Here is a 55,746-nt window from a genome sequence, read left to right on the forward strand (position 1 = left end):
AACCCCGAAGTAGACCTTGATGTCCTCTTCGTTGACGAGGTTGGTCGCGGCTGCGCCGACGCGGGCACCGAGTGCGCTGCCAGCCAGCAGCGGGACGACGATGCCGAGGTTGACCGCTCCGGACTGGGCGTAGAGGAAGCTCCCGATCCCGCCCGAGAAGACGATCTCGAACAGGTCGGTCCCGACTGCGACCGGGACGGGCACGCCGATCAGGTAGAACAGCGCGGGCATGCGGATGAAGCCGCCACCGACGCCGAGGAAGCCCGATAGCACCCCCGTCGCGAACGCCACAGCCAGCACCATCCACAGCGAGACTTTGAAGCCACCGCGGATCGAGATCATCGGCGGCACGTTGTACGACTGGATTTTCTGGGCGATCTCGGGGATCTCCTCGTCCTCGAGATCGGCGTCCTCGTCGACGTCGTGGTCGATGCCGCCACCGCCGCCTTTCATCGCTTCGTAGGTGACGAAAACACCGATCCCACCCAGCAGCAGGACGTATGCGACACTGACCACCGAACCGGCCAGCCCAATGTGCTGGAGGTACTCGAGGCCGATCTTCCCAACCTCGATGCCGGCAGTGGTGCCGGCGATCATCAACACGCCGAGTTTGTAGTCGACCTGCCCGAGGTCACGGTGTTTGAGCGTCGCGATCACGGAGGTCCCGAAGACAAAGGCCAGACCGGACCCGACCGCGACGTTCGCGTCGTAGCCCATCACTAGCAGTGCGGGCGTCACGAGGAACGACCCGCCCATCCCGAAGAATCCGAACAGGATCCCGATGAGCAGACCGAACCCGACGAACATCACGATCAGCGCCAGGCTCATTCCAAGTATTTCCATTGTTAGTTGTTCTTAATGCGGTTAACCACTGGTTCTCCGAGTAGCTGTTCCGCTGCGCCGTAGCCGATATACAGGACGATGGCCTCGAGGAGCACAGCCCCAATGAGCATGCCAGCGTCGACCGATGCGGTCAGACTCCCCCCACCGATCATTGCGCCTCACCAGCTATCGTGTGCAGTTGTGTGTGCATCATGGCTTTCTCTTCAACAGTCTCTAATCGGATGCCAGTATTAACAGTTTTGGATGTGCTGTACAATATTACTGCAGCTGATCACACGGCTATCCAACCGAAATATATGCATAAGTTATTCGGATATAGCAGTCCAGATCATCTCCCTGAGCGACCGTGATTGAACGCCTCAATCGGTCACGCGCGAAATATTATTACTCGAGACTGTCAGCCATCACTGATTGCTGATGGCTACCAACTCGCACTCGCAGATCGGATGCCATGCGCTCCAACGTTCACCGGTTTTGAAGAATACGAACAATATTATACGACGATCGCATCCGTTCGAGACATGCGAGCACTCTACGCGACCGATCTCTCGGCGGCCAGTAAAGCGGCGATCGAGAACGAGACCTGTCTCGAGTGTCTCGAGCGAATCGGCATCGACACGATCCATCTCGTCACCGTCGTCCCCTCGAACGTCCACGCGGGGATGCCAGGCATGGACCTCGAAGGCCGTCGCCAGCGTGCGCTCGATCGGTATCAGTCGGTAATGGAGGACGCGGGCTTCGAGGTTGACACGCACGTCGTCCGTGGGACGCCCCATCGTCGCATCAACGGGATCGCCGGCACTGTCGGAGCCGAGCTGACGATCGCCGGCTCACGTGGCAAAAGCCCGCTCGAGAACCGCGTCATCGGATCGACGACGCGGAATCTCGCGCGGACGACCGTGGTGCCACTGCTCATTACACGCATCGAACGCGAGACCGACGAGCCCGAAGTTCGTCGCGAACACCTTTTTCGGCGCATGCTGTATGCAACCGACTTCTCCGACAACGCCGAGCGCGCGTTCGAGGCGTTCTCGACGCTTCGCCACGCGACCCAGTCGGCGCGGCTCGTCCACGTCCAGTCGCCGAAAGACGCCGGCACGACGGGGGACGACGGCGACGATCCGAGCACACGGCTAGACGAGCTCGCAGCCCAGCTCGAGGAGTGGGACATCGAGACAGAGATCGACGTTCGGCAGGGCGATCCAACCGACGAGATCCTCGCAGCCGAAACCGAGTTCGACGCGACGACGATCTTGCTGGGCTCGCGTGGCCGGAGCCGACTTCGGCGGTTGTTGCTCGGGAGCGTCTCCGAGTCAGTCATCGCGCGCGCGGCGGGGAACGTCTATCTCGTGCCGCCGCCGCGGTCGGCGTAATCGTAGCTGGTTGCGCATTTTCTTTGCGCAGAATTGGGTGCAAAATGCATCATGGGTACAGAGCAAGCAGATAACGGAGTCACAATTGAATTCAGAGGTAGCTGTTAAGGGTATAGTCTGAATACAGAGGGGGAGTTGAACGGTGTGGTGTCTTGGCTCTCGCCGAGAGGTTGCTCAGTCGGCGGACACGGCGTCTAGGCCGGTGCCGGCTTCCAGGTGTGCGCCAAGGCGCTGGACGAACCGCGTGGCTGGGGCTCCGTCCACGACGTCATGGTCAAAGGTGACGGTGAGGCTCAGATACTCCCGGGACTGGAGTTCACCATCGATCAGGCGTGGTTTGGTTCCGATGCCGCCGACAGTGAGCTGGAGGGTGTAGTTCGTGGGACTGATGGCCCAGCCGTTTCCGGTGCCGAACATACCGACGGAGGTGACAGCGACGGTGCCGGCGAGCTGTTTCCACCGTGATGGGAACCACTGCGGGAGGCGCCAGATTTGTCTGCGGATGAATCCGGGAAAGCGGCGGGCGAGCTTGGCGATGCCAGCCTCGGGACGGTTCGAAGTGTCCGCCTGGGCGCGTCGAATTTCATCGTGAATTGACCGGACTGTCCGCTGATTCGCCGCCCGGATGACGTGTGGAACACCGATTCGCTCGCCGTCAACCTCCTGTTCGACAAGAACGTTTACATCCACGTCCTCGAACTCGTAGATCCGTCCCCGCCAATCATGATATCGGTGGACTTGTGGCTGTTCCTCCACGGTGGCTGCCAAACAGGAGATGATGAAGGCTGTGAACGAAAGGTCTATTTCGGTCTCTTCTTTGATCGTCTGGATCTGCTCCCTGGCGTCGGTGACGTCGATTTCGACGAGCCCGTGGACGTTATTCCGATGTCCTGCCATCTGCATATAATCCACTGTCAACTGCTTTTGGGGAGACACGCGATCGATTTCGGGGCCTCGGTTGCTCATAGACTCACATGCACAGCGTGAACTAAATTCGTACGTACCGACCAAGGGTATCGTCCGCGGCGATAATCTATTGAACCAACGAGTACACAAAGAGCAGTGCCTGGCTACGCCATCGGGAACACGACGACCACGCCGTAACCGAGCACGAACGCAAGCGCGAACGACGCGATCCACGCACCGATCGTCATCGAGATCTTCCGCGGACTGATCGCATCCCTGCCACCGACCGCCGCGCCGCTACCGATGATCGCGCTGACGACGATCTCGTTGAACGAGACGGGGACGCCAAGCAAGATCGCGACCTGCGCGATGAGAAACGACGGGACGAGCGCGGCGATCGAGCGACGTGGTCCCAGCGACGAGTAGTCCTGTGCGAGCGACTTGATCATGCGTGGCGCACCGGTCCACGAGCCGACGAGGATCCCGACACCACCACCGACAAGGATCGCCATCGTCGAGATCCCCTCGAGGTCGTCGAGCAACGGCAGTAACGGTCCGACTGCGAGCCCGACCTGGCTGCCGCCAGCCGAGAACGCGACGAGCGAGCCGAGCGTTAGCAACACCCGCCTGAGCCCGCCGGTCATGTCCTGCCGGATGTCCCAGTAGACGAGCGCTGCAACCGCGAGTGCCACTGCAAGCGAGACGCCGACCGCGGCAGTAGCGGTCGCGAGTCCGGCGAGCTCCTGGAGGGTCCCAGAAACGGTGCCGGTCGAGCCGGCAGGGCCGAGAAAGGAGAACTCGACGTTCGCGAGGACGCCACCGACGAGGCCCGCGAGCACTGCGACGCTGAATCGCTCCGGCACGTCGGCCCGTGGGAGAATACTCGCGATCCCGTACGCAATGAAGCCGCCGACGAACGGCGTCAGCACCCAGACGGCCCCGATCTGCTGGTACTTCGCCCAGACCGGCGTCCCGCCGAGTGCGAGCCCGACGCCGATCACGGACCCGGTCACGGTAAACGCGGTCGCGATCGGATAACCGGTTCGAATGCCGACAGCCATCAGGCCGGCCCCGATCAGTAAGACGGCGATAACCCCCGTAGCTGGGAGGCTCACACCGCCGATCAGTCCGCGACCGATCGCCTCAGAGACGTTCGCGCCCTGCGTGACGGCTCCGGCGAAGCCGAAGATTCCGACGACGAACGCGGCCCGCATCGTCGGGATGGCGTTGGCACCGACGGCGGGCGCAAAGGGTGTCGCGCCGCTCGAGCCAGCGCCGATGACCCACGCCATAAACAGGCTCGCGAACCCGGCGGTGACGAACAGCAAAACGAGAGTGAGGTCCATTAGCGGATCGAAAAGAGCGGCTTAGTCCGCACCTGCAGTCACGGAGTCAGCACTGGCGGTACGGCTACGCCACCGACCCTGCAGGTACGCGCCGAGGAACATCCCGGCGAGCGCCCAGAGGATGGTGACGTTGCCGATACCGAGGCTGGCGTAGGCGGCACCCGGACAGATGCCCGAGAGCCCCCAACCGACGCCGAAGATCGCACCGCCGATCAGGACGTTCCGATCGAACGACTTCAGCCGGCGTTCGAACGGGTCGCCGGTCAGCGGTGCCCGACCGAGCAGCCGCGGGGCGAGGAAGAACACCACGCCAGTGACGATCGCAGCGCCGAACATCACGAACACCAGTCCGAGGTCGTCGAACTGGAGGAAGTTCAGCACCACTTCCGGGCGGGCCATGTGACTGAAGCCGAGTCCGAAGCCGAAGATCAGGCCGCCGACCAGTATCAGCGGCATGAAGAGGGGATGTCGGTCCGCCATTACGGACTCACCCCCAGTGCGGCGACGATCTGTGCAGTCAGGATTGCGACGATCATGAACGTGATTACACCTGTGATCGAGGTCTTCGATGCAGAGCCGACGCCACAGACGCCGTGGCCGGACGTACAGCCCTTGCCGATACGCGTCCCGATGCCGACGAAGACGCCGCCGATGAGCAGCCGCCACCACTGTACGTCAGTGGTCCACGCACCGCCCTGGAAGGCGACCGCATACACCGCGGCACCTAGAATGATACCGAGCGTGAACACGAGCCGCCAGTCACGGGACGAGACGTACCGCTGGAAGCGGGACTGTCCAGAGACGTACGACAGCGTCGACTCGAGGAACGTACTCGCACCGGCGGGGATGCCGGTCCCGAGATAGATGACGACTGTGCCGAGACCGACGAAGAGCCCGCCGATGGCGTACCGACTGATCCCGTTCGGGAACAGTTCGGCGGCCAACTGGAGAGGGACTGGATCAGCTACCATATAAATTATTAGTCACCCGCGAGCGATTCCTGGCTGGCAGCACAGTTGTTCGGGCCGAGCTCGAGTTCGAAGGCTTCGTCGTCGTCAGCCTCTTGCTGGCCGAGGTTCGTCGGGATGATATCCTCGTAGTTGGCCGGTCGCGGTGGCATATCCGAGAGGATGAGTTCGACGAAGTCGTCTTCGTCCATCGTGAGCGCGTCCATCTCGTCGACGAGTTGGCCGATCGGTGCCGTGTAGGTGCCGTCGGCGGCGGGTTCGGCGGCGTCGCTGAAGTGTGCGCCACCGATCAGCGTCTCGTCGGGCAGCGAGAGGACACGCTCCTGGAGGCTCTCGTAGAGCTGGGCCGCGGCTTCGGGTGCACCGTCGTCACCTTCCTCGAGGTCGGGCCGAGCGACACTCTCGATGAACAGGCCGTCGCCGGTCGCCAGCAGCGAGTCGTCGACCAGATACGAGGTCATGCCGGAGGTGTGTCCGGGCGTGGAGACCGTCTCGATGGTTGCGTCGCCGACCTCGAACTCGTCGCCGTCGGCGGCCAGCGTCACGTCGTCGGCGTAGGTAACGCCGCGGTCGACCGAGGCTTCGGGGATGACGCCCTCGACACCGACTGCGTCGAGTGCACGCACGCCGGAGATGTGGTCGGCGTGGATGTGCGTATCGATCGCGTATTTCAGGTCGACGCCGAGTTCGTTGGCGTCGGTGAGGTAGCGGTCCGTAAAGGCACGTAGCGGGTCGACGACCGCGGCCTCGTCGCCGTCGACGGCGAGATAGCCAAGACAGCCCGAGGAGGGACGCTGGTACTGATAGAGCGTGCCCGCGCCGTCGTACTCGGACACTTCGACGCGCTCGTAGATCCGCGCCCAGCCGTTCATCCCGTCTTCGAGGTGGTCGACATCATATCCTTGTTCCGCGAGCGTACCCGCGACGAACTCGCTGGCTCCGCCTTTCGCACAGAGGACCGTTACGTCTTGGTCGTCGGGAATCTGTGCAAGCACGTCCTCGTCGAGCTCGTCCTCGAGGAACTCGAAGTAGGGGACGTTGATCGACTCGACGTTCTCGCCGTCGATGTGCCACTCCTCGTAATCAGACTGCATGCGCGCGTCGAGGAGCGTCACAGCCTCGCCTGCGTCGATGCGACGTTTCAACGTTTCCGGAGTCACCGTCTCGACATCGGCGTCCGGCGTAGGGAAGTCGTCGGCGTTCATATCGTGTACTCACAGGTATCGGCCGGTGCCACATAAGAGTTTGCATAATAATTCCCAATTTGCACAATAGCGACCCATCTACAACTGAAAACTAGCGTCTAAAGCAATCGGAAAGGGCGTTTCAGGTAGTATTTGTGCCGTTCTGCGGAGCGCAGTTGTTTGTGTTGGGTGCAAGAATCGACATTCTTTTAACCCCAGAAACAATATTGTGGAGTAACTCCAATACAGATCACGGAGTAATCCACCATGAGTGAAGCATTCGATATCGCGGAGACGCTCGACGTGAAAGGTGCATCGTGTCCCATGCCGGTTGTCAAAACGAAGTCCGCCATCGACGACCTCGCTGAGGGCGAGATCCTCGAGGTAGTCGCGACGGACTCGGGCAGCATGAGTGACCTCGACGGCTGGGCGACCGGTACAGACGGCGTCGAACTCTTAGAGCAGGTCGAGGACGGCGACGTCTACAAACACTACGTCCAGAAGACGGCATAAGATGAGCACGGACACACCCTCGGCGGGAGCTGACGGCGAGCCGATGAGCGAGGACGCCCTCCAGGAGCGGATCGAAGAACTCGAGGAGAAAGTCGCCAGCCTCGAGACCGAGGTCGGCGACGGCCAGAAGAAGATGACGATCGTCGCGACCCAGGGGACGTTCGACATGGCGTACCCGCCGTTGATCCTCGCGAGCACCGCGGCCGCATTCGGCTGGGATGTGGTCGTCTTCCACACGTTCTGGGGACTCGACATCCTCCACGAGGAGAAGTCCTCGGAGCTCAAGCTCAGTGCGGTCGGCAACCCAAGCATGCCGATGCCGAACGCCCTCGCCGCGCTCCCCGGCATGGACCGGATGGCGACGCGGATGATGGAGAAGAAGATCGACGAGAACGGCACCGCAACCATCGAGGAGCTGATCGAACTGTCCCTCGATCAGGGCGTCGATCTGCAGGCCTGTCAGATGACCATCGAACTGATGGAGTACGACGAGGACGACTTCTACGACGGCGTCACCACTGGCGTCGGCGCCGCGACCGCCCTCCAGCACATGGCCGAATCGGACGTCCAGTTGCTGGTCTGAACCCAGACGACGCGCCCGGCACTGTACTCTACGGTTTTAATGACCCTCCATACGACCCCCAATTCGTCGACGATCGTACTGCAGATCATCGAGACAGTCGCCGCAGCCGATAATACTGACCCTGCCACAATGAACCCGCCGCTAGCCGATGTCATCGATCCCGATGCATTGCAAGAGCTGCTCGAGCACGGCTCGACCGATGCCGACCGGGCGCTCGAAGTGCGATTTCGCTACCGCGGCCACGAAATCACCGTCACCGACGACGAGACCGTCGAACTAGACTGATACGGCAGTATCAACGATCGCTCGCGATCACATCACCATTCTCGCTTCAGTTCTTCGAGCAGCCGATCGACCTCTGCTGCAGTGTTAACCGCGTGAACGGACGCCCGAATCGCGTCCGGTGACGGCAGTTCACGAACGACGATACCCGCCGCAGCCAGCCGTTCGACCGTCGCCGTCGGATCCGCGACGTCGATCGTCACTAGCCCGGACTCCGGCGTTCGTGGACTGAGCAGTCGGTCGTCGGGAACGCCGTCAGCGAGCCGACTCGCGAGGCGATGAATCCGGGCTTCGATGGTGTCGATCCCGACCTCGGAGATGGCGCCGATCGCCTCGCCGAGCGCGACGTGAGGTGCCGGGTTCGCCGAGCCGACCTCGAGCCGGCGCGCACCGGCTGCGTACTCGTAGGGGTCGGCGTTTGCGTCTTCGACGCTCCGGTAGCCGACGGCCCGTGGCTCGAGGTCCTCGGCGACGGCTCGGTCGACGTAGAGGAAGCCACCCCCCCAGAGTCCGAGCAGCCATTTGTGGCCGGCAGCGGCGACGGCGTCGGCTCCCCACTCCCCGACGTCCATCGGGAGTTGACCGGGGACCTGCACTGCGTCGACGAGCGCGAGCGCGCCGGCGTCGTGGGCAATATCGACCAGTTCCGCAACCGGGAGCTGCGTCCCGTGGGTCCACGTAAGCGCGCTGAAACAGGCGAGTTTCGCGTCCGTGACGGCCGCAGCGAATTCATCGGGGTCGATCCGACCAGCTTCGGTTTCGACGACGCGAACTTCGACGCCCTCCCGCTCGAGGCGCTGCCAGGGGAGGATGCCCGCGGGATGCTCGAGGTCGGTGCGGACGACGACGTCGCCGGGCTGCCAGTCGATCGCGTTGGCGAACGCGTTGATCCCGCCGGTCGTGCTCTCCGTGAGCGCGATCTCGTCGGGTTCGGCACCGATAAACGACGCGACCGTCTCTCGCGTGCGGTCGAACGCCGCGAAGGCGGTTTCGTACGGATCGGCCGCGATCGGCGACTCGTACTCGTGTGTCCGGACGAATTCGTCGGCAGCTTCGACGACGTATCGGGGACTCGGGCCGTGTGCGCCGTAGTTGAGGTAGATTCCGTCCTGTAGGGCAGGGATGTCGGTCCGGAGTTCAGTCGGGGTCATCGTTACGTTCTCAGACATGGGTCGTTCTCCGTCGTGATCGTCCATCCGTCTGGCATGGAGAGATTGCACCGTTCGACGCCGGTTCGTTCGCTTCCATTGGGGATGGCTACGTAACCAGCGGACAATAATCTTGGGCTACTTGCGAAATACTGGGGGCGACAGCAGACGAGCTGAGTCGAACAGATCGGTCCCGGGCTGACGCCGGTTATGGTGCCTTACACGTATCGACGCCCAGCAGCTGGTAGAGCAGACAGAACCGGGTCAGCCCGGTCCCGAAGAAGACGAGCCCGACCAGCGTCGCGATCACACCCACGATCGTCCCGGCATGGAGGATATGCGCAAGCGACGCAATGCCAATGGCGACGAGAACCGCGCCACCGACGAGCCGTACGAGCCGGTCCACCGAGCCGACATTGTTTTCCATAGTCACTGCTATGAACAGCCCGAAGTTAAGCGTTTCTTGCATTCCGACATCTTCAGAACGCTGCCGACAGCGGCTGCCAGTACTGTCAATCCGCGGCTCGAGGCGGTCAGCCGTCGTTACTCGACCTTGCCGGAGAGCACTTTCGCCGCGGTCAGAACCGGATCCCAGACGGGGCTAAACGGCGGTGCGTACGCCAGATCGGCGTTCTGGAGTTCTGAGACGGTCATGCCGGCGTGAAGCGCCGTCGCGATCGTGTCGATGCGTTTTGCGCCCTCGCGACCGACGACGCTGCCGCCAAGCAGCGTGCCGCTCTCGCGGTCGGCCAACAGCGTCACGGAGAGTTCTTCGCCGTCCGGATAGTAGTGAGCGCGCGTTGCCGCCGAGATCGTGACCGAGACCGGATCGAAGCCGGCCTCCTCGGCGTGCTCCTCGTCAGTCAGTCCCGTCCGAGCGGCCCCGAGTTCGAACGCCTTGACGATGGCCGTGCCCGCGATTTCGCCGGTTGGCGTGGGATCGCCGGTGATCGTCTGGCCGATCGCCCGGCCCGCACGGTTGGCAGTCAGGGCAAGCGGAACGTGGTCCGGCTCACCGGTCACGACGTGGCGCGCCTCGGCACAGTCGCCTGCCGCGTAGATGTTCTCGTAGTTCGTCCGGCCGTACTCGTCGGTCGCGATCGCGCCGGTCGGTCCGCGTTCGATGCCGGCTGCCTCGGCGAGGTCGACGTTCGGTGCGACGCCGACGCCGACGATCACGATGTCGGCGGGGACGGTCTCCTCCTCGAGTTCGACGCTCTCGACGCGCTCGTAACCGTCAAAGCCCGATACCGCCGTCTCGAGGTTGAGGTTGACACCCTGCTCGCGCAGATGGTCTTCGACGACCTCGGCGACGGGTTCGCCGAACGGCTGGAGGACGTGGGGCAGCATCTCGTAGAGATCGACGTCGATGCCGTGTTCCGACAGCGCCTCGGCCATCTCGATCCCGACGTAGCCGCCGCCAACGATCGCAGCCGTCTCGAGGTCGCGTTCGGTGACGTAGTCCTCGATGGCGTCGGCTTCGTCCATGTTATGAATGGTGAAGACGCCCTCGAGGTCGAGCCCCTCGAAGGGGGGTTTGATCGCGCTCGCGCCGGTCGCCACGAGGAGGTCGTCGTAGGACTGCTCGTAGGTTTCCTCGTCGCTTTCGACCGTCACCGTCTCGGCGTCGGGGTCGATGTCGACGACTTCGTGGCCAGTTCGCAGGTCGACGTCTCGCTGTTCGCGGAACTCCTCGGCTGTTATCGTGACGAGATCGTCCAGTTCGTCGACGTCCCCTTTGACGTAGTAGGGCATCCCGCAGGCGGCATACGAGACCCAGTCACCTTTTTCGAAAACGATCACGTCCAGGTCGGGGTTTTCCCGTTTCGCCTTGCTCGCAGCGCTCATTCCTGCTGCGTCACCGCCGATGACGACGACCGTGTCTGTCATACGTGATTGCTGGGTCGGCAACGCCTAAACTATTTCTGGACATTCCCAATATTGTACACTGCAGCCGACCGTCCACGATAGCGTCCGTTCCCGCTGTCTGACGGAATCGCACTCAGTCGACACCACACGCGAAGTCAAACACGAGCGATGTAGAAATAGTTTCCCGGGGTGGCGTCGTCCGGTTCGACACTGACAGCCAGTCGAACTCCCGTTCGGGCTCGAGTCGAGATGCCGACTCGCCGTTAGCTCGAGAGCGGATGCGTGACCGACTCCATGAGCTGCTCGGCGTTTGCCGATTCGGCAGTGAGCATCTTTGGATAGGTGCCGAGTAAGACGAGCAGGTCGCCCTCGTGGTCAAAGGACGTGAGCTTGAGTTCGATGTCGATCGTCTCGCCCTCGAATTGACTTTCGCCGGCAAAGACATCCACCTTGCGACCGTCACCGAGGATGTCGAGTCCAAACGAGTCCGTGTGCGTGATGTTGCTGATCCCACCGTTCTCGTTGGGAACCTGCTCGAGAAACCGCTCGAGGAGTTCTTTGTTCGACAACTCGTCGAGCGGGTTGAGCGATCGACCCGCAACCTGCATCCCGGGAATCGAGATAGCGGCAAAGGCAGCCCCCTCGTTCGTCTGGCCGGCGTATTCGACTTCCTTCGTATAGACCGATCGCCAGATCGCCGCCCGGATCTCGCGTTCGACGCCGCCGGGGAGTTCGATCGTTCGCTCGATCGTTTCTTCGGTGGCGTCTTTTTCTTGATAGCCGGTCTCCGTGAGGGCGTCATCGCTCGGTGCGACGCGGTCGGAGTCGAACTCGAGCGGTCCGTTCCCGAGAACGAAATCGATACAGCCAGCCGTCATCGCGAGTGTCCCGGTCGCGCCCGCGGCGAGCAGCGATCGTCGAGAGAGCGTCATTACCCCAGTGATTCGCTACGACTGGCATATTCCTTGTGGTGTCTGCTCTCTCGTAGACAAGACAGTCGTCACATCGAATAGATCGATGGCTTTCGATGTCCAGTTGACACCGACCCCCTCAAGCCGAGCCCGATCCCGTCCCGAGTTGGACGAGCTGAGACGGACACGAACCCGACTGTCCCCGTCCCACTCGAGAGTCACACATCAAGAGTTATCGGGGTCGAACGCCCCCGTTTAGCCATGACTGACTTCGCAGCTCGAGTCGAGCAGGTGTCGATCAGCGGCATTCGCAAAGTGTTCGAGGCCGCCGGCGAGGACGCGATCAATCTCGGCCTCGGCCAGCCGGACTTCCCGACGCCCGCCCACGCTCGCCGCGGGGCGATCGAGGCGATCGAATCCGGGCGGGCCGACGCCTACACGTCCAACAAGGGCACGCAACAGCTTCGCGAGGCGATCGTCGCGAAGTACGACCGCGACTACGGTCTCGAGATCGACCCCGAGGACGTGATCGCGACCTCGGGCGGCAGCGAGGCGCTCCATCTCGCGCTGCAGGCCCACGTCGATCCCGGTGAGGAAGTGATCTTCCCCGACCCCGGCTTCGTCTCGTATGACGCCCTGACCCACATCGCCGACGGCACGCCGAAGCCAGTCGGGCTGCGCGAGGACCTCACCCTCGATCCCGCGACGGTCGAGGACGCGATCACCGACGAGACGGCAGCGTTCATCGTCAACAGCCCCGCGAATCCGACGGGTGCTGTCCAGAGCGAGGCGGACATGCGCGAGTTCGCCCGCATCGCCGACGAACACGACGTGCTCTGTATCTCCGACGAGGTCTACGAACACATTGTTTTCGAGGGCGAACATCACTCGCCGCTGAAGTTCGCCGAGACGGACAACGTCGTCGCCATCAGCGCCTGCTCGAAGACCTACTCGATGACCGGCTGGCGACTCGGCTGGGTCGTCGCTTCGAATCGCCGCATCGAGCGCATGCTTCGGGTCCACCAGTACGGCCAGGCCTGTGCCTCCGCACCGGCCCAGTACGCCGCCGAGGCCGCCCTGACGGGCCCACAGGAGCCAGTGCAGGAGATGGTCGAGACCTTCGAACAGCGCCGCGACCTCGTGCTCGACGGGCTCACCGACGCCGGCCTCGAGGTGCCCACTCCGGAAGGGGCTTTCTACGCGATGCCGAAGGTACCCGAGGGCTGGTGTGATGAAGTGCTCGATCGGGGCGTCGTTGTCGTCCCCGGCGACGCCTTCGGCGCGAACGGCGAAGGCTACGCGCGACTCTCCTATGCGACCGGGACCGAGGAACTGAAAGAAGCACTCGAGATCATCGACGACGCGACGCAAGCGGTACAGTAACCGCTCGCGAGCACAGCCGCCGCTGGCGCTGGCTGCTTGCGTGTACCATTATACGCTCTCGTTACGTCGTGCCGAACGACATGCGCGCTGTACGCCTTCACGAACACGGTGACGCGGACGTACTGCAGGTAGACGAGATCGACCGACCCGAGCCGGCTGCGGACGAACTCTTAGTCGAGGTCGCCGCTGCGGGCGTCAATCCCGTCGACACCTACTTCCGGGATGGGTCGTACGAGCCGGTTGACGTCCCCTTCACGCCCGGTGTCGACGTCTCGGGTGTCGTCGCCGCGGTGGGTGACGCCGTCGACGACTTCGACGCGGGAGACCGCGTCTACGGTACCGGCATCGGAAACGGTGGCTTTCAGGGTTCCTACGCCGAGTACGCGACGGTCCCGACCGACCGCGTCGTCCACCTTCCCGACGGTGCGGACCTGACCGAAGCTGGAGCTGCCGGCGTCGTCGCCGTCACCGCCTGGCGCGCGCTGATCGACCACGCCGGCCTCGAACCCGCCGAGTACTGTCTGGTCCACGGCGGCTCGGGCGGCGTCGGCCACGCTGCCGTCCAGATCGGGGCCGCCGTGAGCGCGCGGGTGATTACGACGGCAGCCGAGGAGTATCACGACGCGCTCGCCGACGACGGAGCCGAGACGGTGTTAGACTACAGCCGTGACGACCTCGCAGACGCCGTCCTCGAGGCCTCCGACGGCGGCGTCGACGCCGTGCTCGACCATCGGCTGGACGACTACCTGCAGTTCGACGCGGACGTGGCCGCGACGGGTGCCCGCGTCGTCGGCATCGGCGAGAACAGCCCCGATCCGGGCTTTACGAACGACGGAGCCGCCCGCTCGAAGGACGTCACCTACCAGTTCATGAGTATGTTCAACACGCCCGACCTGCGCGTCCCGCTGCGGGGCGTCGCCCACCTCATGAACACGGGTGCGCTGTCGATCGATACGGCACGGCGCTACGACCTCGAGGAGGCCGCCGACGCACACCGCGCCGTGATGAACGAGAGTTTCCTCGGCAAGCTCGTGATCGAACCGTAACGAGCCGTCGATCGAACCCGCTACTCGACGTTGCCCAGTCCGCGCACGGCGTCGTCCCGCTCGAGCAGCGTCCGACCGCGCTCGCCGAGCGTGACCGTCTCGGTCTCGCGCTCGTAGTCGATCGCGTCTGCGGCGGCCAGCTTCGGGATATGGGTGTGATGTAACGAGATGCGGACGGCCCGCCGGTCCCGCGCGGAGACATCACCGTGATCCGAGATGGCGTTTGGCTCCGCAGTTGCTTCCTGAGTCGCGATCTCGACGACGAGTTCTGTGAGCGTCGCAGAGCCACCAGCCGCCTCGAGATACTGCAACACTACGCGACGTCGACGATGGGCCAGTAGCTCCATCGCCGTATCAATGCCGTCTGACGACTCGCCGAACGCAGTGAGGCTCTCGGGGGACTGGAGGAGTGGAATCATACTCCCGGTAGGTTGTGGTGAGTACTTATACTGAAAGGCAAAGTGCTTCGGGCATTCTGTCGTCCTCGAACGGTCACAGACAGCGACGAACCGAGAGACGCTCTCGAGTAGTCGCCGGCTGTTGCGACATGGTCCCACTCGAAACAGGTGCCCGTGATACGGACTGGTCGATTATACGAGGTCGGCGACGGCTTCCATCGTCGTCCGCTTGTCCTCCTCGGACAGGCCGTCGACGAACCCGATTCGGACGGCGTCGACGCCGTCGATTTCGCCGTAGTCTTCGACCCACTCACGGACTTCGTCAGGAGTGCCTGCGGGCGCTAATTCGTCGAGGACCTCGTCAGGAAGCGCTGCAGCCATCGCGTCGGTATCTCGCTCCTCCCACGCGGCCCGGATCTCTTCGACGACGTCCGGATAGCCCTGTTCTGCGACCGAGTCCCCGTAGTAGGGACCGTAGGCCCCGAGCATGAACGCGATCGTGCTACGGGCGTTCTCTCGCGCTTTTGCCCGGTCTTCGGATGCCATCCCGCGGACGATCGGGGCCACACGCAGGTCCGAAAGCTCCTTGTCCGCGAGGTCGGCACCGCGCTCGAGATCCTCGAGTCGCTCCCGAAGTCCGTCTTTCGTGAACAGTTGCGGAGCCCAGCCGTCGCCGAAGCGCCCGGCCATCTCGGTGGCTTTCGGGCCGAGCGTGCCCAGATCGATCGGCGGCGGGTTCTCGTGGGGGCCACGTTCGTAGTTCAGGCCCGGGATCTCGAAGACCTCGCCCTCGTAGGCGGGGGTGCCCTCATCGGAGACTCCGCGCATGATCTCGATCACTTCGCGGGTCCGGCGCAGCGGTCGGTCGAACGCCTTGCCGTGCCAGCGCTCGGTGATCGCCGGCGAGCTCGGGCCGATCCCGAATCGGAACCGACCATCGGTGGCGTCTTGCATCGTTAGCGCCGTCTGAGCGAGCATCGCGGGCGTTCGCCCGTACGGCGAGATGACATCGTTCGAGATGCCCAACTCCTCGGTGCGGTCGGCGGCAAGCGTCAGCGGCGGGATAATGTTCCAACCGGTCGTCTCGCCGACCGTAATCCGATCGAATCCCAGTTCTTCGGCCTGGACGGCCCGCTCGGCGACCCCCTGTGGCCGATCGTAGTCGCCGAGTTGCACCAGCAGATCCAGGTCGACGGTCACGACACTCCCCTCCACGGCAGTCCTCGAGTCGCAACTCGCAGTCTCATCACCGCACACCGCGGTACGAACTCACATAAAACGGTCGCGTTTCCGTCTCAGCCGACACGGAACCGGCCTGCCACTCGACCCACACACAATCACCTACTGACATGTTCGGAACGCTTATCACGTTCTTGTGAGATCACGTACCAATGGAACGACGCACGTTTCTCGCGTGTGCGTCTGCCGCTGCTGCCGGAACCGTCGGCGCGTCCGGGGCCGTCTCGGCCAGCAGCGACGACGACACGCTCACGGTCGAGGTCGTCCGTCACGCGTCCGTCGAGCCCACCAGCAGCGCACTCCCGTTCGTGCTCGAGGGCGGACGACTGTTCGCCGAAACGTGGACGGATGCGACGCCGGGATCGGCCACGGTGGAAGCCGACGCGGTGACAGGTGTCGACTTCGACATCGAACCGTCGTACGAGGCGACGCTCGATGCGATCGAAGCCGACGACGCGCTTCCGTCTGATCGGACGCCCGAAACGGTGACACTGTTCGTCATCGACGACGGGAGAGCCACTGCAGGGGCGATGCGGTCGTACGCTGGCGACGACGGCAGTGAGAACGGAACGCCGGGCGCGTATGGCTACGTCAACACCGCGCTCGGCGGGCTGTTCGGAGCGGGTGTCAGGATGCCGCGACCGTTGATTCGGAACTTCGCAGCCCACGAATGTGGCCACGCGGTACTTGGCTGGGCCGAGTTCCCGCACTATCCGGCGGACGCGACCGTTCGCGACCCGTCACCGGGACTGCGCGCCCACAGTTGTGGCGCACAGGACCATCCTGCGGCCAGCGGCTGGTTCGTCCACCACGGAATCACTGTGATGGCGACAGGCTACTCGGCACGGGAAAGCCGGAATACTCCACGAAGCCATCGGTTCGCAACGGAACAGGGTGCGGTGGGCGAGGCTGCCGCCCCCGTCGACGACACGTGGTCGTATTTCAACATGGACTACGTCCCTGCGTTCTCGCGGACTGCTCGAGCGGCGATGGACGCCCACTACCAGCAGTTCCTCTCGTGATCGCAGGAGATGCGTCGTAATCGGGTCAGTGGCGGCGATCGAACCGAGTATTTATTGCGAGACCGGACGCTATCGCAGAGACGACGATCGGGTATAGCGGTGATTGACTCGCGGTGCGACACTCACAATATATGGCACAAAGGCTTCACGTCGATATACGGTCTAGTTGCAGTCTCGTCGGAACGGTACTGAAATACCTCTCGCTGACGCTGCTGTTTCCGACCGTCGTCGCACTGTACTACCGGGAGTCGCCGATTCCCTTCCTCGTCGCGCTGGTCGTCGCCGTCGCCGTCGGGACGGGACTCGAGGCGCTCGAGCCCGACCCCTCCCTCGAACACCGCGAGGCGTTCTTACTCGTCGCGCTAACGTGGTTCGTTGTCCCGCTGGTAGGGACGATCCCGTATCTCGTCGCCGGGACGGGGACGATCGCAGACCCCGTCAACGCGCTGTTCGAGAGCATGAGTGGGTTTACAACCACGGGTGCGACGGTCATGGGAAGTATCTCCGTCGAGACTCACTCGCGGTCGATCATGATGTGGCGACAGCTCACTCAGTGGCTCGGCGGGATGGGGATCCTCGTCCTCATGGTCGCGATCCTCTCGGAGCTTTCCGTTGGTGGGGTCCAGCTCATCCGGGAGGAAGCACCGGGCATCGAAGTCGAGAAACTGACGCCGCGGATCAGGGAGACCGCGCGGGCGCTGTGGCTGATCTACGCCTGGTTTACGCTCGCCGCCGTGCTCGTCTACTACGGACTGCACCTCGCAGGAGTGGCCCCGAACATGACCTTCTACAACGCCGTCGCACACGCGCTCACGTCGCTGCCGACCGGCGGCTTCTCGCCGGAGGCCCGCAGCGCCGAAGCGTTCGCGCCGATCATCCAGTGGGCGATCATGGTCTTCATGGTCGTCGCCGGGACGAACTTCGCGCTCTACTGGTACGCCTGGCGCGGTCACCTCGAGCGACTGACGGGAAACGCCGAGTTCCGGTCCTATCTGCTATCGATGGGGATCGTCGGCGGCCTCCTCTCGGCGCTGCTCTTTCTCGGCGTCGGCCTCGCGACCGTTCCCGAGGGAGTCGCGACGATTCCGGGAAGTCTCGAGCGATCGCTGCGCCACGGCCTCTTCCAGACGCTGGCGATCGTGACGACGACCGGCTACGCTAGCATGGACTTCAACACGTGGAGCGAGTCGACGCAGGTAATCCTCCTCTTCGCGATGTTTCTGGGCGGCTCAGCGGGTTCGGCAGCCGGTTCGATCAAGATCGTTCGCTGGTACGTCGTCGGGAAGTCCATGCGTCGGGAACTCTTCACGCTCGTTCACCCACAGGTGATTCGTCCGGTTCGAATGGGCGGCGTCGGCGACATCATCGACGAGGAGACGATCCACAGCATCTTCGTCTTCATGGCGCTGTTCCTGACGCTGTTCGTCGTCTCGAGCGTCCTGTTGTTCCTCGATTCCTATCGCACGCCCGACCTCTCGCTGTCGGCGCTCGAGGCAACCAGCGCCACGATCGCGACGCTTGGGAACGTCGGCCCGGGCGTTGGCGTCGTTGGGCCGATGAACAGCTACGAGCCGTTCTCCAACGCCGCGAAGCTCTACATGGTCTTTCTGATGTGGATCGGGCGGCTCGAGATCCTCTCCGTGCTGGTCATCCTGACGCCGGCGTACTGGCGCTCGTAGTTATACGGACTCCTGTCAGTCAGTTCCAGTGGGACCGCGACCCGTCCTGCGGTTGCACCGGTAACTCGTGACAGCAGACCGTATCAATCGTGGACCAGCACGTCGAGCACGTCCGGCCCGTCGCGGGCCAGCGCGTCCTCGAGTGCCCCCTCGATCTCGTCGGGCGTCTCGACCCGTTCGGCACGTGCGCCGTGGCTCTCGGCGTTTTTTACGAGATCTACCTCCGGCTCGAAGTCCATGCCGACGAACTCGTAGTCGTCTTCTTCGCCGCCCATGAGCGCGAGCGTGTTGTCCTTGAGGATGCGGTAGTTACGGTTGTCTGAGATGACGACCGTCAGATCGAGATCGTAGCGAGCGGCGCTGTAGATCGTGTGAGGATAGTACTGGTAGGAGCCGTCGCCGACGAAACCGACCACGTCCTGCGGGTCGTCCCGCTGTGCTTCCGCGACGGCGGCCCCGACCGCCGCCGGCAGCCCGTAGCCGAGCCCGCCGCCCTTGTTCGAAATGTACTGCTCGGGCTCGAGGTCCCACCGGTTGAGCATGACGAACTTCGAGGTGACGCCCTCGTCGACGATGGCGGCGTCGCCTGCAACGCGTTCCATGGCGTCGACCAGTTGGGCCTTCGAGGCGCGCGGGTCGTCCCCATCTCCTTCGCCGTAATCGCCCAGCTTGGCCTCGATCATCGCGTTAACGTCGGCGACCGCCTCGAGCCGGTCGGCCACGACATCGTCCGAGAGTCGACTCTGGGCACGCTCGGCGAGATCCTGCAGGACGAGTCCGGGATCGCCGACGACGGCCGCGTCGGCGGGCTGGTTCTTGCCGACCTGCCAGGCGTCGTCGCTGATATGGATGCAGGTCGTGTCGGGGTTGAACAGCGCCTCTTCGTGACGCGTAAGCGTCGTGTTCGTCGAGACGCCAACGAAGCAGATCGTATCGGTGTTCATCAGCATCGAAGCGAGTCCCTCGCTCGTCGGCAGATACGAGACCCACTGCTCGTGGTCGGTCGGGAAGTCAACCTCACAAGAGAGGATTTCGCCGTGGACGCGCGCCCCTGTCGCCTCCGCGAGGTCGACTGCCGCGGCGACGGCGTCGGCACCTGATCGGGCGACGCCATCGCCGACGACTAGCACCGGTTCGTCCGCCTCGGCCAGCAGGTCGGCGGCGTGCTCGAGTTGTGCTGGATCACCACCACCGGCGTTCGGAATCGGGCCGAGCCGCTCGGGCTCGGCGTCAGTTTCGGCCATCGTCACGTCCAGCGGCAAGGCGAGGAAGACCGGGCCCGTCGGCGGTGTCAGCGCCACCCGGAACGCCCGCCGGAGCATCGTCGGCAGCGCCGCCACGTCGCGGACCTCGTCTGACCACTTGCAGAACTGCCGGGCCATGTCGGCCAGTCGGCCCGAGAGGATCGGCTCCTCGTGGCGGAAGTCGGTGCTGTGATTGCCTGCGGTCACGACCAGCGGCGCGCCGGCGATCTTCGCCGCGTAGAGGTTGCCAAGCCCGTGGGCCAGCCCGGGCGTGATGTGGAGGTTCGCTACGCCAACCGGCGTGATCGAATCGTTGTGATGGGAATGGTACCGACGGCGCTGGGCGTAGCCACCGGCCATCCCGATTGCGATGTCCTCGTGGAGGCCGAGTCGGTACTCGAGATCGCTCTCCGCGAGTGCGTTCATGATCGGCAGCTCGGTCGTTCCCGGGTTCCCGAAAACGTAGTCGACGCCGTAGGACTCAAGCGCGTCAGTAATGAGAGCTGCACCGGTGTAGCCACCTGTCATGTGCTCTCATGACACACCAGTTCACATCAAGCCCCATGGTTCGAACGGGCCAGTTCCAGCGCGTGCGGCCCCGGCCCGGGTATTATACGACAGTTCGTTGTCGCTCGGATATGGCCCTCGCGAGGCACGGGACCGGGATGGGCGGGACGGCTCGAGCGCTCTGGTCACAGGTCCACCCTGTCTTCATGACGCCGCCGCTGGCCGCGTCGCTGTTCGGTGCGATCCTCGCCGGCACTGTCGATCCGCTGCTCGCGGCGATTCATCTCGTTGCGATGTTCGCAGCAGTCTATACGGCTCACGTCAAAGACGGCTACGTCGATTTCTACGTTCGGGGTGAGGACGACGACCATCCGTTGACTGAACGGGGATGTCGGCTCGCACTCGGGTTGTCGACGGCGACGGTCGCGCTGTGCTGTGTCGCCCTCGCTGTGCTCGTCAACGCCGTCGCGGTCGCGCTCGTCGTTCCGACGTGGGTGATCGCCTACCATCACGCACCACAACTGGATACGAACCCAGTGACGGCAACTTCCGGCTACCCGCTCGGGATCGCCCTCTCGCTGCTCGGCGGGTACTACGTGCAGGCGACGACGATTTCGCCCGTCGCGCTCGCGTTCGCTGTCGTCTTCCTCGTCCTTCTTTCGGGCATCAAGGTGATCGACGACGCACAAGACTACGCGTACGACCGGTCGATCGAGAAACGAACCGTCGCGGTCGCAGTCGGCCCCGGTCGTGCCTACGACGTCGCTTATGGGTTGATGGCTATCGCCCTGATGGCCGTCGCCGGGTTCGCCGCCGTGCGGTTGTTCCCCGTTACGGCGCTTCTCGCGGCGCTCGTGTTCGCAGGGGTCGCGGGAATCGCACGACGGGCCGGCCCCGAACTCGCGACCATGTTGCTCATCCGGGGCTCGTATCTCTTTCTCGCCGTGCTCGTCGCAGCCGTTCAGTTCGAGCCCCTTTCCGGGTTCGTCTGAGGCGGTCTGCTGTCAGTGCCAGAGCGCCTCTCGGCTACGATTCACAGCTCTGACAGCCCGATCGCAGGCGAAACACCACACCGATGAGACCGAGGGTGGCGATCGTGACCGCCAACTGTACGAACCCGCTGCTCAGCCCGCTGACGGCAGCGCCGCCGGCAACCGCGGTCCCACCGGCGACCGCGACGGTTCCGGTGCCGACACAGCAGAAACTCGCCAGCGTCGCAAGCCCCAGCAGCGACCCTCGAGAGGCAGACCCTGAGTCCATGCACGGCGTTCAGGTGGGCGGATAGAAATGTGTTGTGACGGTTTGCTAGCTTAGCAACCGCACGACTGCATCGACAAAACGAGACGGTCGCGTCCGATCGGCGTCTCGTCGCTCTCAGCAGGTCACGTCAGCCACCGATTCGATCAGGTATATTTCCCGACGAGGCTGCGAAGCTGCCCTTCCTGTTGCATGCCGACGAGCTGTTCGGCGGGCTGACCGTCCGAAAACAGCACGAGCGTCGGGACGCCACGGACATTGTATTGAGCGGCGAGTTGCTGGTTTGCGTCGATGTCGACCTTCGCGACGGCCGCGTCGGTCTCGGCGGCGATCGTCTCGACAACCGGCTCGAGCATCTGACACGGCCCACACCAGTCGGCGTAGAAGTCAACGAGGACGACGTCGTGTTCCGCGACAGTGTCGTCGAGCTCCGCCGACCCGTGGATCGAAATCGGCTCCGCCGGACTCTCCTGTGCCGACTCTGCGGGTGCTTCGCCTGCCGCGCGGTCGCGAAGCTCCTCGAGTTTCCGTTGGCGAATCTCCTCGAGCGTTTGATCGTCGGTCATAGCCGCCGATACGAGATACATCGCCTTAGTTGTTTTGTGTGATAGGCACAATACAGCGCACGTAAGGAGCGATCAGCGACGAGTGGAGACACCGTCGATTCGGGCGACGACCGATATCGGGAGCGACCTACTCGTCGTGTCGGGCCGGCGAGCGTCCGTCACGAGCGGACTCGTAGGTATCCTCGAACTCCTGAATCAGCATGCCGGTGCGAGCGTACCAGTCGTTGAGAAGTCGTTGCATGTCGGCTGCGAGTGCGTCCGGTTCGCGCACCCGATAGACGTAATAGTAGCCGCCGCTCTCGTAGTTCCGCTGTTCTTGGGTGACGAACCCGGTGTCGAGCAGCCGGGAGATCGACCGGTAGGCGGTCGACCGGTCACGACCGATGCCGTCAGCGACGTCGTCGACCGTCAGCGGGTCGTCCACAGTTACCAGCAGCCTGAACACTGTTCGATCGAGCTCTTTGAGCCCGTGGACGCACTCGAGGAGATCGATACACTGCAGCTCTTGGTCGAGGTATTCGCTCACCGAATCGGTCATCGTAATCGATCGTACGGTCTAGGCACCAATAAGGTTGTTCCCATAATATACAATACTATGTTCTCGAGTCGATACGAGACAGCGATATCAGTCACAGCTAACTAACTGAGACGATCCGTAAAATCAGGTTTTCCAGTCTGATATTCTGCTTTCACTGTACACTCTCGTCTCGTAGCGTAATGACAGCTCTCTCTACGAAGCCACCGTGTCGAAAGGATTTTTCTTGGACGACCCAATACCTTACATGAATGACGCTGCCTATCGATCCGAGCCGGGTCAATCCGGACGACATCGGCGCGACGCAGACGACTCTCGAGATGGACCACGAGGAAGCCATCGAGCACGTTCGTGCAGTGTTCACCGACGCTGGGCTCGGGATCCCCGTGGAGTTCTCACCCTCGGAGTTACTCAACGAGAAGGTCGACGCCGATCGCGATCCGTACTACGTCCTCGGCGCGTGCAATCCGTCGATCGCCGACCGCGCCCTCGATGCCAGCGATGGGACGATCGGCGCGCTGATGCCGTGTAACGTCGTCGTCTGGGAGGAAGCTCCCGGCACGCAGCGTGTCTACCACGTCTCGATCATGCGGATCGCACGGCTCGTCGGTATGGCACCGGCCGACGACGAAATGGAATCCATCATCGCGGACACCGGCGAACTCGTCGACGAAGCCTTCGAGAATCTCTAATCATGGGACACCATACATTCGACTCCTCGCGAGCTGACAAGCTAGAACAGGCCGACCGGCGGTATCAATTCCTCTCGGCAGAAGAACTACTGTGGGCGCTCGAGCCCGCCGCGACCGATACGATCGTCGACCTCGGCAGTGGCACCGGATTCTACACCGACGTCGTCGCCCCACACGCAGGCGACGTGTACGCGGTCGACCTCCAGGAAGAGATGCACGACTACTATCGGGACAAAGGCATCCCCGAAAACGTCGATCTCGTCACGACCGGAGTGGGCGATCTGCCCTTCGAGGCTGACGCCGTCGACGCCGCGTTCTCGACGATGACCTACCACGAGTTCGCAAGTGACGACTCTCTCGACGAGATCCGCCGCGTCCTCACGCCCGGTGGCCGACTCGTCATCCTCGACTGGGCGGGAACCGGCTCCGGCGAGCACGGCCCGCCGGTCGACGAACGCTACACCGCTGATGACGCTGCAACCGCGCTTCGCGAGCACGGCTTTACCATCGAACACGAAGCCGTCCGCCCGGAGACGTTCCTGCTGGTCGCGACCCTCGAGTAAGATCGGACATCACCCGATCGCCCGTCCGGCTGGAGGGTCGTCTCCTCGCGGTCGTGGTACTGGTGTTTACCCTCGTCGTGAGCGCGTTGGAGCCGAGCGGGCCGACAGTAAGCAGTTGCTGGATGACGGGGTGTTTCGATCTCGTACAGTTCCGGTTGCAAAAGTATTATTTCACAATACCACACAGTAATGTGTAGTGTTACCATGGATCAAGTTGCGCGCCATTCGGATATGGAACAGGCACGTGAAGCGATCAACGAGTTCAGGGCACGGGGCACCTTGCCCGACGAGTTAGAGGCGGAAATCGAAGAACAACTCAACGCGAATCCGTTAACGGCCCTTGAAAAGGTACTTGAATCCCAGAAAAACTGATTCGCTGTCGTTCAGCAAGGTAATCGAAAGCGAGGCCTGCCACGATTATCAGCACTAAGCGACATCTCCGTATCCTAGATAGTCAGTGATACACGAGATGTCCTGACCACCGTGGACCTCGGTTCGGAGTGTGAGCAATTCGGGAACTGCCGTCGTCACCAGTAGTTACCAATTGGTAACCCGGTGACGGACGCGTTGGCTTGTGTTTATAGTCACCCACTGGTAACGGGGTGACAGGAGGTAATCTGATGTCTACTGATCCATCCACATCCCACGACTACGAGGTTGCTGTCGTCGGCGGTGGTCCCGCCGGCCTGACGAGCGCGCTGTATACGACACGACTCGGGCACGAAACCGCCGTCTTCGATCGCGGTGGTGGTCGTGCCGCAATGATGCAAGAGACCCACAACGTCATCGGCGTTCCCGAATCAATATCGGGCAACGAGTTCCTCCAGACCGCCATCGAGCAGATCAAATCCTACGGCGCGGACTACCGCACGGAGTTCGTCACCAGCATCGACCGCCGCGACGACGGCGCGTTCGAACTCGAGACGGCTGGCGAAACCGTCACCGCCGAAGCCGTCGTGCTCGCGACCGGCTTTTCCGACGGTCGGCCCGAGCCACCGCTGCCCCGGACCGGTCGCGGCCTGCACTACTGTCTGCACTGCGATGCGTACATGTTCGTCGACGAGCCGGTGTACGTGATGGGCCACGACGACAGCGCCGCCATCGTCGCGATGATCATGCTCAACTACACCGACGACGTCGATATCCTGTTGCGCGGCGACGAGCCCACCTGGAGCGACGAGACGGCGACCCAGCTCGAGGGCCACCCCGTCGACATCATCGAAGCGGAGGTCACCGGCATTCAGAACGGTGACGACGGCTGGCTCGAGGCCATCGAGTTCGAGGACGGCACCGTCCGCGAGTACAGGGGCGGGTTCGCGATGTACGGCTCCGAGTACAACAACGAACTGGCGACGTCGCTCGGCGCGGAACTCAACGACGACGGGACGGTCGCCGTCGACGACCACGGTCGGACGTCGGTCGACGGCCTGTACGCCGTCGGCGACCTGACGCCGGGGCACAATCAGGTCCCCGTCGCGATGGGACAGGGGGCACAGGCCGGCATCGCGATCCACATGAGTCTGCGCGAGTTCCCGAAATCGGTCGAAGAGCTCGAGGCCGAGGGCGCAGTCGAGCCACAGGACGTTCCCGGAATCGCACCCGATCTGCGCCAGCAGGCAAACGAGCACTCGTCGGCCGAAGGCGACTGAACGGGCTGCTGTACTGATTCTCTCTAGTAGCCACTGACCGTCACTGCACACCCGATCGCGCGCCAGGTGTGCGATCGGTGTGTCACTCGGTTCAGTTGGTACTATAGCGCGTCCGACAGGAAGCCCTGTCAGTGCGCGACGCCGACGCGAGGAACCACGTCCCTTTAGGGAAGTGATGCGTAACGGTGACCCAGTGGTGCATGAGAGTATGAGACACGGGACACGTGACCGGAGAGAGGAGGCCATGTCGGACCACTATATCACCGCAGAGGAACATCTGCCCGACGAGGAGTGTACGGAGACGACGTTACAGATCACCGACGGCGAGACCAAGCGGATCTTCGAGGCGCGTGTTCGGATCGCCCGTGAGCCAGACGAACTGACCGATCCACAGCGGCTGACGGTCGTGACCGGGCCACACGAGACTGTCAGCAAAGAGTGGTACGTCGAGTTTCTCGACGAAATCGACTCCGCAGGCATCAACGAGGACCTCCTGCGGCGGCTCGCACGCGAGCAGGAAACAACCTCGAACATCGTCAACACCCGTTCCGACGACCTCAAAGTGGTGCTCACCTACCTCGTCGAAGCCGGCCAGTACGAGTCGACCGCCGAGGCGCTCCGCGAACTCGCCTTCGAGCAACTCGCAGCAGCCCACCCCGCGCTGCTGGACGCCTACGAGGACGTCCGAACCGAATTCGAGGCCGATCCGCTCCGGCGTGCCCTCATGGAACGAGAGTGAGTCATGCCAGCTGATTCGTTCCGTGACTATCTCCAACTGCTCGACGACGACAGTGCGCTCGTCACGTTCGACGAGCCGGTGTCGTGGGATCTCGAGGCGAGCGCGATCACGATGCTCGCCAACCAGACCGATGGCGAGGTGCCGCTGTTCGAGTCGGTCGGGGAGACCACAGTCGATGCGGCGCTTGTCGGTGATCCATACCGCGGACCGCGAAGCAGGCCGTGGGATCACTTTGCTCGGTCGTTCGGACTGTCGACCGGCTTGTCAGGGGCTGCATACTACGACGCAATCATCGAGCGCCTTCGGTCGCCTCGTGAGCCACGGCTCGTCGAGCCTGAGAGCGCGCCGTGTAAGGACGTCGTCTACACTGGCTCCGACGTTGATCTCCTGTCGTTCCCCTGGCCGTACGTGCATCAAAGCGACGGCGGGCGGTACTCGAACCTGCACACCATCGTTGCACCGGACCCGGAGACGGAGTGGGGACGCTGGTCGAGCCACCGGATGATGATCCACGACGATGCACTCGCCAGCCTGTTGTTTCTCGCTGGCGAGCAGGTTCCCAACCGCTATTACTACGAGTACGAACCCCGCGACGAGCCGATGCCGGTAGCGGCAGTCATCGGTGCGGAACCAGCGGTCCAATGCAGCACGGAAATGTGGATCCCGACGGGTCGAAGCGAGGCGGCATTCGCAAGCGGCGTGAAAGACAGTCCCGTCGATCTCGTCCCGTGCGAGACGAACGACCTGTTCGTCCCGGCGACAGCCGAGTTGGTCATCGAGGGCCACGTCCTCCCGAACGAACGGCTCGACGAGGGCCCGTTCGGCGACTATTTCGGCTACATGAACGGCCCGCGGCGATCGATGCCCGTGTTCGCCGTCGATGCGATCACCCACCGAGCCGAACCGCGGGTGCCGTTTTGTGTCGAAGGGACCGGCGTGGGCTACGGACAAAACTCGAGTAGTACGCTCCAGACCGCCGCTGCTGGCCCCGATGCGACGCTGGGACTGCGGGCGGCCGGCTTCGACGTCGAATCCGCCGTGCCGTGGCGGTTTACCTCCCGGACCGTCTGGGTGATCGCGACGGAGCGCTCCTATCCCGGCTGCCTCCACGAACTGGCGAACTTCGTCTTTACCACGTGGGGCATGCTGCATATCGATTTCTTCGTATTCGTAGATGCGACCGCCGATCCGTTCGACCCGCGAGACGTTCTGACGGCGATCGCGCTGAATGCCGATCCGGACACGGACTTTCACCAGTTCGGCGTCGAGCGAATGCCGAAGGTGCCACTCAACATCTACCAGACCCCCGATGAGAAAGGCAGCGCCGACGTCGGCACCTCGAAAGCCAAGACCGCGAAGGTCTACATCGATGCAACCAGCGACCAGCCGGCGGCGGACGACGCCGACGCCGAGCCGATGCGCGCACGCGCACAACAACTTCTCGTCGATGCAGGTGTCTCGCCGGAGCCGTTCGATCTCCTCGAGAACCGAGCGGGTGAGGACCGATGATTCCGTTCGCACAATACCTGCGTGGTCTGGCACGCGACGGCGACCTGTTGGTCCTCGAAGACCTCGCTGATATCCCGCCGGACGTCATCGCGGCGGAATCGCTCCGCGCGAGCGGGCCAGCGATCCGGTACGACCGTGCCGACGGCGTCGATCTCGCGAGCGGCGTGTTCAGCGGTCCCGATCAGATGCAGCGCCGGGACGCACAGCCGTGGTCGCGGCTGTCGCTGGGGCTCGGTCTGGATCCCGACGGGTCGTTCGTCTCCGTGCTCGAGACGATCACAGGCCTTGGACCAGCCGGCGACACGGACGGCCCGACGTACGACACGCAGGCGGCGTCGCGAACCGTCGACAGCGTACAGGCGCTGGGCCTGCCACAGGCTGCTGACGACGTCTGGGCCGCGTTGACGCTGGGCGTGGCGTCGGTCGCGACGACCGATGGCACACACTGGGCACCGATTCACGGCTTCATCGTCGGTGACGAGACGCTCAGAGTGCGAACGCCTGCCGCGCTGGCAGCCCTCTGTGACGGTACTGAGACGATCTCGATCGCCCTCGGCGTCCCGCCCGCTGCGATTACGACCGCCTACCTGCTCGCCGTGACCGACCAGATCGCGGTGCCGATCCAGGCCTGCGGTGTCGCCGACGACGTGCCGCTCGTCCCCACGAACGGCGGTCTCGTACCGAGCGCGACGGAGGTCGTGATCGAGACGACAGTCGCCGATCGACAGCCCGACTTCCAATCGGACCGACGCGAAGCGTGGGAGTACTGCCTCGAGAGCACACCGTTGGCGCTGTCCGTCGAGCGGGTGATCGCAACCGACGACCCGGTGGTTCCGTTCTCGCCCGTCGGTCGACCGCTCGCGGACGACCTCCAGCTGACGGGGATGGCGTCGGCGGCAACGCTGTATCACCGCGTCAATAATTACTGGGGGATCTCACCCGTCGAGTGGATCCTCTTACCGGCAGAAGCTGAACTCGGGATCTGCGTTGTCGCCACCAGCGTCCTCTATGCTGGCTTCGAATGGCAACTCGCGAACATCCTCTTTACGTTCTCGTCGCTGTTCGATACCGTCATCATCGTCGACAAGGACGCCTCACCGACGGATCTCGGTCGCGTTCTCGGCGACATCTGGGTGAAAGCACACCCATCTCGAGACTGGATCTTCAGCGAAGCATCCGCACCGGCGGCACGACGGCCCCGATATCGACAGGACGGCCAGACCGGCTCCCGGCTGTACATAAACGCCGCCTGGGACCCCCGGTGGGAGGATTCGTATATCGCGCCGCGAGTTACGTTTGAGCAGTCGTTTCCGGCACTCGTTCGTGATCGCGCACGGGCGAGGTGGGACACACGTCACGACGTGTCTCCTGCTGATGACGGTGCTGACGAACGGTGATCGACAGAGGACGCCTCACAAACAAAAACGCATTTATGAATTCTTTCTTATGGTTCGGAAACACTTCTGTTTACGCTATACTGTGCCAGGATATGCCGTTCAAGTAGTTTCTTTAAATTTATAATGTGTCTATTTATACTTCGTAATTTACCGGTGGCATTATATAGGGGAACGATTTCCGGGATGGTGTATGGTGTCCAGCCACAATCTTTCGGACTACGAGGCTGAACGGGAGCAGTTCTCGTGGGACGATATTTACGCGGAAGCCGACTGGGATGCACCGGCGGAACTGAACATCGGTCACGAGGTAGCCGACCGACATGCCACCGACCGTGAGAACGTCGCGCTCTATCAGGTCGATACCGACGGCGAACTCACGAAGCTGACGTTCTGGGAGCTGGCCGACCGCTCGAGTCAGTTCGCGAACGTCCTCGAGCAGTTAGGCGTCGAACAGGGCGACCGTGTGTTCTCGTATATGCCGCGGATTCCGGAACACTACGTGGCGCTGGTCGGCACGCTCAAACGGGGCGCTGTCTGGGGCAGCGTCAACGAGCGGTTCGGACCAGACGGCATCTCGTATCGACTCGACGACTGCGACGCGAAGGTCCTCGTGACGACGACCGACAACCGCGAGACAGTTTCGAAGGCACTCGAGGACGCACCGACGGTCGAACACATTATCACCGTCGACCGCGGCGACGGTGCACCCGCTGACGACGTCGTATTCAATACGGCACTCGACGGCGCGAGCACAGACTACGAGGCCGCCGACACCGGCGGCGAAGACGATGCACTCCTCTACTACACCTCGGGGACGACCGGCCTGGCCAAAGGCGTCCTCCACAAACAACGCTGGGTGGCCGGCGTCGCGGCGACACAGAAGTACGCCGTCGACCTCCAGCCCGGCGACCTCTACTGGAGTACCGGCGACCTGGGCTGGCTGACCGGCGCGATCAACACTCTCGGTGCGTGGTTCTGGGGAGCCTCGCTGTTCACCTACGAAGGCGAGTTCGACCCAGAGACGTGGGCGGAGCTCCTCGACGACTATCCGATCACCGTGTTGTTCTCGGTGCCGACAGCCTATCGGATGCTCCGCGAGAACGAGAACGTGCTCGCAGACGTCGACCTCGACCTGCGCCACGCGCTCTCGATCGGCGAGCCGCTGTCGGCAGGCGTCGTCGAGTGGGGCGAGGACGAACTCGGCGTCACCATCCTCGACACGTACGGCCAGACGGAGACGGGCAACATGATCATCAACAACTACCCGACGATGGAGCTCCGGCCCGGCTCGATGGGCAAGCCGCTGCCGGGCATCGAGGCCGACATCGTCGACCCCGAAACGGGCGAAGTGCTCGAGCCCGGCGAGACCGGCGAGATCGCCGAACGGGGGGATTACCCCTGCTTTTTCGCCGAGTACTGGAACAAACCAGAGAAAACCGCCTCGTGTTTCATCGACGGCCCCGATGGCGAGTGGTATCTCTCGGGTGACCTCGCGCACAAAGACGAGGACGGCTACTTCTGGTTCGAAGGGCGGGCCGACGACGTCATCCTCTCATCGGGCTACCGGATCGGTCCGTTCGAGGTCGAGAGTTCGCTGGGCGAACACGACGCGGTCGCCGAAGCCGCCGTCGTCCCCAAGCCACACACGGAACGGGGCAACATCGTGAAAGCTTACATCGTGCCCAGCGAGGGCGCGACGCCGTCCGAGGGCCTCGAAGAGGACATCAAGACCCACGTCAAAGAGGAGCTGTCGGCCCACGAGTACCCGCGAGAACTCGAGTTCCGCGACGAACTGCCGAAGACAGTCACCGGAAAGATCCGCCGGACCGAACTGCAAGACGAAGCGGAAGACGAAGCCGAGGCGGCGACGTAAGCGACCGCCTCGGAGGACGAATTATTAGAGACGACCCACAACGATATACTATACCATGAATTTCGAGTCTACGCAAGAACGTTCGATGATCCGATCGACCGCGGAAGCGGTCGCAGCAGAATACGGACCGGAGTACTGGCGCGAGAAAGAGGAAAACGAGGAGTTTGCCCAGGGGTTCTGGGACGAGCTCGGGGAGGCCGGCTTCCACGGCCTGCTGGTTCCCGAGGAATACGGCGGTGCCAGTATGGGAATGCAGGATATGGGACTGGCCATGGAGACGCTCTGTGCCGAAGGCTGTGGCATGGCCGGCACCTGGTATCTGGTGCTCACCGCCGGTATGGCCGCCGTCGGCATCCGCGAGAACGGGACGGAGGCCCAGAAAGAGAAATACCTCACCGACATCGCGACCGGCGAGCGCAACTTCTGCATCGGCATCACCGAGCCCGAAGCGGGGACGAATACGCTGAACGTCGCCACCTGCGCCGAGAAGGACGGCGACGAGTACGTCCTCAACGGGCAGAAAGCGTGGATCACGTTCTCCGATCGGGCGGACAACATGATCCTCGTCACCCGCACGACGCCGCTCGAGGAGGTCGACCGCGGCACCGACGGCATTAGCCTGTTCATCGTCGACATGGATACCCCCGGGATCGACATCTCGCCGATCTCCAAGCACGGTATTAACTACTCGAAATCGTGTGAGGTGTTCCTCGAGAACGTCCGCGTCCCTGAAGAAAACCTGCTCGGAGAGGAAGACGAGGGCTGGTGGGCACTCGTCGACATGTTGAACCCCGAGCGCATCGGCTTCGCCGCCGCCGGGACGGGTATCGGCAAGCTCGCTGCGAACACGGCGATCGAGTACGCCAACGACCGCGAGGTGTTCGACGCACCGATCGGAAGCCATCAGGCCGTCTCGTTCCCGATCACGAAGGCCTACGCACGGATGGAGACAGCAGCATTGATGCGCGAAAAGGCTGCCTGGCTCTACGACCAGGGTGAGGAGTGTGGCTACGAAACCAACGTCGCGAAGGCGACAGCTGTCAGCGCCGGCATCGAAGCGGTCAAGCAGTCGATGCAGGCCTTCGGCGGCTGGGGCTACGCCACGGAGTACGACGTCGAACGCTGGTGGCGCGAGATCAACCTCACTCGACTCGCACCAGTCAGCCAGCAGATGGCATACAACCACATCGGCCAACAGCTCGGCTTCCCCAAATCCTACTGACCATGTTTGACAAAGTTCTCGTCGCGAACCGCGGCGAAATCGCGGTCCGTGTGATGGCAGCGTGCGAAGAACTGGGCTGTGAGACGGTCGCCGTCTACAGCGACGCCGATCGCAACGGCGGCCACGTCGACTACGCCGACGAGGCGTACAACGTCGGCCCGGCACCGGCCAGCGAGTCGTACCTCGACCAGGAGGAGATCATCGACGTCGCCCAGCGAGCGGGCGCAGACGCGATCCATCCCGGCTACGGCTTCCTCGCCGAAAACGCCGAGTTCGCCCGCCGCGTCGAGGAGACGCCCGAGCTCACGTGGGTCGGCCCGCCGAGCGACGCCATGGAGACCCTCGGCGAGAAGACGAAGGCCCGAACCGTCATGCAGGACGCCGGCGTCCCGGTCGTCCCCGGGACGACCGAACCGGTCGACGACGCCGACGAGGTGCGCGCCCTCGGCGAGGAGTTCGGCTACCCCATCGCCATCAAGGCCGAAGGCGGCGGCGGCGGTCGGGGCATGAAAATCGTCCGCAGCGAGGCCGAGGTCGACGACGCCCTCGAGAGCGCCAAACGTGAGGGTGAGGCCTACTTCGGCAACGACTCGGTCTACGTCGAGAAGTATCTCGAGGCACCCAAACACATCGAGGTGCAGGTGCTCGCGGACCAGCACGGCAACGTCCGCCACCTCGGCGAGCGCGACTGCTCGTTGCAGCGTCGCCACCAGAAGGTCATCGAGGAAGCTCCGAGCCCGGCACTCGACGCCGACCTGCGCGACGAGATCGGCGAGGCCGCTCGTCAGGGCGTCCGCGAGGCCGGATACACGAACGCCGGCACGGTGGAGTTCCTCGTCGAAGATGGCGAGTTCTACTTCATGGAGGTGAACACTCGCATTCAGGTCGAACACACCGTCAGTGAGGAAGTGACCGGCATCGACATCGTCCGGTGGCAGCTGCGGGTCGGCGCTGGCGAGGAACTCACCTTCGCTCAGGACGACGTCGAAATCGACGGCCACGCGGTCGAGTACCGCATCAACGCCGAGAACCCAGCAACGGACTTCACGCCCACCCCTGGACAACTGACGACCTACCGGCCGCCGACGAGCATCGGGGTTCGCCTCGACCACGCGGTCGCACAGGGCGACGAGATCGGCGGCGACTACGACTCGATGATCGGGAAACTGATCATCAGCGGCGAGGATCGCGCCCACTGTCTCGAGCGCTCGAATCGCGCGCTCGAGCACTTCGACGTCGAAGGCGTCCACACGACGATCCCGTTCCACCGGCTGATGCTCGACGACGACGCCTTCGTCGCCGGCGATCACACCACGAAGTACCTCGATCGGGAACTCGACGACGACGCGCTCGAGACGGCTGTCGATCGGTGGGGGCCCGCAGAGGCCGCCGCCGGCGACGGCTCACAGTCGACGACCGCCGAAGTCGCTGTCGAGGTCGACGGCAAGCGATTCGATGTCGTCATCGAGGACGCACGTTCGCGGATGACGGCCGAGCACGCCGACGGTGGCAGCGCCAGCGGCTCGAGCAGTGGCTCCGCAACCGAGGGTGCCGCCGAGGTCGCGACCGCAGACGCTATCACCGCCGAAATGCAGGGAACCATCCTCTCGGTCGCCGTCGAGGAAGGCGACGAGGTCGCCGCCGGCGACGTCGTCTGCGTGCTCGAGGCGATGAAGATGGAAAACGACGTGGTCGCTGGAAGCGCCGGGACAGTGGAATCGGTCCCGATCACGGAAGGCGACTCCGTCGACATGGGCGATACCCTCGTCCGACTGGAGTGATCACCGATGCGAATCAAGATTGCAGACGACACGACCGAAACGGAGGCACGGGCGATCGCCGAGGCCATGGCGTCGCAGTACCGAGAGGACGTGACCGTCGTCACCGACGGCGGTGAGGAGATCAGCAGCGCGTCCTACGACGGCAACGCCGACGCGACGGCCGAGGCCGAACCCGAGACCAAGCCAGCGGCGGACCTCGGGCCGACCGAGCGCGAGGAAGCACTGCTCGAGGAGATCGACGAGATCCTCGAGGGGGGTCCGGAGAAATATAAAGAGCAACTGCCCGAGGAGGGCAAGCTGTTCGTCCGCGACCGGATCGACCTCTGGTTCGGCGACGACTTCCTCTTCGAGGACGGTCGGTTCGCGGAGTTCGACGCCGACGACCAGCTGCCAGCCGACGGCCTCATTACGGGGGCTGCCGAGTTCGAGGGCCGGGACGTCCACTTCATGGCCAACGACTACACGGTCAAACGCGGCAGCATGGCCGAGAAAGGCGTCGAGAAGTTCCTGCGGATGCAACAGCGCGCGCTGAAGACGGGGAAGCCGGTGTTGTACCTGATGGATTCGTCGGGTGGCCGGATCGACCAGCAGACCGGCTTCTTCGCCAACCGCGAGGGTATCGGGAAGTACTACTACAACCACTCGATGCTCTCGGGTCGCGTGCCGCAGATCTGTGTCCTCTATGGCCCCTGTATCGCCGGGGCGGCCTACACGCCCGTGTTCGCGGACTTCACGGTCATGGTCCGGGATATGTCGGCGATGGCCATCGCCAGCCCGCGCATGGTCGAGATGGTTACTGGCGAACAGATCGACCTGCAGGAGCTCGGTGGGCCGGACGTCCACGCCGGCTACTCCGGCAGTGCGGACCTCATCGCCGACGACGAGGAACACGCCCGGGAGCTGGTCGCCCAACTGATGAGCTACCTGCCGAACAACGCGGACGAGAAACCACCCCATACTGACGGGCAGGCACCTGCTGTCTCACCCGAGGGCATTGACGCCGTCGTACCCCAGGAACCCAACAAGGGCTACGACATGTTCGACGTCATCGACCGCGTCGTCGACGCCGGCTCGACACTCGAGTTGCGGCCGGAGTTCGGCAAGGAGATCATCACTGCCTTCGCCAGAATCGACGGTCGGCCAGTCGGAATCGTCGCCAACCAGCCCGCCCATCGCGCGGGTGCGATCTTCCCGGACGCCGCCGAAAAGGCAGCGCAGTTCATCTGGACCTGTGATGCCTACGACGTTCCCCTGCTGTACCTCTGTGACACGCCGGGCTTCATGGCCGGCTCGCAGGTCGAGAAAGACGGCATCTTGGAGCAGGGCAAGAAGATGATCTACGCCACGTCCTCGGCGACGGTACCCAAACAGTCGGTCGTCGTCCGGAAGGCCTACGGCGCGGGCATCTACGCGATGTCCGGCCCGGCCTACGACCCCGAGAGCGTCATCGGCCTGCCCTCCGGCGAGATCGCCATCATGGGCCCCGAAGCAGCGATCAACGCCGTCTACGCGCGCAAACTCGCCGAGATCGACGACCCGGACGAGCGCGAACGCAAAGAACAGGAACTCCGCGAGGAGTACCGCGAGGACATCGACATCCACCGAATGGCGAGCGAAGTCGTCATCGACGAGATCGTCCCGCCGAGCAGTCTGCGGGAGGAACTCACGAACCGCTTTGCGTTCTACGAGGACATCGACAAGGACCTGCCCGACAAGAAACACGGGACGGTCCTCTGATCCCCATTCCAGCCATGACAGGACGCTACTACGAGGACTTCGAGGTCGGCGAGACCATCGAACACGAGAAGCGACGGACGATCAGCGAAGCCGACAACCAGCAGTTCTGTGACATGACGATGAACCAGCAGCCCTTGCATCTCGACGCCGCGTTCGCCGCGGAAACGCAGTTCGACGGGCGGCTGGTCAATGGGCTCTACACGATGAGTCTGGCCGTCGGACTTACGATCCCCGACACTACCGACGGAACGATCGTCGCGAACCTCTCGTACGACAACGTCGAGCACCCGAACCCGGTCTATCACGGAGACACGATCCGGGTCCAGTCGACGGTCACCGACAAACACGAGACCAGCGACGGCGAGCGCGGGATCGTCACCATGCACGTCGAGGTGTTCAAAGTAAACGGGTCCTCGTCGGACTCGTCCAACGGTGATGAGGAGCCGCTGGTCTGTGAATTCGACCGGACGGCGCTCTCACTGAAACGCGAGCACGCGACGTAACGATGCCAGCCGATCGTGGTCGAACCGGGTCGTCTCGAGCCCTACTCCGCGACGCCGACGATCCATCGCCACCGCTGTTCGACGGTGCCCTCGAGGCCCGCGAGCAACTCACGTGCCCTCGCGACGCGCTCGTCGGCGTCGAGTCGCGGATAGAGCCGCGCCGCCATCGCTGGAATCGCGTGGAAGTGTCGCACGTTCGCAGCCGTCGTCGCGAATCGCCAGGTGCCCGTGGCGACGGTAAACTCGTCGGCAAGCGCCGCCTCGACTTCGTCGGCACCCGTCGGCGACCGCGACTGTCGCTCGAGGTCCGCGAAGACGTCCGTGCCGTCGGCGTCGACCCAGCCAAGCGGTGCGACAGCACCGACGACCCCACCCGGACGCAGGACGCGGGCGGCCTCCCGCGTCGCGACCGCTGGCTCGGGGACGAGAAAGAGCGATGCGGTAAACGCGACGCCGTCGAACGACCCGTCGACGAACGGCAGATGATCGAAATCGGCCTCGACGCGGGGTGCGGCATCGAGTTCGCGCAGCATCTCGCGGCTGATGTCCAGCGCGACCGTTCGTCGCGCCCGATCGGCAAAGACACGCGTGCTCGCGCCCGTGCCGGCGCCAGCGTCGAGGACGGCGTCGAAGTGGCCGTCGGCTCGCGCCGACAGTTCGGCGGCCAACAGCTTGGCGAGTGTGGTGAACCGGCCAGTTCGGTGCTCGTAGGCGTCGTAGGCGGAGACGCTGTCGTCGAAATTCGTCCGGACGATGGCCTTCATACGGCCGACCACGGACGGCGGTGGAATATGTGTTCTCATCACACGGTCGCACCGGAGACGTATCGCCCGCCAACCAGCCACAGTGATCTACCACACGAATGACGGAGACAACAGCAACCGACGACATCGCACACGAACCGAGTCAGGCGTTCGTCGAATCGACGAACGTCCGGCAGTTCATGGAGGCGTACGACATCGACGACTACGACGCGCTCATCGAGCGCACGACCACCGAGATTGAGGGCGTCCCGAACTCGGGCGTCGACTGGTTCTGGGACGAACTGGTCGACTATCTGGGCCTCGAGTTCGACGAGGATTACGACGAGGTCCGGGACAGCAGTGAGGGCCCGCAGTTTACCGACTGGTACCCCGGCGGCGAGCTCAACATCGCCCACAACACCGTCGACCGCCACGCGGCAGTCGACAGCGAGACGCGGAACACGGTCGCCTGTCTTTGGGAGGGAGAAGATGGCGAGGTCCGGGAGGTCACGTACCACGACCTCCACCGGCAGGCCAATCAGGTGGCCAACGCACTCGAGGAACGCGACGTCGGAACCGGGGACACGGTCGGCCTCTACATGCCGATGGTGCCCGAAGTCATCGCGATCCTCTATGGCTGTTTCAAGGTCGGCGCGATCGCAGTCCCGATTTTCTCGGGCTTTGGCGTCGACGCGACGGCGACGCGAATCGCGGACGCAGAATGTTCGGTCCTGTTTACCGGCGACGGCTTCCAGCGCCGCGGGAGCGACGTCCTCCTCAAAGAGAGCGCTGACGAGGCCATCGACGAGGCCGGCCACGTCGAGCACACCATCGTCTACGACCGTCTGGGCCACGTCGGGACCGACGAGATTCCCTGGGTCGACGACCGGGACGAGCGCTGGACCGACGCCATCACTTCCCAGGACGACGCGTACGAGACGAAATCGCTCGACTCGAGTCAGGAATCGATGCTGCTGTACTCGTCGGGGACGACGGGGAAGCCGAAGGGGATCGTCCACACCCATGCCGGCGCGCTCGTCCAACCGGCCAAGGAACTGCACTTCGGATTCGATCTCAAACCCGCGGACCGGTTCTTCTGGGTGTCCGACATCGGCTGGATGATGGGGCCGTGGACGCTGATCGGCACGCACGCCTTCGGCGGGACCGTCGTCATGTACGAGGGCGCACCCGATCACCCCGAGCCCGATCGCTTCTGGGAACTGATCGACCGCCATGGCGTCACGCAGTTCGGCATCTCGCCGACCGCGATTCGCGCGCTACGCAAGCACGGCGATGAGTGGCTCGAGGGACACGATCTCTCCTCGCTCCGAATCTTGGGCTCGACGGGCGAACCGTGGGACCCTGAATCCTGGCAGTGGTTCTACGAACACGTCGGCAACGGCGAGTGCCCGATCATCAACATCTCCGGCGGGACCGAAATCATGGGCTGTTTCCTGATGCCGATGCCGACACAACCGCTGAAACCCTGTACACTGGGCGGGCCCGGACTGGGGATGGATATCGACATCGTCGACCGCGCGGGCAACTCCGTCAAAGAGGACCACGAACGCGGCTATCTCGTCGCCCGTGACTCCTGTCCCTCGATGACCAAGTCGCTGTGGTCGGGTGACGACCGCTATCTCGAGGAGTACTGGTCGACGTTCGAGGACCCGCCACTGTGGGATCACGGCGACTGGGCGCAGAAGGACGCCGAGGGCTTCTGGTTCCTTCATGGCCGCGCCGACGACGCGTTGAACGTCGCCGGGCGGAAGGTCGGCCCCGCCGAAGTCGAGGGGGCGCTCATCGACCACGAAGCCGTCAATCAGGCTGCTGCCATCGGCGCACCAGACGAGACGACCGGCACTGCCGTCGTCACCTACGTCGTCCTCGAGAACGACGTCGAGGAAACCGACGAGCTACGTGACGAACTTCGCGCGCAAGTCGGCGCAGAACTCGGGAAACCCTTCCGCCCCCGTGAGGTGCTGTTCGTCGACGAGTTCCCCAAAACCCAGTCGGGCAAGATCATCCGCCGTGCGGTCGAAGCGACCTACACGGGTGAGGACTTGGGCGACATGAGCAGCATCGAGAACCCAGAGGCGCTCGAGGAGATCGAACAGGCGCGATAAGCGTTCAAACCGTTTCAGCGCTGAATCGGGCAGCGTAGGTTATTTTGTCTCTTCGGCGCGCTCGAGGATTCGTTCGGCCTGCGCGATGAGTGGCGCGTCGATCATCTCGCCATCGACTTCGAACACACCCGCGTCCGTCCGTTCATGGGCGGCAAGAACGCGTTCTGCCCACTCGATATCGTCGTCACTGGGCGTGAACGCGTTGTTGATCACCGAGACCTGCTCGGGGTGAATCGCCATTTTGCCGTCGTACCCGAGTTGTCTGGCGAACGCCGTTTCCTCGCGGAGGCCATCCGTATCCCCGTAGTCGGTGTAGACGATGTCGATCGCGTCGATATCGGCGGCGCTGGCTGCGATCACCGTCCGCTCACGCGCGTACAATACTTCTGTGCCCTCGCTCGTGCGCGTCGCACCGATATCGGCTGCGAGGTCTTCGGCCCCGAACAGCAGCGCGTCGGTCGCGTCGACCGCGGCGATTTCGTCGGCCCGAAGGACGCCCGCCGCGGATTCGATCAACGCGAGCACTGGGAGGGATGCGCTGGCTTCACCGAGTCGCGCTTGAATCCGTTGGACGTCCGCTGCGGCCTCCGCTTTCGGCAACATCACGCTGTTGGGGCGTGGCCCCTCGAGGATCATCTCGAGATCGGTCATCGCTCCAAGCCCGATCGGATTTACGCGAACGGCGACCTCACACTCCGAGTCGAGTCCGGCGAGCACCTCACGGACGGCATCGCGTGCGTCACTTTTATCCGCGGGCGCAACAGCGTCCTCGAGGTCGAAAACGACGACATCTGCGTCGCTCACAGCCGCCTTCCGCATCAGCTCGGGCTGATCGCCGGGTGAGAACAAGACACTTCGTCTGACCATACCATGGGTGAACAGCGCACGTGACTAAATCGTATGGGTTTGGCACGAGATAGCCGACAGAAGGCAGTCGGATGGATAACGAACCCGGGGGACGGACCGCCGATCAGCGGCCATACATTCAAAAATAAAAATGGTTGTAGATATGGATGTTCGAACACTCCTCCGATCCAATATAATACCACGATCCTTTCATATATGGCCGGGCAGAGTACATTCCTGACACCAGTTCTTAATATCTAGATAGTAGTATGCGCATCAAAATATACAAGCGCACAACAAAACAGATAGATACACCGGTTATTTACCAAGATAATTCTCATATATTATATAAGCTGTTGACGACTGCCACACGGTATCGCCTATATCTGTCTAATATACTGTTCTCTTAACACTCTCTAAAAATGATGTGTCTGCGGGCTGCGTCGGTTTGCCGGTTCGTGTTGTGCGTGATCGTCTGGTAAAGTGTGTCTGCGATCGCGGTAGGTCACTCATGACCAGGCCACTGGCAGTCCCTGTTCTGAGCTTTACATTCATATGGTTGTAAGGGATCCGGCGGAGCAACTGCTCGAGTATCGTCGGATGGCCGTTTCGCCTCGTTTACACAACCGTAGTCGCTCGAATCTAGTTTCGGGAGAGTAGAATGCGGTGATTTCGGCAAAGAAACACGCTCAAGCGACGAGATCTGAGCTAGTAGCAGACGATATCTCGAGTACGACAGTTCATCAGACCCGAAACCGAATGCGGCACTCGGTCGGCGATCGCACAGCTACGACAGCGCCTACCAGTCATTGCTGTGTCAGTATTCGGCAGAGATCGCTGGCTCGAGCCCACACTGGCGCTGTCAGCCGTGGTCGTTCCGGATCTCTGTTCGCGATCGAGCCACGCGACCCGAAATATCATTCGGCAGAGCCGAAACGCTTCTATAGGTTCGGTGGAATGGTGAGCGTGATGACGGGCGCGTCAAACCGATCGGTCGAACGGGCGTTCAGGATCGTCGACGAACTCGCGGAAAACGGCGGCGGGCGAGTCTCGGAGCTCGCGGATCGCCTCGAGATGCCCGTCAGCACCGTCCACAACTACCTGCAGGCGCTCGTCGAGACGGGCTACGTCTCGGTCGAGGACAAGGAGTATTCGACGACGACCCGGTTTCTCGAGGTCGGCCATCGAGAACGTCACCGGCTCGAGGTGTTCAAAGCCGTCAGCGACGAGCTCCAGGATATCGCGGCGGAGACCGGCGAGCACGTGACGCTGATGGTCGAAGAGAACGACCAGTGTGTCATCGTCGCGGTCCAGGAAGGCCCCGACGCCGTCAATCTATTCGCGTATCCTGGCGCGCGTATGCCGCTGCACGCGGCAGCCCCCGGGAAAGCGATTCTGGCACACATGCCCGACGACCGCGTCCAGGAGATCATCGACCGGCAGGGACTCGTGGAGATGACGAACCAGACGATTACGGATCCCGACGTGCTCTTCGACCAGCTCGAGGAGATCCGGGAGCAGGGGTATGCCATCGACGAGGGCGAACGCATCGCGGGCATGGTCTGTATCTCCGCACCGGTGCTGGACAAAAGCGACGAGATCCGCGGGGCGATCTGTGTCTGTGGGCCACAGAGCCGGATCGACGAGGAGCGCCGCGAAGAGATCGCCGACATCGTCAAGCGGTCGGCGAACGTGACCCAGGTCAACCTCGATTACGTCTGACCGGCGTCTCCGCCCGCGCTTCGATGGCGATCAGTCGTCGGCGACCGGTGCCAGCGCCTCGATCGTGTCTTCGGCCACGTCGTCGGCGGCTTGCTCCGGAATCGTCACGAGCGGCCGGTCGACGATCGTCTCGCTGACCAGTTCGCGGAGTCGCTCGCGAGCCGCCGCCGGCGTCCCGGCGACACCGAGATCGTCGACCATCTCGTCGGTGACAAGCGCCGTCGCGTCGCCACGGTCGCCCGCCTGCCAGGCCTCGGCGACGCGCTCGACCTGGTCGGGGAACGTGGTGGCGATCGCGTTCCGGTAGCCATCAGCGCTGCCTGCGTAGTAGGCGATGTGACCGCGAACGGCATCGTAGGCCTCCTCGCCGTCATCGCTGACGGCTGCCGGGACGTACGGCGCGATCGTGATCTCCTCGGGATCGCGATCCCGTTCTCGAGCGCTCGTTTCGACGACCTCGAACGCCTCGTCGAGTTGGGAAAAGGGGATGTTGTGGGGCAGCCAGCCGTCACAGAGCCGACCGACGACGCGGCGATTTGCCGGCCCGAGTGCCGCGTGGTAGATCGGGACATCTCGATCCAGCGGCGGGACGCCCGAGACGCTGACGAGCTCGCCGTCGTAGTCGACCGGTTCGTCGTCGGTCAAGATGCGCTGAACGATCTCGATGGTTTCGTGGGACCGACGGACCGGGCGCTCGAAGGACATCCCGTGGACGTTCTCGACGGCGGTGGGCGTGCTCGTCCCGACGCCGAAGGACGCGCGACCGTCGGCGACACGGTCGAGCGTCGCGGCGGTCATCGCGAGGACAGCGGGCGTTCGCGAGAACACGTTGACGATCGCGGTGCCGAGTTCGATCTCGTCGGTCAGCGCAGCGATCTCGCTGAGTTTGACGACCGAACTCGAGCCCCACAGTTCGCCCATCCAGACGGAGTCATACCCCTGTGCTTCGGCGCTGATCGCGAGGTCGGTCGGGTCGTGCGTGCCGGTCCGCGGGATGACTACTCCGAGATGCATATCCGGTCGGTTCGACACACAGTGTGATAAAGTATCACGTTCACTGACCTCGAAGCACAGCCACGTCGAGCGGACAGCGCACGCTCGTTTACACCCGGCTATAACGCTTAGTGGCCGACGAAGTCGGGGTCGTCGTCGCCGAAAAAGGCCTCGAGGCCGCGCTCGTAGTCCTCCGTTCGCGTCGCGGCTGCGATGCCGTTCGTCTCCGCCGCGAGCTGTCGCTCGAGCGAGCGGTCGTAGCTGTCGGTCAGCAGCCGGGTCGTCGTCCCGAACGCCTGGGTCGGCCCCGCCGCAAGCTCGGCGGCGAGGTCGGCCAGCCGGTCGTCGAATTCGTCGGTGGGGACGACCTCGTTTGCCAGTCCCAGTTCGCGGGCCTCCTCGGGGCTGATGGGGTCGTCTTTCAGGACGAGTTCCTTGGCGGTTCGCAGCCCGACCAGCCGTGGCAAGAAAAACGTCGCGCCGCCGTCGCCGGTCAGGCCGATCCCCGGATACGCGAACTTGAGCGTCGCGTCCTCGCCGAGGACGAGCAGGTCCGGAAACAGCGCCAGGCTGAAGCCGATCCCGGCGGCGATGCCGTTGACACCGCCGACGACCGGCGTCTCCGCCCGGTGGAACTGGACGATCGCCTCGTGGGCCCGACCGGCCAGCTCCCGGATGTGAGCCGCGTCGGACTCGTTACCGGAGAGGGCGCCGAGGTCGGCACCGGAACCGAAGAAATCACCTGCGTGTGTGAGCACGATACACCGCGTCTCGGGGTCTTCGCCGAGCGTCGTCGCCGCGGACACCAGTTCGTTGGCCATCTCGAGCGTGAGTGCGTTTCGCCCGGCAGTGCTCTCGAGCGTAACCGTTGCGACGCCGTCGTCGTGATCGATCGAGAGGTTGTTGTATGCAACCATAGGACAGGTATTCGAAGTAATCTCGCTTAACGGTTCCTGCTTCGTCGTTCCGAGAACGGGCTCGGCCCCGCCCTAGATCGCGTCGGTCAGGTCGAGCGACTCGTCAGCAAAGAGCGCCGGGTTCATCTCCGCGAGGTCGTCGGCCACGATCGGTTCGAAGCCCATCGGGTCGATGACGTCGTCCTCGACGTCGATTCCTGGCGCGACCTCCGTGAGCTCGAGGCCTTCGGGAGTCAGTTCGAAGACGGCGCGCTCGGTCACGTAGACGATCGGCTGGTCGATCTCGACGGCGTACTCGCCGCTGAAGGTGATCTGCTCGACCGAGTCGACGAACTTCGTACTCGAGCCTTCGCTCTCGATCGAGAGTTCGCCGTCGCCGGCCTCGATCTCGAGGCCGTCGGTCGTCAAGGTGCCACAGAAGACGACCTTCTCGGCGTTCTGGGTGATGTTGATGAAGCCGCCACAGCCGGGCAGCTGCGAGCCGAATCGGCTGACGTTGATGTTGCCCATCGCGTCGGCCTGTGCCATGCCCAGGAAGCCCATGTCGAGGCCGCCGCCGTCGTAGAAGTCGAACTGCTGGGTCGAGGAGACCAGCGCTTCGTGGTTGACCGCGGTCCCGAAGCTGATCCCGCCGGAAGCAGCGCCGCCGACCGGCCCCGACTCGACGGTCTGGGTGATCTCGTCGTCGACGCCGCCTTCAGCCGCGACGACCGGGACGAGTTCCGGGACACCAACGCCGAGGTTGATGACCGAATCCGGCTCGAGTTCCATCGCGGCCCGGCGGGCGATGATCGTCCGCTCGTCGAGCGGGAGCGGCTCGGCGTCGTCGTCGGTCGGCTGTTTGATCTCGCCGCTGTAGGCGGGGTTGTAGTCTTCGGCGTACGTCTGCTGGTGGTGACTCTGTGGCGCTTCGACGACGGAATCGACCAGCACGCCGGGGACGGCCACGTCGCGAGCGGTGAGCGTTCCCGACTCCGTGACGCGTTCGACCTGTGCGATTACCGTGCCGCCGGAGTTGTGGGCGGCCTGGGCCATTGCCAGCACGTTCGAGTCGAGGGCTTCCCGCTCCATGGTGATGTTGCCGTTCTCGTCGGCCGTCGTCCCACGGATAATCGCCACGTCGATCGGCACCGAGTGATAGAAGAGGTACTCCTCGCCGTCGACGGTCATGAGCTCGACGATGTCCTCGTCGGTGACGTCGTTGGCCTTCGCGCCGTCCTGTCGCGGGTCGACGAACGTCCCCAGCCCGACGTGGCTGATCGTGCCGGGCTTGCCCGCAGCAGTGTCCCGGAGCATGTGGTCCATCGCGCCGAAGGGCAGGTTGTAGGCTTTGATCTCGTTGTCGACGATCTTCTCCATCAGGTCGGGCGTAAAGCCCCAGTGGCTCGCGATCGTACACTCGAGCATCCCGTCCTGGACCAGATGCGAGAGTCCACGGCCCTGTCGGTCGCCTTCCGCGGCGGGATGGTAGAGCGTGAGATCTCGGGGATGGTCCGTTTCGGCGTAGCGTTCGCCGAGCGCCTCGAGGACGTATTCGGGAATCCCGACGGCGACGAAGCCGCCGACGCCGACCGTATCGCCGTCGTCGATACATTCGACTGCCGCGTCTCTAGACTGTCGAACCGTCATACCTACCCCTCGCGGGAGGCGCTATTTTTACTTACCTATCTGGGACACACCACGACCTCGAGCGGTAACGCCGATATCGACGGTGGATAGCGGAATCGTACGCTTTACTACCTCGCTCTCGAACACACCGGTATGGAGCTAACAGCCGAGCAGCAACTGATACAGGATACCGTTCGCGATTTCGTCGAGAAAGAAGTCGCCGAGACGGTCGACGAACACGACGAGGCCCAGACGTTTCCGGAAGACGTCTGGGACGGGCTCGCGGAGCTCGATCTGACCGGACTGACGGTCCCCGAGGAGTACGGCGGGTTCGACGCCGACGAAGTGACCTACAGCATCGTCAACGAGGAGCTGGCGCGGGGTCACCTGGCGGTCGCGACGGCGCTGTCGGTCCACTGTCTGGCCACCTCGTGTATCCGCCAGTTCGGCACCCAGGAACACAAAGACGAGTGGCTGCCGGAGATGGTCGACGGTCGACCGGTCGGTGCCTTCGCGCTCTCGGAACCCGACGCCGGCTCGAACCCGGCCGAGATGAGTACTGAAGCACGGCTCGAGGACGGCGAGTACGTCATCAACGGAAAGAAACAGTGGATCACGAATGGCAAGCGCGCAGGCGTCGTCATCCTGTTCGCGAAGACCGACCGCGACGACCCCGATACTGTGACCCAGTTTTTGGTGCCCAAGGACACGCCAGGACTCGAAGTCGGCAAGAAAGAGGACAAGCTCGGGCTGCGTGCCAGCGACACCACGACGCTCATCTTCGACGACGTGCGGATTCCCGAGGAGAACCGCCTGACGGAAGTCGGTGACGGCCTGAAGTCTGCGTTCTCGATCCTGACTGGTGGCCGGATTGCGATCGCGAGCCAGGCCGTCGGCGTCGCTCAGGCGGCCCTCGACGCCGCCGTGAGCTACGCCAACGAACGCGAGCAGTTTGGCGAGCCGATCATCAACCACCAGGCGATCGCCCACAAGCTCGCGGATATGCAGACCGACGTGCAGGCCGCACGCCTGCTGACGCGTGACGCCGCTCGCAAAAACGATGGCGGCCTCGACCCGCAGGCGGCGAGTATGGCGAAGTACTTCGCCAGCGAGACGGCTGTCGACGTCGCGGACGAGGCAGTCCAGGTCCACGGCGGCTACGGCTACACCAAGGACTTCGACGTCGAGCGCTACTATCGCGACGCCAAGATCACCACGATCTACGAGGGGACCTCTGAAATACAGAAGGAGGTTATCTCACGGCACCTGACCGAGTAACGCGACTCGTTACTCGTACTCGTAGAAGCCTTTTCCAGTCTTCTTGCCGAGTTCACCGGCTTCGACCTTGCGCTTGAGCAGGTAGGCTGGCTTGTAGCGGTCGCCTAACTCCTCGTGGAGCGTCTCGGAGGCGTGGAGACAGACGTCCAGTCCGATGTGGTCGGCCAGCGTCAGCGGCCCCATCGGGACGTTCGTGCCCAGTTCCATGCCAGCGTCGATGTCCTCTTTCGTCGCGACACCCTCGTCGTAGGCCCGAATGCCCTCGTTGAGCCAGGGCATCAGGATGCGGTTGGTGACGAAGCCCGGCTTGTCGTCGGACTCCCAGGTCGTCTTCCCCAGCTCCTCGGCGAAGTCGTGTGCCTGCTCGGTGACGTCGTCGTCGGTCTTCTCACCGACGACGATTTCGACACCCTCCATCACGGGGACGGGGTTCATGAAGTGCAGGCCGACGACGGCTGCCGGTCGCTCGGTCGCGCTCGCGATCGAGGTGATCGAGAGCGTACTCGTGTTCGTCGCGAGGACGGCGTCGTCGCGACAGATCTCATCGAGGTCGGCGAAGATGTCGCGTTTGATCTCGAGGTTTTCGACGGCAGCCTCGACGACGACACCGCAGTCTGCGAGGTCCTCAAGGTCGGTCGTGCCGGTGATCCGGTCGCGAGCCGCGTCGGCTTCGTCCTCGGTCAGGGCGTCTCTGTCGACGAGGCGACCGAGACTATCGTCGATCGTCTCGAAGCCACTGTCGACGAACTCCTGTTCGATGTCGCGCATGACGACGTCGTACCCAGCCGTTGCGGCGACCTGTGCGATACCACTGCCCATCGTGCCAGCGCCGACGACGCCGACACGGTCGATCGTCTCTACGTTTGATACCATCACTCGGTGGTGGTCGGACTGTCGTAGTAAATGTCCCGACTCTCGTCAGTAACGGAAAGGACGAATACAGCACGCGGTCGTCGTCCGACACAGCTATACCGCGCGAACTGATATGTGGTTCTGGTAGCCAATGTCGCAGGTACGACTCGCCGGAACAGGAATGACGTCGTTTGGATCGCATCCCGATCGGACGGGAAGGGACATGTTCGCTGAGGCAGGGCTCGCCGCCCTCGAGGACGCCGGCGTCCCGGCCGCGGACGTCGACGAACTCTTCTATGGCAACTTCGTCGGCACCCTCTCCGAAGAACAGGGCCACCAGGGTCCGCTCATGGCAGAGGCACTCGGTACGACCGCTCCCTCGCGTCGGGTCGAAAGCGCCTGTGCCTCGAGCGGGCTTGCGGTCCATGACGCTGTGCGTGCGATCAGAAGCGGCGAGGCCGACGTCGTCGTTGCCGGCGGTATGGAACGGATGACGAACATGGGGACGGCCGGGGCGACGAAGGGACTGGCCGGCGCAGCCGACGACCTCTACGAGGTCCGGTCGGGTGTCACCTTCCCCGGTGCGTATGCGCTGATGGCACGCGCCTACTTCGACGAGTACGGCGGGAGCCACGAGGATCTGGCCTACATCGCGGTCAAAAACCACGACAACGCGCTGGTCAACGACCACGCGCACCTCCAGCAGGAGATCACGGTCGAGGACGCACTCGGTGCCCCCGAGATCGCATCTCCGTTTACCCTGTACGATTCCTGCCCGATCAGCGACGGCGCGGCAGCGCTCGTGTTGACGTCTCCAGAGTACGCCGCGGAACACGACCTCGAGGCGAACGTTGCGATCACCGGAGCCGGCCACGGCGGCGATACGATGGCGCTACACGATCGCCAGTCGCTCTCGCGGACGCCTGCAACCCGCGACGCTGCAGAGGAAGCCTACGACGACGCCGGCATCGAGCCAAGCGACATCGCCATCGCAGAGGTCCACGACTGCTTTACCATCGCGGAAGTGCTGGCGCTCGAGGCGCTTGGACTCTACAGTCACGGCGAGGCGATCGGTGCGGCCCGCCGCGGCGAGACGCGCCGTGACGGTGAGTTGCCGGTGAACCTCTCGGGCGGCCTGAAAGCGAAGGGCCATCCGGTGGGTGCGACCGGGGCCGCACAGGTCGCGGCCATCGCGACGCTGCTCGACGGCACCCACCCGCGTGCTGACGCTGTCGACGAAGACGCGACGGTCGGCGTTGCCCAGAACGCCGGTGGGACGGTCGCCAGTGCGACCGTTCACGTCCTGGAGGTGATGGACTAATGACTGACGTGACCAACGGCGAGTACGACGAGTTCCTCGAGGCGCTTGCAGAGGGCGAGGGTTACTATCTCACCTGCGAGAACGACCATGGCCTGCTCCCGCCGCGGCGTTCCTGTCCCCACTGTGGCGACCGCGACCTCGAGCAGCGTGACCTGCCAGCGTCCGGCGAGATCGTTACGCACACGACCGTGTTCGTCCCGACGCCGCAGTTCGAGGACGACGCACCATACGTCACCGCCGTCGTCGACTTCGACGGCGTCCGGCTTACGGGCGTCGTGCGGGGCATCGATCAGGCAGCCGTCGAAATCGGCGACCGCGTTACCGCGACCGTCGAATCGAACGAGACGGACGGCGAGCTGACCATCGTCTTCCGTCCGGCAGCATAACGAGACAGCACCGCGACAAAAACGGCACGCGAACAACCGGCGGCCCGACTACAGGCCGTGTTTCTTCTGTTCTTGCTGCCGGAGTTCGACGCGTCGGATCTTCCCGCTCGAGGTCTTGGGGAGTTCGTCGGTGAACTCGATCCGTCGGGGGTACTTGTAGGGGGCCGTCTCTTCTTTCATGAACGCTTGCAGCTCGTCTTTGAGCTCGTCGCTGCCCTCGTAGTCCTCGGCGAGGATCACGTAGGCCTTGACGACGCTGCCGCGTTCCTCGTGTGGGCTATCGACGACGGCGGCCTCGGCGACGGCGTCGTGGGTGACGAGGGCGTCTTCGACCTCGAAGGGGCCGATCCGGTAGCCTGAGGAGATGATGATGTCGTCGGCCCGGCCCTCGAAGAAGAAGTAGCCGTCTTCGTCGCGGGAGGCGAGATCGCCCGTGCGGTAGTAGTCGCCGGAGAGTTTCTCCTCGTCGAGGTCGGGTTTCTCGTAGTAGCCGTCGAAGATCGCCGGCGAGTCCACCGGGACGGCGACCTCGCCGATCTCGCCGGCCTCGACCTCTTCCTCGTCGTCGACGTCGATGATCGTCGCGCCGACGCCTGGCGTCGGCTTACCCATGCTGCCGGGCTTGACGTCGATCCCGGGGTAGTTCGTCACGAGCGCGACAGTCTCGGTCTGCCCGTAGCCGTCGCGTGGGGTCACGCCCCAGGCGTCCCGAATGCGCTCGATCGGCTCGCGATTGAGGGGTTCGCCCGCCGAGAGCGTGTCGTTGAGTTGGACGTCGTAGTCTGCGAGGTCGGCGTTTGCGAACATCCGGTACTGCGTCGGGACGGCACAGAGCTTGGTGACGCCTTCCGCTTCCATGATCTCGAGGAACGTGTCGGGTTCGAACTCGCCGTCGTAGATGAGTTGGGTCGCGCCCGTCGTCAGGCCGACGCCGAGCGGGCTCCAGAACCACTTCGCCCAGCCGGTGCCGGTCGTCGCCCACAGCAGTTCGTCCTCGAGGTCGGTGTCCTCGTCGATACCCCACCAGTAGGGGGCGTTGATCCGGTTGAAACAGTACTGCCAGCGGTGTTTGTGCAAGACCGGCTTGGGCTGGCCGGTCGTCCCGCTGGTGTAGTTGATCGTCATCGGGTCCTCGGCGGCCAGTTCGGGGCCGTCGTAGTCGGTTGACTCGTCGGCCATGACGGTCGCGACCGTCGTCCAGCCGTCGCCCTGTAGATCGTCCTCGGTGCCGTCGAGGACGATAACCCGCTCGAGGGGCGTCTCCTCGAGTACCGGCTCGACCATGTCCGTCAGCGACTCGTGGACGACGATGCTCGTCGCGTTGCAGTCGTTCGCCCGAAACTCGATGTCTTTCGAGCGCAGCATCGACGAGCAAGGGACCAACAGCGACCCGGTTGCCAGCGCGCCCAGTTGGACGGCGAAGGCGTCGGGATGGCGCGGGAACAGGTGCATGATCCGGTCACCTTGTCCGACGCCGAGGGACTCGAGGCCGTTGGCAAACCGGTTCATGTCGTCCCGAATGTCAGCGTAGGTTCGTTCCTCGCGGGCCCCCTCGTCATCGAGGAAGTGGACGGCGACGCGATCGCCGACTGAGTCAGCGTGGTCTGCGACAACCGACGTGATCGCGTACGATTCCGGAATATCCCACTCGAAACTGTCCACTTCTGTGGTGTGATTGACACCCATATCTTGGTAATCAGAAGTCCAGTTCTTATAACTTTTGTTACTATTGGTAAGGGGTGTCGTGTAACGAGCTGGCAGATATTTCGCATCTGGTGTCGACCGCCGATTCCGCCGGACAGCCGCCCCGACGGGGGTAACACTTTAGAAGAGTTGCATCTATACGCTAGACAATGTTCGACGAGAACGAGCTGGACGAGATCTCCCAGCAACGGGAGTCGTGGGAAGACGAGACGCTCGAGCCGTTTTTAGAGCACGGGGAACGCAAAGAGCGGTTCGCGACAGTCTCGAACCACGAGGTCGATCGTCTCTACACGCCTGAAGACATCGCCGACCTTGACTTCGACGAGGACCTCGGCTTCCCCGGCGAACCGCCGTACACCCGGGGGCCGTACCCGACGATGTACCGCGGGCGCACGTGGACGATGCGCCAGTTCGCCGGCTTCGGGACCGCAGAGGAGACCAACGAGCGCTTTCACTACCTGATCGACGAGGGCCAGACCGGGCTCTCGACGGCCTTCGACATGCCATCGCTGATGGGCCTCGACTCGGACCACCCGATGAGCGAGGGCGAGGTCGGCAAGGAAGGCGTCGCCGTCGACACGCTCCGGGACATGGAAGTCCTGTTCGACGGGATCGACATCGGCGAGGTCTCGACCTCGTTTACGATCAACCCATCAGCGGCGGTCATCTACGCGATGTACATCGCGCTGGCCGACCAGCAGGGTGTCCCCCGTGACGAGGTCCGGGGCACCCTCCAGAACGACATGCTCAAGGAGTTTATCGCCCAGAAGGAGTGGGTCATCCCACCCGAGCCCTCCCTCGAGGTCGTCACCGACACGATCGAGTTCGCCGTCGAGGAGACGCCGAAGTTCCACCCGGTCTCGATTTCGGGCTATCACATCCGCGAGGCCGGGTCGACTGCGGCCCAGGAAGCCGCCTTTACGCTCGCCGACGGCTTCGCCTACGTCGAGGACTGTCTCGAGCGCGGGCTCGACGTCGACGAGTTCGCCCCGTTGCTCTCTTTCTTCTTCAACTCGCACAACTCGATCTTCGAAGAAATCGCGAAGTTCCGGGCGTCACGTCGCGTCTACGCCCGTGTGATGGAAGATTGGTACGGCGCGGACGCGCCCGAATCCAAGCGCATGAAGTTCCACACCCAGACGGCGGGCCAGTCGCTGACGGCCCAGCAGCCCCTGAACAACATCGTCCGGGTGACGATCCAGGCGCTGGCCGGCGTCTTCGGCGGCACCCAGTCGCTGCACACTAACAGCTTCGACGAGGCCCTGGCGCTGCCGAGCGAAAAGGCCGTCCGCGTCGCCTTACGCACCCAGCAGATCATCGCCGAGGAATCCGGCGCGGCAGACATTGTCGACCCCATGGGCGGTTCCTTCGCCATCGAGAAACTCACCAACGAGATGGAAGCCGAGATCATGGCCTATCTCGAGGAGATCAAGGAGATGGGCGACGGCTCGGTTCGCGACGGCGTGCTCAACGGCATCAATCAGGGCTACTACCACCGCGAGATTCAAGAAGCCAGTTACGAGTACCAGCAACGCGTCGAACGCGGCGAGGAAGTCGTCGTTGGCGTCAACGAATACACCATCGAGGAAGACACCTCACCGGAGCTGTTACACGTCGACGAGACGACCCGAGACCGCCAACTCGAGCGCTTAGAACAGGTCAAAGCCGACCGTGACGACGAGGCAGTCGACGCGACGCTCGAGGCGCTGTCAGACGCGATTACGAGCGACGAGAACGTTATGCCCTACATCGTCGACGCCGTCAAGGCCTACGCGACGATGGGCGAGATCATGCAGGTCTTCCAGGACCACCACGGGGCCTACCGCGAAGAGATCAGCCCCGTCTGAGGCGGCTTCCCGTCACTGATTTTCAGACTTGCGCTCGAGGACGTACGTACACTCTTCGTAGCGCTCGTCGCCGATCGTGACTTGTTCGGTTGCCGTCTGCTCGAAGCCAAACGCTTGGTAGAACTCGTTGCCGATGTCGTTTGCTGCGAGCACCATCGCGCTGACCTGTTCGACGCCCTGCTCAAACAGCCGGTCTCGGGTCTCGGTCAGGAGGTCGCTCCCGATCCCCTCACCGCGGTGGTCAGGGTCGACGTACACACGAAGGATCGTCCCCGTGTGTTCGTCCGGCTCGAACGTGGCGTGTGCGAACCCAACGATCGAGTCGTCCCGCTCGGCGACCAGCATGAGCGCCTGCGACCAGATGATCGAGTCGCGAATCAACGCCTCGGTGTACCAGTCGTCAACTCCCTCCTGAATCGACTCGCGGCTCAGAATATCCGGGTAATCTGCTTCCCATGAAGAATGGGCTACGCGTTGAATCGCGTCGATGTCGTCGGTCGTCGCGTCACGGATTGTCATATGTCACCATCCATCTATTCGAGATTAATTCTTTCCCCGGTGGGAAGCGCCGTTTCGACGGCCAAACTGTCTGAATCCGATAGAATCATACATCTCCTCTTCGAACCGCGATCCATGAGTACCGGGAACGATGAGCGGACGATTCGATGTATGGTAGCGAAAGTCGGTCTCGACGGCCACGACCGTGGCGCACACGTCATCTCTCGAGCGTTCCGTGACGCCGGCTTCGAGGTCATCTACTCCGGGCTGCACAAGGCACCCGACGACATCGTGCAGGCCGCAGTTCAGGAGGACATCGACGTCCTCGGTATCTCGATTCTGTCCGGGGCTCACGACACGCTCGTCCCGAAAATCATGGACGGCCTCGAGGAATACGGCGCGAAAGACGATACGCTCGTGCTCGTCGGCGGCGTCATTCCGGAGGAAGACCGCGACGAACTCAAAGAGGCGGGAGCTGCTGCGATCTTCGGCCCCGGAACGTCGATCGAAGAGACGATCGACTTCGTCCGCGAGAACGCCCCCGACCGGTAACAGCGGGTGGCGGTCGATCGCGAATACAGAGGCGACTACAGATATGTCTGAAATAATCAAGCAGTTGTTAGATACAGCTAACTATCGATTTCGAAGTGTATTTGGTTTCGGGCGAATCCGAGTGTCAGACCGATCAGTGACGTCGTCGGGAGACACATATTCTCGACTTTCCAGCCCGAATTAGCCGCTTCTCGACATCTGATACAACCAGCGCCAGGCTACGGTCGGTTCCGTGAACGCTGTTACTGGCAGTATAATTACTATATCATGAAGCAAACTGTAATGAGCTAATTATATCCAACGCAGCGCGGTTCAGTAAGCAATCTATCAGAACAGTCTGTCGTAGCTCACTCGAGCAGTCCCGCTCGAGCGGACAACGAGTATCCGTGATGGCACAAGTGCGGTGGGGGCCGTCAATCCCGCCACCGCTGTTCGCAGGCAGTCTCGCGTGGGGTTCGACCCACGATTGTATTAGGACGCTGCCAGTAATCAATCTAGTGGCTCGACTGTCGAAACCGACTCACTGCGAGCGACGCCATCCGAGATGAGAGTCGGTGACTGACGTTCGTCTAGTCGAGTTTCGCTGCGAACCAGTCGGCAGCCACCTCGGCGACTTCCTCGAGTTGGCCCGGTCCCTCGAAGAGGTGGCCTGCGCCCTCGACGACGTGCAGTTCGGTTTCGCAGGTGAGCGCATCGGCAGCGTCGCGATTTAACTCGAGTACCTGCATGTCGTTGCCGCCGACGATGAGCAACACGGGGGCGGTTACGTCCTCGAGGACCGGTGACGCAAGGTCGACGCGACCACCGCGGGAGACGACGGCATCGATGTCGGTTTCGTCGCGGGCCGCCCCTCGCAGGGCCGATGCGGCACCGGTACTCGAGCCGAAATAGCCGTACCGGAGCGATGCAGTTTCAGGGCGGTCTCGCAGCCACTCGGTCACCGCGACGAGTCGGTCGGTCAACAGCGGAATGTCGAAGCGGTTTTCGCGGGTCTGGTCTTCGGCTTCGGTCAGCAGATCGAACAGCAGCGTTCCCAGCCCCCGTTCTCGGATCACGTCGGCGACGTAGTTGTTGCGCGGGCTCTTCCGGCTGCTCCCGCTGCCGTGGGCGAAGACCACGAGCCCACTTGCCCCCTCGGGGACGACGAGTTCTCCCTCGAGTTCGACGTCGTCGACCGGAATGGACACGAGGTTCGATCCCGACATACTGGGTGATTCGACGCCTGACGCCTTAGTAGCGACACCCACTGATCACTCGCGGGGACTGTGTCACGACACCGTCGGTCATCGGCGACGACTCGCCACGGTTCGACACTCGTCCCCTATCGTTTTGCTAAATGGGGACGTATATCATGGACGAATGCGACTCGAGACAACCCGGATCGACATCGGAACGAGCCGCCCGCTCGTTCTGTTGAACACTGCCGACGCGACCGAACTGGGTGCGCACCCGCTCGACCGACTCCGGATCGACGAAAACGGCACGACGACGGGGATCGTCAAAGTGACCGACGAACTGGTCGAGCGGGGCGTCCTCGGCGTGACCGAGCCGTTACATCACGTTCGCGGCCCCGTCGACGTGGCACTCGCCGGGACGCCGCAATCGGTTCAGTACGTCCGCAAGAAGTTGAACGACATCGAACTCGAGAGCCACGAACTCGAGGCAATCGTCCAGGACATCCACGAGAACCGGCTGTCGGATATCGAGTTGAGCGCGTACGTCTCGGGGGTCTACGCGAATGGACTCTCCCTCCAGGAGACCAAACACCTCACGCGGGCGATGACTGACATCGGCCAGCAACTCTCGTGGGAGACGCCGGTCGTCGCCGACAAACACTCGATCGGCGGCGTGGCAGGGAATTGCGTCACGCCGATCATCGTCTCGAT

The 55,746-nt window shown here is 63.3% G+C and carries 55 protein-coding genes (2 of these 55 only partly in view); 29 read left to right on the forward strand and 26 right to left on the reverse strand.

Features of this window, described 5'->3' with window-relative positions:
- Together ACERI1_RS12975 and ACERI1_RS12980 are read right to left on the reverse strand one after the other, a co-directional pair.
- Positions 1-843, reverse strand: partial view of a sulfite exporter TauE/SafE family protein gene (locus ACERI1_RS12975; RefSeq protein ID WP_373618618.1) — the 5' portion only. 189 nt of this gene lie to the left of the window's left edge; the window shows 843 of its 1,032 coding nt (coding positions 1-843); its start codon is at positions 841-843; its stop codon lies off the left edge, out of view.
- A gap of 2 nt (positions 844-845) precedes the next feature.
- Positions 846-995 carry a hypothetical protein gene (locus ACERI1_RS12980; protein ID WP_373618620.1) on the reverse strand — a complete coding sequence of 50 codons (150 nt, stop codon included), beginning with the start codon at positions 993-995 and terminating at the stop codon, positions 846-848.
- A gap of 369 nt (positions 996-1,364) precedes the next feature.
- Between ACERI1_RS12980 and ACERI1_RS12985 the strand changes: the two genes are divergently transcribed.
- Positions 1,365-2,216 (forward strand): universal stress protein, encoded by an 852-nt coding sequence (locus ACERI1_RS12985; RefSeq protein ID WP_373618622.1) that lies wholly within the window; start codon positions 1,365-1,367, stop codon positions 2,214-2,216.
- 174 nt (positions 2,217-2,390) lie between these two features.
- Here ACERI1_RS12985 and ACERI1_RS12990 read toward each other — a convergent pair whose 3' ends face one another.
- The 5 genes from ACERI1_RS12990 to ACERI1_RS13010 all read right to left on the reverse strand — a co-directional run bounded on the left by ACERI1_RS12990 (position 2,391) and on the right by ACERI1_RS13010 (position 6,641).
- Positions 2,391-3,182, reverse strand: a complete 792-nt coding sequence (locus tag ACERI1_RS12990; protein WP_373618623.1) for a 2-oxo acid dehydrogenase subunit E2 — start codon at positions 3,180-3,182, stop codon at positions 2,391-2,393.
- A gap of 104 nt (positions 3,183-3,286) precedes the next feature.
- Positions 3,287-4,468, reverse strand: coding sequence for an anion permease (locus tag ACERI1_RS12995; RefSeq protein ID WP_373618625.1), 1,182 nt, complete (start codon positions 4,466-4,468; stop codon positions 3,287-3,289).
- A 21-nt stretch (positions 4,469-4,489) separates the two neighbouring features.
- On the reverse strand, positions 4,490-4,948 hold the full coding sequence (locus ACERI1_RS13000) for a YeeE/YedE family protein (protein WP_373618627.1): 459 nt from the start codon (positions 4,946-4,948) through the stop codon (positions 4,490-4,492).
- Positions 4,948-5,439, reverse strand: a complete 492-nt coding sequence (locus ACERI1_RS13005) for a YeeE/YedE family protein (RefSeq protein WP_373618629.1) — start codon at positions 5,437-5,439, stop codon at positions 4,948-4,950. Before ACERI1_RS13005 ends, ACERI1_RS13000 begins: the two co-directional genes overlap by 1 nt.
- An 8-nt stretch (positions 5,440-5,447) precedes the next feature.
- A complete protein-coding gene (locus ACERI1_RS13010; protein WP_373618630.1) occupies positions 5,448-6,641 on the reverse strand; it encodes an MBL fold metallo-hydrolase in 1,194 nt (397 codons plus the stop codon).
- Between the two features lie 246 nt (positions 6,642-6,887).
- On the opposite strand from ACERI1_RS13010, the gene ACERI1_RS13015 reads away from it, so the two are divergent.
- From ACERI1_RS13015 to ACERI1_RS13025, 3 genes are read left to right on the forward strand one after another with little or no spacing between them, the layout of a single operon-like run.
- A complete protein-coding gene (locus ACERI1_RS13015; protein WP_373618632.1) occupies positions 6,888-7,133 on the forward strand; it encodes a sulfurtransferase TusA family protein in 246 nt (81 codons plus the stop codon).
- Between the two features lies 1 nt (position 7,134).
- Complete coding sequence (locus ACERI1_RS13020) at positions 7,135-7,716, forward strand: DsrE/DsrF/DrsH-like family protein (protein ID WP_373618634.1); 582 nt, start codon at positions 7,135-7,137, stop codon at positions 7,714-7,716.
- 39 nt (positions 7,717-7,755) lie between these two features.
- Positions 7,756-8,001, forward strand: coding sequence for a HalOD1 output domain-containing protein (locus ACERI1_RS13025; protein ID WP_373618635.1), 246 nt, complete (start codon positions 7,756-7,758; stop codon positions 7,999-8,001).
- Positions 8,002-8,033: 32 nt separating this feature from the next.
- On the opposite strand, the gene ACERI1_RS13030 is transcribed toward ACERI1_RS13025, so the two are convergent.
- From ACERI1_RS13030 to ACERI1_RS13045, 4 genes are all read right to left on the reverse strand, one after another.
- Entirely contained in the window at positions 8,034-9,167 is a 1,134-nt protein-coding gene (locus ACERI1_RS13030; protein WP_373618636.1) for an aminotransferase class V-fold PLP-dependent enzyme, read from the reverse strand.
- A gap of 187 nt (positions 9,168-9,354) precedes the next feature.
- Positions 9,355-9,573: a DUF2892 domain-containing protein gene (locus tag ACERI1_RS13035; RefSeq protein ID WP_373618637.1), complete on the reverse strand. Its 219-nt coding sequence runs from the start codon at positions 9,571-9,573 to the stop codon at positions 9,355-9,357.
- 116 nt (positions 9,574-9,689) lie between these two features.
- Positions 9,690-11,036: an FAD-dependent oxidoreductase gene (locus ACERI1_RS13040; RefSeq protein WP_373618638.1), complete on the reverse strand. Its 1,347-nt coding sequence runs from the start codon at positions 11,034-11,036 to the stop codon at positions 9,690-9,692.
- A 242-nt stretch (positions 11,037-11,278) separates the two neighbouring features.
- A complete protein-coding gene (locus ACERI1_RS13045) occupies positions 11,279-11,947 on the reverse strand; it encodes a DUF6517 family protein (protein ID WP_373618640.1) in 669 nt (222 codons plus the stop codon).
- 240 nt (positions 11,948-12,187) lie between these two features.
- Here ACERI1_RS13045 and ACERI1_RS13050 point away from each other — a divergent pair, with 240 nt between their 5' ends.
- Both ACERI1_RS13050 and ACERI1_RS13055 read left to right on the forward strand, forming a co-directional pair.
- Positions 12,188-13,309, forward strand: a complete 1,122-nt coding sequence (locus ACERI1_RS13050) for a pyridoxal phosphate-dependent aminotransferase (RefSeq protein ID WP_373618642.1) — start codon at positions 12,188-12,190, stop codon at positions 13,307-13,309.
- An 80-nt stretch (positions 13,310-13,389) separates the two neighbouring features.
- Positions 13,390-14,355: an NADPH:quinone reductase gene (locus ACERI1_RS13055; protein ID WP_373618643.1), complete on the forward strand. Its 966-nt coding sequence runs from the start codon at positions 13,390-13,392 to the stop codon at positions 14,353-14,355.
- Positions 14,356-14,375: 20 nt separating this feature from the next.
- Here ACERI1_RS13055 and ACERI1_RS13060 read toward each other — a convergent pair whose 3' ends face one another.
- A complete protein-coding gene (locus ACERI1_RS13060; RefSeq protein ID WP_373618644.1) occupies positions 14,376-14,774 on the reverse strand; it encodes a hypothetical protein in 399 nt (132 codons plus the stop codon).
- Between the two features lie 171 nt (positions 14,775-14,945).
- Complete coding sequence (locus tag ACERI1_RS13065; protein ID WP_373619012.1) at positions 14,946-15,953, reverse strand: TIGR04024 family LLM class F420-dependent oxidoreductase; 1,008 nt, start codon at positions 15,951-15,953, stop codon at positions 14,946-14,948.
- Positions 15,954-16,144: 191 nt separating this feature from the next.
- Here ACERI1_RS13065 and ACERI1_RS13070 point away from each other — a divergent pair, with 191 nt between their 5' ends.
- Both ACERI1_RS13070 and ACERI1_RS13075 read left to right on the forward strand, forming a co-directional pair.
- Positions 16,145-17,014 (forward strand): hypothetical protein, encoded by an 870-nt coding sequence (locus ACERI1_RS13070; protein ID WP_373618646.1) that lies wholly within the window; start codon positions 16,145-16,147, stop codon positions 17,012-17,014.
- A 131-nt stretch (positions 17,015-17,145) separates the two neighbouring features.
- Entirely contained in the window at positions 17,146-18,693 is a 1,548-nt protein-coding gene (locus ACERI1_RS13075) for a TrkH family potassium uptake protein (protein WP_373618648.1), read from the forward strand.
- 83 nt (positions 18,694-18,776) lie between these two features.
- On the opposite strand, the gene ACERI1_RS13080 is transcribed toward ACERI1_RS13075, so the two are convergent.
- The gene (locus ACERI1_RS13080) at positions 18,777-20,465 is read right to left on the reverse strand and encodes a thiamine pyrophosphate-binding protein (RefSeq protein ID WP_373618650.1); all 1,689 of its coding nucleotides are present in this window, start codon (positions 20,463-20,465) and stop codon (positions 18,777-18,779) included.
- A 110-nt stretch (positions 20,466-20,575) separates the two neighbouring features.
- Here ACERI1_RS13080 and ACERI1_RS13085 point away from each other — a divergent pair, with 110 nt between their 5' ends.
- Positions 20,576-21,436: a UbiA family prenyltransferase gene (locus ACERI1_RS13085; RefSeq protein WP_373618652.1), complete on the forward strand. Its 861-nt coding sequence runs from the start codon at positions 20,576-20,578 to the stop codon at positions 21,434-21,436.
- Between the two features lie 34 nt (positions 21,437-21,470).
- Here the strand turns inward: ACERI1_RS13085 and ACERI1_RS13090 are convergent, their stop codons facing one another.
- The 3 genes from ACERI1_RS13090 to ACERI1_RS13100 all read right to left on the reverse strand — a co-directional run bounded on the left by ACERI1_RS13090 (position 21,471) and on the right by ACERI1_RS13100 (position 22,805).
- Positions 21,471-21,704: a hypothetical protein gene (locus tag ACERI1_RS13090; RefSeq protein WP_373618653.1), complete on the reverse strand. Its 234-nt coding sequence runs from the start codon at positions 21,702-21,704 to the stop codon at positions 21,471-21,473.
- A gap of 143 nt (positions 21,705-21,847) precedes the next feature.
- Complete coding sequence (trxA, locus tag ACERI1_RS13095) at positions 21,848-22,267, reverse strand: thioredoxin (protein ID WP_373618655.1); 420 nt, start codon at positions 22,265-22,267, stop codon at positions 21,848-21,850.
- A gap of 127 nt (positions 22,268-22,394) precedes the next feature.
- On the reverse strand, positions 22,395-22,805 hold the full coding sequence (locus ACERI1_RS13100; protein ID WP_373618657.1) for a helix-turn-helix domain-containing protein: 411 nt from the start codon (positions 22,803-22,805) through the stop codon (positions 22,395-22,397).
- Positions 22,806-23,053: 248 nt separating this feature from the next.
- Between ACERI1_RS13100 and ACERI1_RS13105 the strand changes: the two genes are divergently transcribed.
- From ACERI1_RS13105 to ACERI1_RS13160, 12 genes are all read left to right on the forward strand, one after another.
- Positions 23,054-23,494 carry a DUF302 domain-containing protein gene (locus ACERI1_RS13105; RefSeq protein WP_373618658.1) on the forward strand — a complete coding sequence of 147 codons (441 nt, stop codon included), beginning with the start codon at positions 23,054-23,056 and terminating at the stop codon, positions 23,492-23,494.
- A 2-nt stretch (positions 23,495-23,496) separates the two neighbouring features.
- Positions 23,497-24,057 (forward strand): class I SAM-dependent methyltransferase, encoded by a 561-nt coding sequence (locus tag ACERI1_RS13110; RefSeq protein ID WP_373618659.1) that lies wholly within the window; start codon positions 23,497-23,499, stop codon positions 24,055-24,057.
- Positions 24,058-24,288: 231 nt separating this feature from the next.
- Entirely contained in the window at positions 24,289-24,429 is a 141-nt protein-coding gene (locus ACERI1_RS13115; protein WP_373618661.1) for a hypothetical protein, read from the forward strand.
- Between the two features lie 248 nt (positions 24,430-24,677).
- A complete protein-coding gene (locus ACERI1_RS13120) occupies positions 24,678-25,706 on the forward strand; it encodes an NAD(P)/FAD-dependent oxidoreductase (RefSeq protein WP_373618663.1) in 1,029 nt (342 codons plus the stop codon).
- A 244-nt stretch (positions 25,707-25,950) separates the two neighbouring features.
- On the forward strand, positions 25,951-26,445 hold the full coding sequence (locus tag ACERI1_RS13125) for a ubiD operon protein (protein ID WP_373618664.1): 495 nt from the start codon (positions 25,951-25,953) through the stop codon (positions 26,443-26,445).
- A gap of 3 nt (positions 26,446-26,448) precedes the next feature.
- Positions 26,449-27,954: a UbiD family decarboxylase gene (locus ACERI1_RS13130; RefSeq protein WP_373618665.1), complete on the forward strand. Its 1,506-nt coding sequence runs from the start codon at positions 26,449-26,451 to the stop codon at positions 27,952-27,954.
- Positions 27,951-29,351: a prenyl carboxy-lyase gene (locus tag ACERI1_RS13135; RefSeq protein ID WP_373618667.1), complete on the forward strand. Its 1,401-nt coding sequence runs from the start codon at positions 27,951-27,953 to the stop codon at positions 29,349-29,351. The genes ACERI1_RS13130 and ACERI1_RS13135 overlap by 4 nt, the downstream gene beginning before the upstream one ends.
- A 190-nt stretch (positions 29,352-29,541) precedes the next feature.
- Positions 29,542-31,224: an acyl-CoA synthetase gene (locus ACERI1_RS13140; RefSeq protein WP_373618668.1), complete on the forward strand. Its 1,683-nt coding sequence runs from the start codon at positions 29,542-29,544 to the stop codon at positions 31,222-31,224.
- A gap of 55 nt (positions 31,225-31,279) precedes the next feature.
- A complete protein-coding gene (locus tag ACERI1_RS13145; RefSeq protein ID WP_373618670.1) occupies positions 31,280-32,446 on the forward strand; it encodes an acyl-CoA dehydrogenase family protein in 1,167 nt (388 codons plus the stop codon).
- A gap of 2 nt (positions 32,447-32,448) precedes the next feature.
- Positions 32,449-34,227 carry an acetyl-CoA carboxylase biotin carboxylase subunit gene (locus ACERI1_RS13150; protein WP_373618672.1) on the forward strand — a complete coding sequence of 593 codons (1,779 nt, stop codon included), beginning with the start codon at positions 32,449-32,451 and terminating at the stop codon, positions 34,225-34,227.
- A gap of 6 nt (positions 34,228-34,233) precedes the next feature.
- Complete coding sequence (locus ACERI1_RS13155) at positions 34,234-35,964, forward strand: acyl-CoA carboxylase subunit beta (protein ID WP_373618673.1); 1,731 nt, start codon at positions 34,234-34,236, stop codon at positions 35,962-35,964.
- Positions 35,965-35,978: 14 nt separating this feature from the next.
- Complete coding sequence (locus ACERI1_RS13160; protein ID WP_373618675.1) at positions 35,979-36,467, forward strand: MaoC family dehydratase; 489 nt, start codon at positions 35,979-35,981, stop codon at positions 36,465-36,467.
- A gap of 41 nt (positions 36,468-36,508) precedes the next feature.
- On the opposite strand, the gene ACERI1_RS13165 is transcribed toward ACERI1_RS13160, so the two are convergent.
- Entirely contained in the window at positions 36,509-37,231 is a 723-nt protein-coding gene (locus tag ACERI1_RS13165; RefSeq protein ID WP_373618677.1) for a class I SAM-dependent methyltransferase, read from the reverse strand.
- Between the two features lie 98 nt (positions 37,232-37,329).
- Between ACERI1_RS13165 and ACERI1_RS13170 the strand changes: the two genes are divergently transcribed.
- On the forward strand, positions 37,330-39,336 hold the full coding sequence (locus ACERI1_RS13170) for an AMP-binding protein (RefSeq protein WP_373618678.1): 2,007 nt from the start codon (positions 37,330-37,332) through the stop codon (positions 39,334-39,336).
- Between the two features lie 39 nt (positions 39,337-39,375).
- Here ACERI1_RS13170 and ACERI1_RS13175 read toward each other — a convergent pair whose 3' ends face one another.
- Complete coding sequence (locus ACERI1_RS13175) at positions 39,376-40,203, reverse strand: CoA ester lyase (RefSeq protein ID WP_373618680.1); 828 nt, start codon at positions 40,201-40,203, stop codon at positions 39,376-39,378.
- 948 nt (positions 40,204-41,151) lie between these two features.
- Here ACERI1_RS13175 and ACERI1_RS13180 point away from each other — a divergent pair.
- Positions 41,152-41,904: an IclR family transcriptional regulator gene (locus ACERI1_RS13180; protein WP_373618681.1), complete on the forward strand. Its 753-nt coding sequence runs from the start codon at positions 41,152-41,154 to the stop codon at positions 41,902-41,904.
- Positions 41,905-41,934: 30 nt separating this feature from the next.
- Here ACERI1_RS13180 and ACERI1_RS13185 read toward each other — a convergent pair whose 3' ends face one another.
- The 3 genes from ACERI1_RS13185 to ACERI1_RS13195 form a co-directional block, all read right to left on the reverse strand.
- Positions 41,935-42,918, reverse strand: coding sequence for an LLM class flavin-dependent oxidoreductase (locus ACERI1_RS13185; protein ID WP_373618683.1), 984 nt, complete (start codon positions 42,916-42,918; stop codon positions 41,935-41,937).
- Between the two features lie 107 nt (positions 42,919-43,025).
- Positions 43,026-43,814 (reverse strand): enoyl-CoA hydratase/isomerase family protein, encoded by a 789-nt coding sequence (locus ACERI1_RS13190; protein ID WP_373618685.1) that lies wholly within the window; start codon positions 43,812-43,814, stop codon positions 43,026-43,028.
- A 72-nt stretch (positions 43,815-43,886) separates the two neighbouring features.
- Entirely contained in the window at positions 43,887-45,443 is a 1,557-nt protein-coding gene (locus ACERI1_RS13195) for an acyl CoA:acetate/3-ketoacid CoA transferase (protein ID WP_373618687.1), read from the reverse strand.
- Positions 45,444-45,575: 132 nt separating this feature from the next.
- On the opposite strand from ACERI1_RS13195, the gene ACERI1_RS13200 reads away from it, so the two are divergent.
- Positions 45,576-46,700, forward strand: coding sequence for an acyl-CoA dehydrogenase family protein (locus ACERI1_RS13200; RefSeq protein WP_373618690.1), 1,125 nt, complete (start codon positions 45,576-45,578; stop codon positions 46,698-46,700).
- 9 nt (positions 46,701-46,709) lie between these two features.
- Here ACERI1_RS13200 and ACERI1_RS13205 read toward each other — a convergent pair whose 3' ends face one another.
- Positions 46,710-47,573 carry a 3-hydroxyacyl-CoA dehydrogenase family protein gene (locus ACERI1_RS13205; protein ID WP_373618692.1) on the reverse strand — a complete coding sequence of 288 codons (864 nt, stop codon included), beginning with the start codon at positions 47,571-47,573 and terminating at the stop codon, positions 46,710-46,712.
- A 130-nt stretch (positions 47,574-47,703) separates the two neighbouring features.
- Between ACERI1_RS13205 and ACERI1_RS13210 the strand changes: the two genes are divergently transcribed.
- Both ACERI1_RS13210 and ACERI1_RS13215 read left to right on the forward strand, forming a co-directional pair.
- Positions 47,704-48,873, forward strand: a complete 1,170-nt coding sequence (locus ACERI1_RS13210; protein WP_373618694.1) for a beta-ketoacyl synthase N-terminal-like domain-containing protein — start codon at positions 47,704-47,706, stop codon at positions 48,871-48,873.
- Positions 48,873-49,259 (forward strand): Zn-ribbon domain-containing OB-fold protein, encoded by a 387-nt coding sequence (locus ACERI1_RS13215; RefSeq protein WP_373618695.1) that lies wholly within the window; start codon positions 48,873-48,875, stop codon positions 49,257-49,259. The genes ACERI1_RS13210 and ACERI1_RS13215 overlap by 1 nt, the downstream gene beginning before the upstream one ends.
- 48 nt (positions 49,260-49,307) lie before the next feature.
- Here ACERI1_RS13215 and ACERI1_RS13220 read toward each other — a convergent pair whose 3' ends face one another.
- A complete protein-coding gene (locus ACERI1_RS13220; protein ID WP_373618696.1) occupies positions 49,308-50,945 on the reverse strand; it encodes an acyl-CoA synthetase in 1,638 nt (545 codons plus the stop codon).
- 167 nt (positions 50,946-51,112) lie between these two features.
- Here ACERI1_RS13220 and ACERI1_RS13225 point away from each other — a divergent pair, with 167 nt between their 5' ends.
- Complete coding sequence (locus tag ACERI1_RS13225) at positions 51,113-52,810, forward strand: methylmalonyl-CoA mutase (RefSeq protein ID WP_373618697.1); 1,698 nt, start codon at positions 51,113-51,115, stop codon at positions 52,808-52,810.
- 12 nt (positions 52,811-52,822) lie between these two features.
- On the opposite strand, the gene ACERI1_RS13230 is transcribed toward ACERI1_RS13225, so the two are convergent.
- Positions 52,823-53,329, reverse strand: coding sequence for an N-acetyltransferase family protein (locus ACERI1_RS13230; protein ID WP_373618698.1), 507 nt, complete (start codon positions 53,327-53,329; stop codon positions 52,823-52,825).
- A gap of 114 nt (positions 53,330-53,443) precedes the next feature.
- Between ACERI1_RS13230 and ACERI1_RS13235 the strand changes: the two genes are divergently transcribed.
- Positions 53,444-53,860 carry a cobalamin B12-binding domain-containing protein gene (locus ACERI1_RS13235; RefSeq protein WP_373618700.1) on the forward strand — a complete coding sequence of 139 codons (417 nt, stop codon included), beginning with the start codon at positions 53,444-53,446 and terminating at the stop codon, positions 53,858-53,860.
- Positions 53,861-54,429: 569 nt separating this feature from the next.
- Here the strand turns inward: ACERI1_RS13235 and ACERI1_RS13240 are convergent.
- Positions 54,430-55,065 carry a dienelactone hydrolase family protein gene (locus ACERI1_RS13240; protein WP_373618701.1) on the reverse strand — a complete coding sequence of 212 codons (636 nt, stop codon included), beginning with the start codon at positions 55,063-55,065 and terminating at the stop codon, positions 54,430-54,432.
- A 154-nt stretch (positions 55,066-55,219) separates the two neighbouring features.
- On the opposite strand from ACERI1_RS13240, the gene ACERI1_RS13245 reads away from it, so the two are divergent.
- A protein-coding gene (locus tag ACERI1_RS13245) for an AMP phosphorylase (protein ID WP_373618703.1) crosses the window boundary here: on the forward strand, positions 55,220-55,746 show its start. 949 nt of this gene lie beyond the right edge of the window; only the first 527 of its 1,476 coding nucleotides appear in the window; its start codon is at positions 55,220-55,222; its stop codon lies beyond the right edge, outside the window.

It is taken from the genome of Natrinema sp. HArc-T2 (genome assembly GCF_041821085.1).
Lineage (GTDB): Archaea > Halobacteriota > Halobacteria > Halobacteriales > Natrialbaceae > Natrinema.

Excerpts from the sequence above, each read along its gene's own strand:
- ACERI1_RS13135 (WP_373618667.1), top strand. The coding sequence starts at position 27,951 with ATGATTCCGTTCGCACAATACCTGCGTGGTCTGGCACGCGACGGCGAC.
- ACERI1_RS13130 (WP_373618665.1), top strand. The coding sequence starts at position 26,449 with ATGCCAGCTGATTCGTTCCGTGACTATCTCCAACTGCTCGACGACGAC.
- ACERI1_RS13230 (WP_373618698.1), bottom strand. The coding sequence starts at position 53,329 with ATGACAATCCGTGACGCGACGACCGACGACATCGACGCGATTCAACGC.
- ACERI1_RS13235 (WP_373618700.1), top strand. The coding sequence starts at position 53,444 with ATGAGTACCGGGAACGATGAGCGGACGATTCGATGTATGGTAGCGAAA.
- ACERI1_RS13000 (WP_373618627.1), bottom strand. The coding sequence starts at position 4,948 with ATGGCGGACCGACATCCCCTCTTCATGCCGCTGATACTGGTCGGCGGC.
- ACERI1_RS13225 (WP_373618697.1), top strand. The coding sequence starts at position 51,113 with ATGTTCGACGAGAACGAGCTGGACGAGATCTCCCAGCAACGGGAGTCG.
- ACERI1_RS13220 (WP_373618696.1), bottom strand. The coding sequence starts at position 50,945 with ATGGGTGTCAATCACACCACAGAAGTGGACAGTTTCGAGTGGGATATT.
- ACERI1_RS13005 (WP_373618629.1), bottom strand. The coding sequence starts at position 5,439 with ATGGTAGCTGATCCAGTCCCTCTCCAGTTGGCCGCCGAACTGTTCCCG.
- ACERI1_RS13050 (WP_373618642.1), top strand. The coding sequence starts at position 12,188 with ATGACTGACTTCGCAGCTCGAGTCGAGCAGGTGTCGATCAGCGGCATT.
- ACERI1_RS13150 (WP_373618672.1), top strand. The coding sequence starts at position 32,449 with ATGTTTGACAAAGTTCTCGTCGCGAACCGCGGCGAAATCGCGGTCCGT.
- ACERI1_RS13080 (WP_373618650.1), bottom strand. The coding sequence starts at position 20,465 with ATGACAGGTGGCTACACCGGTGCAGCTCTCATTACTGACGCGCTTGAG.
- ACERI1_RS13085 (WP_373618652.1), top strand. The coding sequence starts at position 20,576 with ATGGCCCTCGCGAGGCACGGGACCGGGATGGGCGGGACGGCTCGAGCG.
- ACERI1_RS13190 (WP_373618685.1), bottom strand. The coding sequence starts at position 43,814 with ATGGTTGCATACAACAACCTCTCGATCGATCACGACGACGGCGTCGCA.
- ACERI1_RS13160 (WP_373618675.1), top strand. The coding sequence starts at position 35,979 with ATGACAGGACGCTACTACGAGGACTTCGAGGTCGGCGAGACCATCGAA.
- ACERI1_RS13010 (WP_373618630.1), bottom strand. The coding sequence starts at position 6,641 with ATGAACGCCGACGACTTCCCTACGCCGGACGCCGATGTCGAGACGGTG.
- ACERI1_RS13120 (WP_373618663.1), top strand. The coding sequence starts at position 24,678 with ATGTCTACTGATCCATCCACATCCCACGACTACGAGGTTGCTGTCGTC.
- ACERI1_RS13055 (WP_373618643.1), top strand. The coding sequence starts at position 13,390 with ATGCGCGCTGTACGCCTTCACGAACACGGTGACGCGGACGTACTGCAG.
- ACERI1_RS12990 (WP_373618623.1), bottom strand. The coding sequence starts at position 3,182 with ATGAGCAACCGAGGCCCCGAAATCGATCGCGTGTCTCCCCAAAAGCAG.
- ACERI1_RS13155 (WP_373618673.1), top strand. The coding sequence starts at position 34,234 with ATGCGAATCAAGATTGCAGACGACACGACCGAAACGGAGGCACGGGCG.
- ACERI1_RS13035 (WP_373618637.1), bottom strand. The coding sequence starts at position 9,573 with ATGGAAAACAATGTCGGCTCGGTGGACCGGCTCGTACGGCTCGTCGGT.
- ACERI1_RS13175 (WP_373618680.1), bottom strand. The coding sequence starts at position 40,203 with ATGGTCAGACGAAGTGTCTTGTTCTCACCCGGCGATCAGCCCGAGCTG.
- ACERI1_RS13185 (WP_373618683.1), bottom strand. The coding sequence starts at position 42,918 with ATGCATCTCGGAGTAGTCATCCCGCGGACCGGCACGCACGACCCGACC.
- ACERI1_RS13025 (WP_373618635.1), top strand. The coding sequence starts at position 7,756 with ATGACCCTCCATACGACCCCCAATTCGTCGACGATCGTACTGCAGATC.
- ACERI1_RS13205 (WP_373618692.1), bottom strand. The coding sequence starts at position 47,573 with ATGGTATCAAACGTAGAGACGATCGACCGTGTCGGCGTCGTCGGCGCT.
- ACERI1_RS13215 (WP_373618695.1), top strand. The coding sequence starts at position 48,873 with ATGACTGACGTGACCAACGGCGAGTACGACGAGTTCCTCGAGGCGCTT.
- ACERI1_RS13090 (WP_373618653.1), bottom strand. The coding sequence starts at position 21,704 with ATGGACTCAGGGTCTGCCTCTCGAGGGTCGCTGCTGGGGCTTGCGACG.
- ACERI1_RS13140 (WP_373618668.1), top strand. The coding sequence starts at position 29,542 with ATGGTGTCCAGCCACAATCTTTCGGACTACGAGGCTGAACGGGAGCAG.
- ACERI1_RS13200 (WP_373618690.1), top strand. The coding sequence starts at position 45,576 with ATGGAGCTAACAGCCGAGCAGCAACTGATACAGGATACCGTTCGCGAT.
- ACERI1_RS13100 (WP_373618657.1), bottom strand. The coding sequence starts at position 22,805 with ATGACCGATTCGGTGAGCGAATACCTCGACCAAGAGCTGCAGTGTATC.
- ACERI1_RS13060 (WP_373618644.1), bottom strand. The coding sequence starts at position 14,774 with ATGATTCCACTCCTCCAGTCCCCCGAGAGCCTCACTGCGTTCGGCGAG.
- ACERI1_RS13125 (WP_373618664.1), top strand. The coding sequence starts at position 25,951 with ATGTCGGACCACTATATCACCGCAGAGGAACATCTGCCCGACGAGGAG.
- ACERI1_RS13105 (WP_373618658.1), top strand. The coding sequence starts at position 23,054 with ATGACGCTGCCTATCGATCCGAGCCGGGTCAATCCGGACGACATCGGC.
- ACERI1_RS13045 (WP_373618640.1), bottom strand. The coding sequence starts at position 11,947 with ATGACGCTCTCTCGACGATCGCTGCTCGCCGCGGGCGCGACCGGGACA.
- ACERI1_RS13180 (WP_373618681.1), top strand. The coding sequence starts at position 41,152 with ATGACGGGCGCGTCAAACCGATCGGTCGAACGGGCGTTCAGGATCGTC.
- trxA (WP_373618655.1), bottom strand. The coding sequence starts at position 22,267 with ATGACCGACGATCAAACGCTCGAGGAGATTCGCCAACGGAAACTCGAG.
- ACERI1_RS13145 (WP_373618670.1), top strand. The coding sequence starts at position 31,280 with ATGAATTTCGAGTCTACGCAAGAACGTTCGATGATCCGATCGACCGCG.
- ACERI1_RS13115 (WP_373618661.1), top strand. The coding sequence starts at position 24,289 with ATGGAACAGGCACGTGAAGCGATCAACGAGTTCAGGGCACGGGGCACC.
- ACERI1_RS13170 (WP_373618678.1), top strand. The coding sequence starts at position 37,330 with ATGACGGAGACAACAGCAACCGACGACATCGCACACGAACCGAGTCAG.
- ACERI1_RS13020 (WP_373618634.1), top strand. The coding sequence starts at position 7,135 with ATGAGCACGGACACACCCTCGGCGGGAGCTGACGGCGAGCCGATGAGC.
- ACERI1_RS13075 (WP_373618648.1), top strand. The coding sequence starts at position 17,146 with ATGGCACAAAGGCTTCACGTCGATATACGGTCTAGTTGCAGTCTCGTC.
- ACERI1_RS13015 (WP_373618632.1), top strand. The coding sequence starts at position 6,888 with ATGAGTGAAGCATTCGATATCGCGGAGACGCTCGACGTGAAAGGTGCA.
- ACERI1_RS13070 (WP_373618646.1), top strand. The coding sequence starts at position 16,145 with ATGGAACGACGCACGTTTCTCGCGTGTGCGTCTGCCGCTGCTGCCGGA.
- ACERI1_RS12985 (WP_373618622.1), top strand. The coding sequence starts at position 1,365 with ATGCGAGCACTCTACGCGACCGATCTCTCGGCGGCCAGTAAAGCGGCG.
- ACERI1_RS13030 (WP_373618636.1), bottom strand. The coding sequence starts at position 9,167 with ATGTCTGAGAACGTAACGATGACCCCGACTGAACTCCGGACCGACATC.
- ACERI1_RS12995 (WP_373618625.1), bottom strand. The coding sequence starts at position 4,468 with ATGGACCTCACTCTCGTTTTGCTGTTCGTCACCGCCGGGTTCGCGAGC.
- ACERI1_RS13165 (WP_373618677.1), bottom strand. The coding sequence starts at position 37,231 with ATGAAGGCCATCGTCCGGACGAATTTCGACGACAGCGTCTCCGCCTAC.
- ACERI1_RS13210 (WP_373618694.1), top strand. The coding sequence starts at position 47,704 with ATGTCGCAGGTACGACTCGCCGGAACAGGAATGACGTCGTTTGGATCG.
- ACERI1_RS13040 (WP_373618638.1), bottom strand. The coding sequence starts at position 11,036 with ATGACAGACACGGTCGTCGTCATCGGCGGTGACGCAGCAGGAATGAGC.
- ACERI1_RS13240 (WP_373618701.1), bottom strand. The coding sequence starts at position 55,065 with ATGTCGGGATCGAACCTCGTGTCCATTCCGGTCGACGACGTCGAACTC.
- ACERI1_RS13195 (WP_373618687.1), bottom strand. The coding sequence starts at position 45,443 with ATGACGGTTCGACAGTCTAGAGACGCGGCAGTCGAATGTATCGACGAC.
- ACERI1_RS12980 (WP_373618620.1), bottom strand. The coding sequence starts at position 995 with ATGATCGGTGGGGGGAGTCTGACCGCATCGGTCGACGCTGGCATGCTC.
- ACERI1_RS13110 (WP_373618659.1), top strand. The coding sequence starts at position 23,497 with ATGGGACACCATACATTCGACTCCTCGCGAGCTGACAAGCTAGAACAG.